The sequence below is a fragment of the Micromonospora sp. NPDC050686 genome (genome assembly GCF_040654475.1).
Classification (GTDB): domain Bacteria; phylum Actinomycetota; class Actinomycetes; order Mycobacteriales; family Micromonosporaceae; genus Micromonospora.
Genome location: NZ_JBFAID010000006.1, coordinates 113,469 through 169,501, shown reverse-complemented (window position 1 = coordinate 169,501; position 56,033 = coordinate 113,469). Strand labels below are relative to the sequence as shown.

Genomic DNA, 56,033 nt, shown 5'->3' with positions numbered 1-56,033 from the left:
GCTCGGTGAGCGGTGCCGGACGGCACCAGCTCTGATGGGTCGTCATGGTTGCTTCTAAGGCCAGGCAACGTCTCTCCAACGAGCACGCCTGGCTGATCACTGGTCCGCTGGCCGGCTTCGCGCTGGTCAGCGCTATTTTCCTAGCTCTCGGCACCCGCACGAACTTCGGTGACTGGCCCGTCGCGCTGCTGTTGCTCGCCGTCACGGTGATCGCGGGCATTCCGACGCTGAGCTTCGTGGTGCGACGGCAGGCCGTCGTCGTGACCCTGACCGAGATCCCGCTCGTCCTCTCGCTCTACCGGTTGTCGCCTTTGCTCGTGGTGCTGGTGGCCACCACCGCCGCATTGATCACCCAGGTGCACCGCCGGTACGCGTCCCCGAAGCGTTGGTTCAACGTCGCCAAGAGCGCCGCCGACGTCTCGGTCGCGGCGTTTGTGGTGGTCGCCCTGTCGGCGATCTCCGGCGTCGGCCCCGCGACCTGGGGGGTGCTCTCCGCCGCCGTCGCCGCCCACACCGTGATGGGTCTCGTCGCCGTGGTCGGGGTGATCACCCTGCTTCAGGGCTGGCAGGGCGGTCGGGAGACAGCCCGGACGGCGCTGCAGGTTCTCCTGACCGCGGTGGTGAACGTGACCATCGGGCTGGTCATTCTCATCGCCCTCGCCACCACGCCCTGGTCGGCGATACTGCTGCTCGCGTTGACCCTCGCCGGGGTCATGCTCTACCGCTCCTACGCCCAGTTTCTCCGTCAGCACCGCACCCTCGGCGACATGTACGAGCTGACCCGGGTGATGGGGGAGGGCGGCGACGAGGGGCACCTGGCCGACATCCTGTTGGGCCGGATCCGCGCCCTGATGCAGGCGGAGTACGCGACGCTCTGGCTACCCGCCCAGGGCCGCCATCCCGAGGTGCTGCTCACCGCCCGGCTCGACGACAAGGGCCTGCTCGACGTCGCGGTCACCCCTGCCGAGCTGCGCGAACAGGCGCGGGAGCGGGGGCGGCTGGTCGCGGTGGGCCGCGCGTTCGGCGACGCCCCGGAGTTCCGCGGGGAGCTGGGCCGGGGGCACGTCAAGGATCTGATCATCGTGCCGCTGCGCTCCGGGCCGGTGGTGATCGGCACCCTGGAGGTGGTCAACCGGCTCAGCGACGTCGGTCGCTTCACCCCGGCCGACCTGCCGGTCTTCGAGACGGTCGCGGCGCACGCCGCGGTGGCCCTGGAGAATTCCCGGCTGGTCGACCGGTTGCGGCACGACGCGTACCACGACGGGCTCACCAAGCTGCCCAACCGGCGCCGGATCACCGGCGCGCTGGCGGAGGCGGTGAAGATCCGGGCCCCCGGCGAGGTGGTCGCGGTCCTGCTCTTCGACGTGGACGAGCTGCGGCAGGTCAACGAGTCGCTGGGCCACGCCGCCGGCGACAAGGTCCTCGCCGAGATGGCGGCGCGGCTACGCGCCAGCGCGCCCTCCTCGGCGCTGGTGGGCCGTACCGGTGGCGACGAGTTCCTGGTCACCCTGCGGCTGGAGAGCGCGGAGGCGGCCCTGGAGCTCGCCGGGCAGTTGCGTGGCCAGATCCGCGGCGAGATGGCCTTCGACGCGATCACCCTCGACGTGGACACCGCGGTCGGGGTGGTCGTACACCCGGATCACGGCAGCGATGCCGCGACCCTGCTGCAACGGGTCGACCTGGCCGCGAACGCGGCCAAGTCGGTGCCCGGCAGCGTCCAGCTGTTCAACCCGGCGCTGGAGTCGCGGTCGCTGCGCCGCCTCGGCCTCGCCGGCGACCTGCGCCGGGCGCTGGACGAGGGGAAGTTGCAGGTCTACTTCCAGCCCAAGGTGACGCTGCGCGACCGCCGGCTGGTCGGCGTCGAGTGCCTGGCCCGGTGGGAGCATCCGACGCACGGCGTGGTCGCGCCGGAGGACTTCGTCGCGGTGGCCGAGCACACTGGGCAGCTCGGCCGGCTCACCGACGTGGTGCTCCGGGAGGGGCTGCGGCGCAGTCGGGAGTGGGAGTCCGCCGAGCAGCCGCTGTCCGTCGCGGTCAACCTCTCCGCCCGTACGCTCACCGACCGGGACTTCCCGGACCGGGTCCGCGAGCTGCTCACCGAGTACGCGGTGCCACCCCAGCGGCTCACCTTCGAGATCCGGGAGGCCGGGGTGCTGGACGGCACCGACCGACCGATCCCGACCCTGCGGCGGCTGCGCGACCTGGGCGTACGCCTCTCCGTGGACGACTTCGGCACCGGCTCCTCCTCGCTGGCCTACCTGCGCCGGCTGCCGGTGCACGAGGTGAAGGTCGACCGGTCCTTCGTGCAGGGGATGGCGACCGACCCGGGGGACCTGGCGATCGTCAACGCGGTGGTGACGCTCTCCCAGCAGTTCGGCCTGGCGGTGGTCGCCGAGGGGGTGGAGAGCGAGTTGACGCTGGAGCTGCTCCAGGACATCGGGTGCGAGATCGGGCAGGGTTTCCTGTTCAGCCGCCCGCTGCCGTACGAGCGGCTGGAGGCCTGGTTCCGCGCCCAGGTGGACCCGGAATCGGTCGCCGCCGGCGAGCTTCCCCGGCTGCGCGTGGTGCCCTGAGCTGCCCGGACGCGGTGCGGGGGGATCCGATTTCACCTGCCGCGGGCCGGTCGTGTACTGTTCTTCCTGCGCGACACCCCACGGGGTGATCGAGCAGGCCCCCTTAGCTCAGTCGGCAGAGCGTCTCCATGGTAAGGAGAAGGTCTACGGTTCGATTCCGTAAGGGGGCTCAGAGGGTCCGGCTGGACCCGCCACGGCGGTGTAGCTCAGATGGCAGAGCAAGCGGCTCATAATCGCTGTGTCGCCGGTTCAAGTCCGGCCACCGCTACTCTCGTCCTCCGGGCTTACTCCCGGTGGTCGGTGGGACGGGCGCCACAGGCGCCCACTTTGCATGTCTGCGACGTCAGCGCGTAGGCTGACGCGCCGTAGTTGTTACCCGTTCGCGAGGAAGGCACTCCGCCGTGGCTAAGGCGACCGATGTCCGGCCGAAGATCACTTTGGCGTGTGTGGAGTGCAAGGAGCGCAACTACATCACGCGCAAGAACCGTCGTAACGACCCGGACCGCATCGAGCTGAAGAAGTTCTGCCCCCGGGACGGCAAGCACACGGTCCACCGCGAGACCCGCTGACCCTTGGCCGGCCCTGCCGGCCCGGTCACCAGCAGCATCCGATCGCCGATCCGCGTGGCCGGCGGCCCTCCGGGGCCGACCGCCCGCACGGATCGGCGATCGTTTTTGCGTGTAGGTTCGGCGGCATGTCCCTGGACCCGTCCTTCGTCGGCCGGAGCTATCCGCCGACCGCCCCCTATCAGGTGGGCCGAGAAAAGATCCGCGAGTTCGCCACCGCGATCGGCGCCACCGACGCGGCGTACCACGACCCGGACGCGGCCCGCGCGCTCGGGCACCCGGACGTGGTCGCCCCGCCGACCTTCCCCCAGGTGCTCACCATGGCCGCGACCGCCCAGATCGTCGAGGACCCGGCGCTCGGCGTGGACTACCGCCGCGTCGTGCACGGCGACCAGCGTTTCGCGTACACCCGCCCGGTGGTGGCCGGGGACGAGCTGGTCTGCGTGAGCACCATCGACGAGATCACCACCCGGGGCGGGCACGGCTTCCTGACCACCCGCACCGAGGTCGCCACGGCCGACGGCGAGCCGGTGGTCACCGTCTGGTCCAAGATCGTCGTACGCGGGGAGGCGTGAGAGTGGAACTGCCCACCCAGACGTTCCGGGTGACCCGTGCGGACCTGGTCCGCTACGCGGGCGCCTCGGGCGACTTCAACCCCATCCACTGGAGCGACCGGACGGCCGTCGCGGTCGGCCTGCCCGGCGTCATCGCCCACGGCATGTTCACCATGGCCCTGGTGGGCCGCGCGGTCACCGGATGGGCCGGCGCCCCTGACGCGGTGGTCGACTACAACGTGCGGTTCGCCCGGCCGGTGGTCGTCCCGGACACCGACGAGGGCACCGAGATCGCGGTCTCCGCAGTGGTCCGCGAGGTCACCGAGGAGGGCCTGACCAGGTTCGACGTCACCGCGACCTGCCAGGGGGAGAAGGTCCTGTCGCAGGCTCGGGCGACGGTCCGGGCGGCCCGCTGACGGGCGTCGCGACGCGCGAGGGGTGGACCGGTTGGGAAAGTCGCACGACTACCCGTACACTGGTCCGCCGTGGGGCAAGTGACCCCTGCGCGGTCGATCGTGGCCGGGTGGGGGGAAAGTTGCCGCACAGGGGTGTAGCTCAATTGGCAGAGCAGCGGTCTCCAAAACCGCAGGCTGCAGGTTCAAGTCCTGTCACCCCTGCGCCTCAGGCCTGACCGTTCCCGTGGGTCGCGCCGCCGTCCTGGCGGCGCTCGGCCCGTGGTGGTGGCATCGGCGGGGTGGTATCCGAGGCGTTCGGGTTCCCTCCGGTCGATCCGCCGGCCGCGGCCCGTCGCGGGACGGTTGGTCCGGCCGGCGTGACCAACGCCGCGTACGCCGCACCGGCGTGCGACCCGAGATCCCGCTACGGAGGGCGAAGTGGCCGACAACAAGCGGCGCGGCGAGGACGCCGGCGACGAGCGCGACGAGGTCGTCGACGACGTGGCCGACGACGAGGCCGCCGTTGACGAGCCGGTCTCGCGGGGTGGTACGGCAACCCGGGAGCGCACCAAGGCGGAGTCGGCCGAGCGCAAGACCCGCAAGGACGGCGAGCGGATCGGGCTCTTCGCCCGCATCGCGCGGTTCTTCCGCGAGGTCGTGGCCGAACTGCGTAAGGTCATCTGGCCGACCCGCAAGGAGCTGTTGACCTACACCGCCGTGGTGGTCACGTTCGTCGCGGTGGTGCTGACGATCGTGGGCCTCCTCGACTTCGCGTTCGCGAAGGGCGTGCTGTGGGTCTTCGGCAACCCCAGCTGACCGGCCGACTGTGCCGATAGTGACGGAAGTGAGCGAGCGTGCCTGAGTACGACGAGACCGCCGAGACCCCGGACGAGCAGTCCACGGTGGCGACGGCGGCTGGTGACGAGTCGGTCGAGGCCGCCAGCGAAACCGAGTTCCCGGCCACCGAGCCGGTGGACGAGGAGTTCGACCCGGTCGCCGAGCTGCGCCAGAAGCTGCGCTACGCGCCCGGCGACTGGTACGTGGTGCACTCGTACGCCGGCTACGAGAACAAGGTGAAGACCAACCTCGAGACCCGGATCACCTCCCTGGACATGGAGGAGTTCATCTACCAGGTCGAGGTGCCGACCCGGGAAGAGGTCGAGGTCAAGAACGGCAAGCGCTCCCAGGTGCAGGCCAAGGTCTTCCCCGGTTACATCCTGGTCCGGATGGAGCTGACCGCGGAGTCCTACTCCTGCGTGCGGAACACCCCGGGCGTGACCGGGTTCGTCGGGGCGACCGACCGGGCCGACCGCCCGGCGCCGCTGAGCCTCGACGAGGTGCTGAAGTGGCTGGCTCCGGCGGTCGAGACCGAGCAGAAGAAGGCGAAGCCCGAGGTCAAGGTCCTCGACTTCGAGGTCGGCGACTCCGTCACCGTCACCGACGGCGCGTTCGCCTCGCTGCCCGCGACGATCAGCGAGATCAACGCCGACCAGCAGAAGCTGAAGGTGCTGGTGTCGATCTTCGGCCGGGAGACCCCGGTCGAGCTGAACTTCAACCAGGTCACCAAGATCTGACGTACCGGTCGCCGGCGGTGGGCCAGCCCGTCGCCGGCGTACCTGGTTCCGCCCCCGCGCTCGCCGGGCCTCGGCGGCTGGGGTGGTGGAGCGTTGCGCTACCCTAGAACGTCGCCGTGTCGCACCGCGCTGACCGTGCGCGCCCGCGGCCGGTGATTCACCCGGTTCCAAGCCCCAGGAAGAGACATGCCTCCGAAGAAGAAGCTCGTCAAGACGTTCACGCTTCAGCTGAAGGCGGGCCAGGCCACCCCGGCTCCGCCGGTCGGTCCGGCGCTCGGTCAGCACGGCGTCAACATCATGGAGTTCTGCAAGTCGTACAACGCGCAGACCGAGTCGCAGCGGGGCGACATCGTCCCCGCCGAGATCAGCGTGTACGAGGACCGGTCCTTCACCTTCGTCCTGAAGACGCCGCCGGCCGCCCGGCTGCTGCTGAAGGCCGCCGGCGTCGACAAGGGCTCCGGCGTGCCCCAGTCGAACAAGGTGGGCACCGTGTCGCAGGCCCAGGTGCGGGAGATCGCCGAGAAGAAGATGGTCGACCTCAACGCCAACGACGTCGACCAGGCTGCGAAGATCATCGCCGGCACCGCCCGGTCGATGGGCATCGTCGTCGGCGACTGACGTCGGTCCGTACGTTCCCGATCAGTTCGTGGGAGGGCGCGCGGTGACCGCGGCCCGCCAGCAACCACAGGAGTAGTTGAGAAATGCAGCGCAGCAAGAGCTACCGCAAGGCAGCCGACGTCATCGACCGGTCCAAGCTCTACAGCCCCGCCGAGGCCGTCAAGCTGGCCAAGGACACCACCAACGTCAAGTTCGACGCCACGGTCGAGGTCGCGATGCGCCTCGGCGTCGACCCCCGCAAGGCGGACCAGATGGTCCGCGGCACGGTCAACCTGCCGCACGGCACCGGTAAGACCGCCCGCGTGATCGTCTTCGCCGCCGGCGCGAAGGCCGAGGAGGCCGCCGCCGCCGGTGCCGACGAGGTGGGCACCGACGAGCTGGTCGCCCGGATCCAGGGTGGTTGGCTGGACTTCGACGCGGCGATCGCCACGCCGGACCAGATGGCCAAGATCGGCCGGATCGCGCGGATCCTGGGCCCGCGCGGCCTGATGCCGAACCCGAAGACCGGCACGGTGACCATGGACGTCACCAAGGCGGTCGCGGACATCAAGGGCGGCAAGATCACCTTCCGGGTGGACAAGCACTCCAACCTGCACCTGATCATCGGCAAGGCCTCGTTCTCCGAGTCCCAGCTGGTCGACAACTACGCCGCCGTGCTCGACGAGGTGCTCCGTGCCAAGCCGTCGGCGGCCAAGGGCACGTACCTGAAGAAGGTCACCCTGACCACCACCATGGGCCCGGGCGTTCCGGTCGACCCGAAGGTGGTCAAGAACCTGCAGGAGGCTCCGGCCGAGGCCTGAGCACCGCAGCGTCCGTAAGGGGCCCCGTCACGCCGTGGCGGGGCCCCTTCGCGTGCGGTGGTTGTGGCAAGCTGGCCCCCATGCGGCTGGAGGGCGTCTGGGCGCGGTACCGGCGACGCGGCCCATGGGTGCTGCGCGAGGTCGAGGTCGCACTCGCCCCGGGTGAGGCGGCCGTCGTGCTGGGCCGCAACGGGGCCGGCAAGTCCACGTTGCTCCAGCTCGCCGCCGGGGTGCTGCGCCCCGCGCGGGGCCGGGTGGTCGACCGGCCCGGCGCGGTGGGCTGGGTGCCGGAGCGCTTTCCGGCCGATCAGCCGTTCACCGTCGCGGCCTACCTCACCTCGATGGCCCGGGTCGCCGGGCTCGCCGCCGACGCCGCCGACCGGGCGGTGGCCCACTGGACCGACCGGCTGGGCCTGGCCCGGTTCGGCCCGGTCCGTTTGGCCCAGCTGTCCAAGGGCACCGCGCAGAAGGTCGGGCTGGCCCAGGCCATGCTCCGCCCGCCGGGCCTGCTGGTGCTCGACGAGCCCTGGGAGGGGCTGGACGCGGCCGCCCGCGAGCTGGTGCCCGAGCTGGTCGAGGAGGTGCTCGGCCGGGGCGGCTCGGTGCTGGTCAGCGACCATCGGGGCGAGACGGTCAGGCTGCCCGGCGCCCGGCTCTGGACGGTCGCCGACGGGACGGTGACCGAGACCACCCCGGCCGCCGGCCCGGCCATGTCGGTGGTCGAGCTGCTGGTGCCGGCCGACCGGGTCACCGGCACCGTCGCCCGGTTGCGCGCCGAGGGCCACCGGATCCTCCGGGTACGCGCCGACGCCGCCGGCCCGCCTGCGGCCGGCCCGTTCGACGCCGGCCCGCCTGCCGTCGGCCCGCCTGCCGTCGGCCCGCGCGGTGCCGAGGCCGGGGTGCGGACCGTCGCGGGGGAGGCGGGATGACCGCCCTGGTCCGGCAGCGGCTGGCCGGCTTCCTGCGTACCGGCCGGGCGCTCGCGCCGGTGCTGGCCGGCCTGCTGGCCCTCGGCGTCCTCTACGGCGGCGGCCGGGCCGAGCCGGCGGAGGCGTACGGCGTCTCCGCGGTGGTGCTCTTCCCGGTGCTGGCCTGGCAGACCAAGATCCTGCTGGATGTGGAGCCCGACGTGCAGCGCCGGCTGGCCGGGGTGCTGGTCGGCGCGGGCCGGGAACGGGCCGCCGGACTGCTCGCGGCGGTGGTGGCGGCGCTCGGCACGATGGCGGTGGCGCTGGTCTTCCCGTGGCTGGTCGGCGGCGTGACCGGGCCGGTGCATCCGGGTGACCGCACGGTGCTGGCCGGCCTGCTGCTCGGCGGCTGGGCGCACCTGCTCGCCGTGCCTCCGGCGGTGGCGCTCGGGGCCTTGGCCAGCCGGGCCTGCGTCGGCGGCGCCGGGTACGGCGTCGCGGTGCTCTCGCTGGGTGCGGTCGGCGGCCTGGTCCTCGGCCTGAGCGGGTCGGTCGTGCCGTGGCTGGCCCCGCCGCTGCTGCCGACCGCCCGCGCGCTGGCCGGGCCGGTGGCCGTCGGTCCCGGCCTGGGGCTGACCGCCTGGGCGCTGGTCTGGGCCGCCCTGGTGGTGGCGGGGTACGCCTGGCGCCGCCGGTTCCGGGCCTGACCGCGCGCCGGGCAGTGACGCGGAGCACCGCCGCCCGGATTTGGCCGATCCGGCGGGTGTCGCGTACGCTTCACCTCGAAGTTCCACCCAGAGACCGCTGGTCACCGTGCCTCGGCACGGTCGAAGGTCCCGCGACAACGGGCGACCCGCGCAGGGCGGCAAGCGAAACTCGGCGGTGTTCCTCGTGGTCCGTTGACTGCGACGGCTACCGGTCGGCCCTCGCCCCGTGCGCCCTGCGCCGGGGCTTTTTCGTTGTCGTGTCGCCTCCGCCGCCGTCGCGAGCACCGCTCGTCGACGGCGACCAGCCTCGAGCAACGAGAGAGGAGGGACATGGCGGACAAGCCGATCCGGTCCGACAAGGCCACGGCCGTCGCTGAGCTGACCGAGAGCTTCCGTAACGCCGGTGCCACGGTGCTGACCGAGTACCGCGGTCTGACGGTTTCCCAGCTCACCCAGCTGCGGCGCTCGCTCGGCAAGGAGACCAGCTACACGGTCGCGAAGAACACGCTGGCGAAGCGTGCCGCGAGCGACGCGGGTATCTCCGGCCTCGACGAGCTGTTCACCGGTCCTACCGCGCTGACTTTCGTTTCGGGCGACGTCGTCGAGGCGGCGAAGGGGCTTCGCGACTTCGCGAAGGCCAACCCGAAGCTCGTCATCAAGGGCGGTGTCTTCGAGGGCAAGGCCATTTCCGCGGCCGAGGTCACGAAGCTCGCCGACCTGGAGTCCCGTGAGGTGCTGCTGGCCAAGCTGGCCGGCGCGATGAAGGGCAACCTGAGCAAGGCCGCGGCCCTGTTCCAGGCTCCGCTCTCCAAGACCGCCCGCCTGGCGGCCGCCCTGCAGGACAAGCGCGAGAAGGAGGGCGCCGAGGCGGCCTGAGGCCGTCGGCGGCGCACCAGTTCTTATCTAAGAGAATCAGGAAAGGACGCCAGACATGGCGAAGCTCAGCACTGGCGAGCTGCTCGACGCGTTCAAGGAGATGACGCTGATCGAGCTCTCCGAGTTCGTGAAGCAGTTCGAGGAGACCTTCGAGGTCACCGCGGCCGCTCCCGTCGCCGTCGCCGGCCCGGCGGGCCCGGGTGCCCCGGCCGCCCCGGTCGAGGAGGAGAAGGACGAGTTCGACGTCATCCTCGAGGCTGACGGCGGCAAGAAGATCCAGGTCATCAAGGTCGTGCGTGAGCTGACCGGCCTGGGCCTGAAGGAGGCCAAGGACCTGGTCGAGGCGGCGCCGAAGCCGGTCCTGGAGAAGGCCAACAAGGAGACCGCCGAGAAGGCCAAGGCCAAGCTCGAGGGCGAGGGCGCCAAGGTCACCCTCAAGTGACCTTGAGCTAGACCCGACGCGCGTGTCCGGCTCGCGTGAGCCGGGGCACACCACGTCCTGGTGGGCGGTGATCCTCCGATGGGGATCACCGCCCGCTGTGGTTGTCGGTGTACGCCCCGCGACGGCGTGAGCAGGGCCGGTGACGCCCGGATCGGGGGCGTCCGGCGGCGCCCGGCGGTAGCCCGCCGGAGGGAAAGAGCCCGACCGACCGGGACCGGCCCTTGACGCGGCACCACGCTGCCAGGCACGCTGGCATCAGCAAGACCTTCCGCGCTTGCGACGGCCACCACTTGGGTAATGGCAGCGGCGGCACCACAGCGCCACCGGCACCCGAGCGGCCCCACGGGAACGTTGCGTTCCGAGCGGCCCGGGAGACCCCGTTCAAAGGGGCTCCCGAGGCAAGTTCCGCAACGGCCTGCGGGGTGGGCTGGACAGCGGTTAGCCTCTCGGCTACACTGCTAGTTTGCGCTGCCTTCCGACTTGACCCCTGCTCGGAAATGTCCGTTTACGGATAATTCTGGTGGGGTCATTGGAGTGCACGCGTACCAGCCGTTCTGCAGCACCGGTCCTCGGAAGGACGCATCTTGGCAGCTTCCCGCCCTGCGAAGACCAGTCGTACGTCGAGTGCTTTCGCTCCCCGCCGAGTTTCATTCGGTCGGATCACCGAACATCTCGAGGTCCCCAACCTCCTCGCCATTCAGAACGAGTCCTTCGACTGGCTCGTCGGCAACGAGGCTTGGCAGGGCCGGTCGGCGGACGACCCGCACGCACGATCGGGTCTCGCGGAGATCCTCGACGAGATCAGTCCCATTGAGGACTTCTCCGGCACCATGTCGCTGTCCTTCTCGGCTCCGCGCTTCGACGAGGTCAAGGCCTCGATCGAGGAGTGCAAGGAGAAGGATCTGACCTACTGCGCCCCGCTGTTCGTGACCGCGGAGTTCACCAACAACACCACCGGCGAGATCAAGAGCCAGACGGTGTTCATGGGTGACTTCCCGATGATGACGCCGAAGGGCACCTTCATCATCAACGGCACCGAGCGCGTCGTGGTCAGCCAGCTCGTCCGCTCGCCGGGCGTGTACTTCGACAAGCAGCCGGACAAGACCTCCGACCGCGACCTCTCCAGCGTCAAGGTCATCCCGAGCCGGGGTGCCTGGCTGGAGTTCGACATCGACAAGCGCGACACGGTCGGCGTCCGCATCGACCGCAAGCGCCGGCAGGCCGTCACGGTCCTGCTCAAGGCCATCGGATGGTCGGCCGAGCAGATCCGTGAGAAGTTCGGCTGGTCCGAGCTGATGATGACCACGCTCGAGAAGGACCACATCGCCGGCCAGGACGAGGCGCTGCTCGACATCTACCGCAAGCTCCGCCCTGGCGAGCCGCCGACCCGCGAGAACGCCCAGACCCTGCTCGACAACCTCTTCTTCAATCCGAAGCGGTACGACGTCGCCAAGGTCGGTCGTTACAAGTTCAACAAGAAGCTCGAAGTGGGTGTGCCGATCACCACCGGCACGCTGACCGAGGACGACATCGTCGCCACCGTGGAATACCTCTGCCGGCTGCACGCCGGTGAGGAGGGCTACGAGGCCGACGACATCGACCACTTCGGCAACCGGCGCCTGCGCACCGTGGGCGAGCTGATCCAGAACCAGGTCCGGGTCGGCCTCTCCCGGATGGAGCGGGTCGTCCGCGAGCGGATGACCACCCAGGACGTCGAGGCGATCACGCCGCAGACCCTGATCAACATCCGTCCCGTGGTGGCGGCGATCAAGGAGTTCTTCGGCACCTCGCAGCTGTCCCAGTTCATGGACCAGACCAACCCGCTGGCGGGCCTGACCCACCGGCGCCGGCTGAGCGCGCTCGGCCCGGGTGGTCTGTCCCGGGAGCGGGCCGGCTTCGAGGTCCGCGACGTGCACCCGTCCCACTACGGCCGGATGTGCCCGATCGAGACGCCGGAAGGCCCGAACATCGGTCTGATCGGCGCGCTGTCCACCTTCGCCCGGGTCAACCCGTTCGGCTTCATCGAGACGCCGTACCGGAAGGTCATCGACGGTCGGGTCACCGACCAGATCGACTACCTGACCGCGGACGAGGAGGACCGGTTCGTCAAGGCGCAGGCCAACGCCCCGCTGAAGGCGGACGGCACGTTCGCCGAGGACCGCGTCCTGGTCCGCCGTAAGGGCGGCGAGACCGAGGACGTGGCGCCGGCGGCCGTCGACTACATGGACGTGTCGCCGCGGCAGATGACCTCGGTCGCGACCGCGATGATCCCGTTCCTGGAGCACGACGACGCCAACCGGGCACTCATGGGCGCGAACATGCAGCGCCAGGCGGTGCCGCTGGTCAAGGCGGAGTCCCCGCTCGTCGGCACCGGCATGGAATACCGGGCCGCCGTGGACGCCGGTGACGTGGTCGTCGCCGAGGTCGGCGGTGTGGTCGAGGACCTCTGCGCGGACTACATCACGGTCCACCAGGACGACGGCCACCGCCGGACGTACCTGCTGCACAAGTTCCGCCGCTCCAACGCCGGCTCCTGCGTCAACCAGAAGCCGGTCGTCTTCGAGGGCGACCGCGTCGAGGCCGGCCAGGTCATCGCCGACGGTCCGTGCACCGACGAGGGCGAGATGGCGCTCGGGCGCAACCTGCTGGTGGCGTTCATGTGCTGGGAGGGCCACAACTACGAGGACGCGATCATCCTGTCGCAGCGCCTCGTGCAGCAGGACGTGCTCACCTCGATCCACATCGAGGAGCACGAGGTCGACGCCCGGGACACCAAGCTCGGCCCGGAGGAGATCACCCGCGACATCCCGAACGTCAGCGAGGAGATGCTCGCCGACCTCGACGAGCGCGGCATCATCCGGATCGGCGCCGAGGTCGTCCCCGGCGACATCCTGGTCGGCAAGGTCACCCCGAAGGGTGAGACCGAGCTGACCCCGGAGGAGCGGCTGCTCCGCGCGATCTTCGGCGAGAAGGCGCGCGAGGTCCGGGACACCTCGCTGAAGGTGCCGCACGGTGAGACCGGCACGGTCATCGGCGTGCGTACCTTCTCCCGGGAGGACGGCGACGAGCTGCCCCCCGGCGTGAACGAGCTGGTCCGGGTCTACGTGGCCCAGAAGCGCAAGATCCAGGACGGTGACAAGCTCGCGGGCCGGCACGGCAACAAGGGCGTCATCTCCAAGATCTTGCCGGTCGAGGACATGCCGTTCCTGGAGGACGGCACCCCGGTCGACATCGTGCTGAACCCGCTCGGCGTGCCGTCCCGGATGAACATCGGCCAGGTCCTGGAGACCCACCTCGGGTGGGTGGCCAAGACCGGCTGGAGCGTGGACGGCGAGGACGAGGAGTGGAAGCGCCAGCTCCGCTCGATCAACGCGAACGAGTCCGAGCCGGACACCAACGTGGCCACCCCGGTCTTCGACGGTGCCCGCGAGGAGGAGATCTCCGGTCTGCTCGAGTCGACCCTGCCCAACCGGGACGGCAAGCAGCTGATCGGGCGCAGCGGCAAGGCGCAGCTGTTCGACGGTCGCTCCGGCGAGCCGCTGCCGGACCCGATCGCGGTCGGCTACGTCTACATCCTCAAGCTCAACCACCTGGTCGACGACAAGATCCACGCCCGGTCGACCGGCCCGTACTCGATGATCACGCAGCAGCCGCTGGGTGGTAAGGCGCAGTTCGGTGGCCAGCGCTTCGGTGAGATGGAGTGCTGGGCGATGCAGGCGTACGGCGCCGCCTACGCCCTGCAGGAGCTGCTGACGATCAAGTCCGACGACGTCCTGGGCCGGGTGAAGGTCTACGAGGCGATCGTCAAGGGCGAGAACATCCCCGAGCCGGGCATTCCGGAGTCGTTCAAGGTGCTGCTCAAGGAGCTGCAGTCGCTGTGCCTCAACGTCGAGGTGCTCTCCAGCGACGGCGTGGCCCTGGAGATGCGCGAGACCGACGACGAGGTGTTCCGGGCCGCGGAGGAGCTGGGCATCGACCTGTCCCGGCGCGAGCCGAGCTCGGTCGAAGAGGTCTGAGGTGATCGGTCGGGAGCCGGCTCACCGGCTCCCGACCGCACCCACTAGCTAGCAGTACAGACGACGACATAGGGGACATAGTGCTCGACGTCAACTTCTTCGACGAGCTGCGCATCGGCCTCGCCACCGCCGACGACATCCGTCAGTGGTCCCACGGCGAGGTCAAGAAGCCCGAAACGATCAACTACCGCACCCTCAAGCCGGAGAAGGACGGGCTCTTCTGCGAGAAGATCTTCGGTCCGCAGCGGGACTGGGAGTGCTACTGCGGTAAGTACAAGCGGGTCCGCTTCAAGGGCATCATCTGCGAGCGCTGCGGCGTCGAGGTGACCCGCTCCAAGGTCCGCCGGGAGCGGATGGGTCACATCGAGCTGGCCGCTCCGGTGACCCACATCTGGTACTTCAAGGGCGTGCCGAGCCGGCTGGGCTACCTGCTGGACCTCGCCCCGAAGGACCTCGAAAAGATCATCTACTTCGCCTCGTACGTCGTGACGAGCGTGGACGCCGAGGCGCGTCACCGCGACCTCTCGACCATCGAGAACGAGATCCTGGCCGAGAAGCGGCAGTCCGAGAACAGCCGCGACTCGGAGATCGAGAAGCGGGCCGCCAAGCTCGAGGCCGACCTGGCCGAGCTGGAGGCCGAGGGTGCCAAGGCGGACGTCCGGCGCAAGGTCAAGGAGGGCGGAGAGCGCGAGATGCGCCAGATCCGCGACCGGGCCCAGCGCGAGATCGACCGCCTGGACGAGGTGCTGGACACCTTCCGCAAGCTGGAGCCGAAGCAGCTGGTCACCGACGAGCTGCTCTACCGCGAGCTGCGCGACCGGTTCGGTGAGTACTTCACCGGTTCGATGGGTGCCGAGGCCATCAAGGCCCTGGTGCAGAACATGGACCTCGACGCCGAGGCGGAGAGCCTGCGCGAGACCATCCGCAGCGGCAAGGGCCAGCGCAAGATCCGGGCGCTCAAGCGGCTGAAGGTCGTCGCGGCGTTCCTGAACACCCGCAACTCGCCGCTCGGCATGGTGCTGGACTGCGTCCCGGTCATCCCGCCGGACCTGCGCCCGATGGTGCAGCTCGACGGTGGCCGCTTCGCGACCTCGGACCTGAACGACCTGTACCGCCGGGTGATCAACCGGAACAACCGCCTCAAGCGGCTGATCGACCTCGGCGCGCCCGAGATCATCGTCAACAACGAGAAGCGGATGCTGCAGGAGGCCGTCGACGCGCTGTTCGACAACGGCCGCCGCGGCCGGCCGGTCACCGGCCCGGGCAACCGTCCGCTGAAGTCGCTGTCCGACATGCTGAAGGGCAAGCAGGGCCGGTTCCGGCAGAACCTGCTCGGCAAGCGCGTCGACTACTCCGGCCGTTCGGTCATCGTGGTCGGCCCGAAGCTCAAGCTGCACCAGTGCGGCCTGCCCAAGCAGATGGCGCTGGAGCTGTTCAAGCCGTTCGTGATGAAGCGGCTGGTCGACCTCAACCACGCGCAGAACATCAAGTCCGCCAAGCGGATGGTCGAGCGGCAGCGGCCGGTCGTGTGGGACGTGCTGGAAGAGGTCATCGGCGAGCACCCGGTCCTGCTGAACCGGGCGCCGACCCTGCACCGGCTGGGCATCCAGGCCTTCGAGCCGCAGCTGGTCGAGGGCAAGGCGATCCAGATCCACCCGCTGGTCTGCACCGCGTTCAACGCCGACTTCGACGGTGACCAGATGGCGGTCCACGTGCCGCTGTCCGCCGAGGCCCAGGCCGAGGCGCGGATCCTGATGCTGTCGTCGAACAACATCCTCAAGCCGGCCGACGGCAAGCCGGTCACCATGCCCACCCAGGACATGGTCATCGGTCTGTACCACCTGACCCACGAGACGCCGGGGGGCAAGGGTGAGGGCCGGGCGTTCAGCTCGGACGCCGAGGCCCGGATGGCGTACGACAACGGCGAGCTGCACCTCCAGACCCCGGTCAAGATCCGCCTGCGGGACGTCGCCGGGGTCGACAACGGCCGCGACGCCGAGCCGTGGGTCGCGCCGGAGGGCTGGGTCGAGGGCGAGCCGGTGACCGTGGAGACCACGCTCGGCCGGGTCCTGTTCAACGAGACGCTGCCCCCGGGCTACCGCTTCGTGAACTACGAGATCCGCAAGGGCCAGCTCTCCGCGATCGTGAACGACCTCGCCGAGCGCTTCCCGAAGGTGGCCCTGGCCGCCACCCTGGACGGGCTCAAGGAGGCCGGCTTCCACTGGGCCACCTGGTCCGGCGTCACCATCGGCATGGAGGACGTCATCGCTCCGCCGCGCAAGCGGGAGATCCTGGAGCGGTACGAGAAGGAAGCCGACCGGATCGACAAGCAGTACCAGCGTGGTCTGATGACCGCCGAGGAGCGTCGCGGCGAGCTCATCGAGATCTGGACCAAGGCGACCAACGAGGTCGCCAAGGAGATGGACATCGCGCTGCCGCAGGAGAACCCGCTGTGGAAGATGATCAACTCGGGTGCCCGCGGTAACCTGCTCCAGCTCCGGCAGATCGCGGCGATCCGTGGTCTGGTGGCCAACCCGAAGGGCGAGATCATCCCGCGGCCGATCAAGGCCTCGTACCGGGAGGGTCTGTCCGTGCTGGAGTACTTCATCTCCACGCACGGTGCCCGTAAGGGTCTCGCGGACACCGCCCTGCGTACCGCCGACTCGGGTTACCTGACCCGGCGTCTGGTGGACGTCTCGCAGGACGTCATCATCCGCGAGGAGAACTGCGGCACCGACCGGGCGATCCCGATGCAGATCGGCGAGCGCCTGGAGGGCGGCACCCTGGTGGTGCACGAGCACGCCGAGACCAGCGTGCACGCCCGTACCCTGGCCGACGACATCAAGGGGCCGGACGGCACCGTCGTCGCCGAGCGGGGCACCGACGTCAACTCGATCGTGGTCGACAAGATCGTCGCGGCCGGGGTCGAGACGATCCGGGTGCGCAGCGTGCTGACCTGCGAGTCGAAGCTGGGCGTCTGTGGCGCCTGCTACGGCCGCTCGCTGCCGACCGGCAAGACGGTGGACGTCGGCGAGGCGGTCGGCATCATCGCCGCGCAGTCCATCGGTGAGCCCGGTACGCAGCTGACGATGCGTACCTTCCACACCGGTGGTGTCGCGGGTGAGGACATCACCCAGGGTCTGCCCCGGGTCCAGGAGATCTTCGAGGCCCGGATCCCGAAGGGCAAGGCACCCATCGCCGACACTCCGGGTCGGGTGCGGATCGAGGACGGCGAGCGGTCGCGGAAGATCATCGTGGTGCCGGACGACGGCAGCGACGAGATCGTCTACGACAAGATCTCCAAGCGGGTCCGGCTGCGGACCCACGACGGCGATCACGTCGACGTCGGCGAGAAGCTCACCGAGGGCACCATCGACCCGCACGAGCTGCTGCGCATCCTCGGCCCGCGCGCGGTCCAGGTCCACCTGACCCAGGAGGTCCAGGAGGTCTACCGCTCGCAGGGTGTGCTCATCCACGACAAGCACATCGAGATCATCATCCGCCAGATGCTCAAGCGGGTGACGGTCATCGACTCCGGCTCGACCGAGTTCCTGCCGGGCGTGCTGGTCGACCGGGCGCTGTTCGAGTCGGAGAACCGCCGGCTCGTCGGCGAGGGCGGCGAGCCCGCCGCCGGTCGCCCCGTGCTGATGGGTATCACCAAGGCCTCGCTGGCCACCGACTCCTGGCTCTCCGCGGCCTCCTTCCAGGAGACCACCCGGGTGCTGACCGACGCGGCGATCCACGCCCGCAGCGACTCGCTGATCGGCCTCAAGGAGAACGTGATCATCGGTAAGCTCATCCCGGCCGGTACCGGCATCAGCAAGTACCGCAACGTCCGGGTCGAGCCGACCGAGGAGGCGAAGGCCAAGGTCTACTCGATGACCGGCTACCCGGAGACCGACTACGGCTTCGGGCCGGCCAGCGGCCAGGCGGTCCCGCTGGACGACTTCGACTTCGGGTCGTACCGCTAAGCAGTGACACGACGAAGCCCCCGGCCTCCCGCCGGGGGCTTCGTCGTGCCCGGGCCGGCCGGCAACGGGCATGATGGGGCCATGACCACCGCACCCGGACAGGCGCCCGTCGGGTACGCGGGCACCCGCCACCCGTTGGATCCGGACCCGGCTCGCGCCACGAAGGCCCGGGCCGTCTTCGCGCTCGGGCTGATCGCGGCGTTGACCGGGCTGTTCGTGGGCGGGATCGTGCCGGCGACGATCGCCCTGCAACTGTCCCGGCAGGCGCGGCGCGAGGCGTGGGCCTCCGGCGGCTTCCTGACCGGGAGCGCGTGGTTGCGTCGCGGCGAGCGGCTGGCCTGGGTCGGTCTGGTGCTCGGCGCGGTGGCCCTGGTCGGGGCGCTGGTCATCGGGGTGGTCCGGTGGGCGGACGCGCCCTTCGGGCAGGACTACGCCCCGAACATCGACTGACGGCGGCGGATCCCGCCGCCGGGCCCGGACGGGGGGCGTGCCGGCGGTAGCCTGGCCGGTGTCCGTCGCGTGACGGTGGGCGTGGCTGGCCAGGAGGAGGAGCGCGTGACCGAACCGGTGCCGCCGGCGGAGGGTGACCCGGGACGCTCCGGGGAGGGCTCCGCGCCGGGCGGGGAGGGCGGGCCGGGCGACCGGAGTCCGGCGTCGGCGCGGTGGGACGAGCCGGCGAGCCTGCCGCCGGAGACCGCCTCCGTCGGGTACGCGCCACCGCCCGTGCCGCCGACCGGCCAGCCCACCCCCGGCGCCAGCCCCTGGCCGGCGTCGGCGCCGCTGCCGCCGACTGCTCCCTGGGCGCCACCGACCACGTCCGGTTCGGCAACGCCGTGGACCCCGCCCACCTCGTCGGCCCCCTCGACCCCGGCCGCTCCGTCGGCGCCGCCCGGCGGGGGCCCGTCCGGTGCTCCGGGCCCCGCCGGCCACCCGGCCGGTCCGCATCCGGGCGCTCCGTATTCGACCGGTCCGCACCCTGGCGGTCCGCACCCCGGTGGAGGTGCCGCGGGGGCGTATCCGGGCGGGCCGCACCCCGGCCAGCCGTACCCGGGCGGCGGGCCCGTGGGGCCGTACCCTCCGGGCGGGCCGGCGTCCGGCGGCCCGGCGCGGCCTGGCTGGCCGGCACCCGGTTCCTGGGGGGCGCAGCCGAGGCCCGGGTGGCCGCCCGCGCCGGCGCATCCCGGTTGGGGCGGCCCTCCGCCGCCGCGCGAGCCGGCCCGGCCGCCGAAGCGGGTCGACCCGGTGCCGGGTACGCCGTTCGGCGTGGTCCACCTGGACGTGCCGCCGGTCACCTCCGGCCTGGCCACCGCCTCGCTGCTGGTCGGCATCGTCTCGATCCTGGTCTCCGTGCTGGTGCTCTGCTTCGGCATCGGTGGCCGGAGCTGGGGCGGGGCGTGGGCCGCCGGGGCGTTCACCGTGCTGGGCGTGATCGCCGGGACGGCCGCCATCGTGACGGGCCTGCTCGGGTTGCGGCAGATCCGCCGCCCGGCCGCCCCGCCCGAGGTCCGGTTCACCGGCCGCGGGCTGGCCCGGGCCGGGCTGATCTGCGGTTCCGTCGGGGTGGGGCTGAGTCTGCTCGGCCTGGCGCTGGCCCTGCTGCTGCAGTTCGCGTGACGGCGGTGGTCGCGGGGCCGAGCGGCCGCGTCCGGGGCGAGCCGGTACACTTGACGGCGTAGGTGCCCATCGTGGGCGTGCGGGGACGACGGTGCGGGGACGACGGGTTGCGACGCAGCCCACTCCGACCGTTCCGTTTTGACCTGTGCGGCTGTGGTAGGTACTCTTTCCCCTTGTGCCCGGGCCCGCCCGGGCAACTCGTGCGTGCGTTGGAGCCGGTGCCACCGGTGATCGCGCGGCGACACGACAAAGGCCCAAGACCCGGCGCGTGGTGAGCCGCGTGCCGGTGACAGAAAGCCGGTTACGCGCGCGAGCGACGACACCGGACCGTGATCCGGGCGACACGCCCGACCGCGGGTGCTGGGGCCGCCGTCAGGCGGACCCGGCTGGAATGTAGGAGAGCCGTCCATCCGGCCGGCTAAGAGCAGACGGCGCGGTCGCCTCGCGGCGGCCGAAGGGAGCGGAGAAACCCGGTGCCCACCATCCAGCAGCTGGTCCGAAAGGGCCGTCAGGCCAAGACGACCAAGACGAAGACCCCGGCGCTGAAGGGTTCCCCTCAGCGGCGCGGTGTGTGCACCCGCGTGTACACCACCACCCCCAAGAAGCCGAACTCGGCGCTCCGCAAGGTCGCGCGTGTCAAGCTCAGCAGCCAGATCGAGGTGACCGCCTACATCCCGGGCGTCGGCCACAACCTGCAGGAGCACTCGATCGTGCTCGTCCGCGGTGGTCGGGTGAAGGACCTCCCCGGCGTGCGGTACAAGATCGTGCGCGGCTCGCTGGACACCCAGGGTGTCCGCAACCGCAAGCAGGCTCGCAGCCGCTACGGCGCGAAGAAGGAGAAGAGCTGACATGCCGCGTAAGGGACCCGCTCCGCGGAAGCCGCTGGTCGCTGACCCGGTGTACAACTCGCCGCTGGTCACCCAGCTGGTGAACAAGATCCTGCTGCGCGGCAAGCGCCAGCTCGCCGAGCGCATCGTGTACGCCGCCCTGGAGGGCTGCCGCGAGAAGTCCGGCACCGACCCCGTCGTCACGCTCAAGCGCGCGATGGACAACGTCAAGCCGACCCTCGAGGTGCGCAGTCGCCGGGTAGGTGGCGCCACCTACCAGGTTCCGGTCGAGGTCCGGCCGTCCCGCGCGACCACCCTCGGTCTGCGCTGGCTGGTGACCTACTCCCGGGCCCGCCGCGAGAAGACCATGATCGAGCGGCTGATGAACGAGCTGCTGGACGCGAGCAACGGCCTCGGTGCCGCTGTCAAGCGGCGCGAGGACACGCACAAGATGGCGGAGTCCAACAAGGCCTTCGCGCACTACCGCTGGTAACACCTCAGGTTCCGGCGCCGGACCGGCGCCGGAACCGCCACCAGTTGTGTCGAGACGACGATAAGTAGGGATTGAAGTGGCCGCCGCAGACGCGCTCGCCAACGTACGCAACATCGGCATCATGGCGCACATCGATGCCGGTAAGACCACTACCACCGAGCGAATCCTGTTCTACACCGGCATCACGTACAAGATCGGTGAGGTCCACGAGGGCGCTGCCGTCATGGACTGGATGGAGCAGGAGCAGGAGCGCGGTATCACCATCACTTCCGCCGCCACGAAGTGCGAGTGGAAGGGCCACACGATCCAGATCATCGACACGCCCGGCCACGTCGACTTCACGGTCGAGGTGGAGCGGTCGCTGCGCGTGCTGGACGGTGCGGTCGCGGTCTACGACGGCGTGGCCGGCGTGGAGCCCCAGACGGAGAACGTCTGGCGCCAGGCGGACAAGTACAACGTCCCCCGGATGTGCTTCGTCAACAAGCTCGACCGGACCGGTGCCGACTTCTTCCGCTGCGTGCAGATGATGATCGACCGGCTCAACGCCACCCCGCTGGTTCTCCAGATCCCGATCGGCGCCGAGTCCGACTTCATCGGCGTGGTCGACCTGGTCGAGATGCGCGCCCTCACCTGGCGCGGGGATACCCAGAAGGGTGAGGACTACGCCGTCGAGGAGATCCCGGCCGACCTGGCCGACTCCGCCGCGGAGTGGCGCGAGAAGCTGGTGGAGACCCTCGCCGACGTCGACGACTCGGTGATGGAGAAGTACCTGGAGGGCGAGGAGATCTCCGCCGAGGAGATCAAGGCCGCCATCCGTCGGGCCACCATCGCCGGCAAGGCCAACCCGGTCCTCACCGGTACCGCCTTCAAGAACAAGGGCATCCAGCCGATGCTCGACGCGGTCGTCGCGTACCTGCCGTCGCCGCTGGACATTCCGGCGATCGAGGGTACGGCCACCGACGGCGAGACGCCGATGCAGCGGAAGCCGTCGGTCTCCGAGCCGTTCTCCGGCCTGGCCTTCAAGATCCAGACCGACAAGCACCTCGGCAAGCTCACCTACGTGCGGATCTACTCCGGCACGCTCGAGTCCGGTTCCCAGGTGGTCAACTCCACCAAGGACCGCAAGGAGCGGATCGGCAAGATCTACCAGATGCACGCCAACAAGCGGGAGGAGCGCAGCTCCGCCCACGCCGGCGACATCATCGCGGTGCAGGGTCTGAAGCAGACCACCACCGGTGACACCCTGTGCGACCCGGCGAACCCGGTCATCCTGGAGTCGATGACCTTCCCGGAGCCGGTGATCGAGGTCGCCATCGAGCCGAAGACCAAGGCCGACCAGGAGAAGCTCAGCACCGCCATCCAGCGGCTCGCCGAGGAGGACCCGACCTTCCGGGTCAAGCTGGACGACCAGACCGGTCAGACGGTCATCTCCGGCATGGGCGAGCTGCACCTGGACATCCTGGTCGACCGGATGCGCCGCGAGTTCAACGTCGAGGCGAACATCGGTAAGCCGCAGGTGGCGTACCGCGAGACCATCCGCCGCAAGGTGGAGAAGGTCGAGTACACCCACAAGAAGCAGACCGGTGGTTCCGGCCAGTACGCCCGGGTCATCATCAGCGTGGAGCCGCTGCCGCTGGGCAACGACGCGCCGACCTACGAGTTCGCGAACGCCGTCACCGGTGGCCGCATCCCCCGGGAGTTCATCCCGTCGGTGGACGCGGGCGCGCAGGACGCCATGCAGTACGGCATCCTCGCCGGCTTCCCCCTGGTGGGCGTCAAGCTCAGCCTGCTGGACGGCCAGTACCACGAGGTCGACTCGTCCGAGATGGCATTCAAGATCGCCGGCTCGATGGCGATGAAGGAGGCGGCCCGCAAGGCCGACCCCGCGCTGCTCGAGCCGATGATGGCCGTTGAGGTCACCACTCCTGAGGAGAACATGGGTGACGTCATCGGCGACCTCAACTCCCGTCGTGGCATCATCCAGGCGATGGAGGAGCGCAGCGGCGCTCGCGTCGTCCGGGCTCTGGTGCCGCTGTCGGAGATGTTCGGCTACGTCGGCGACCTGCGGTCGAAGACCCAGGGCCGGGCTAGCTACAGCATGCAGTTCGACTCCTACGCCGAGGTTCCGGCCTCGGTGGCCAAGGAGATCATCGCCAAGGCGACGGGTGAGTGAGGCTCGCCCGAGCTGACGCGTGAGCCGGGGCCGGTCGCGGGAGGGCTCTCCCGCCCGCGGCCACCTCGGTCGGATCGCATGAATCCGGGCCTGTAGGCTTCATCGCCGCAGAACCCACAAAGGCTTCCCGGCCGCCAGGCCGGAAAGGCTGTCGACAGAGTCCTAAGCGCCGACCCGGCGCACCGGGGCGAACGAACCAAGAAAGTCCACAGGAGGACACCAGTGGCGAAGGCGAAGTTCGAGCGGACTAAGCCGCACGTCAACATCGGCACCATTGGTCACATCGACCACGGTAAGACGACGCTGACGGCGGCCATCACCAAGGTCCTGCACGACCAGTACCCGGACCTCAACCCGTACACGCCGTTCGATCAGATCGACAAGGCGCCGGAGGAGAAGGCCCGCGGCATCACGATCTCGATCTCGCACGTCGAGTACCAGACCGAAGCGCGTCACTACGCGCACGTCGACTGCCCCGGTCACGCCGACTACATCAAGAACATGATCACCGGTGCCGCCCAGATGGACGGCGCGATCCTGGTGGTGGCGGCGACCGACGGCCCGATGCCGCAGACCCGCGAGCACGTGCTGCTGGCCCGTCAGGTCGGCGTGCCGTACATCGTCGTGGCGCTGAACAAGAGCGACATGGTCGACGACGAGGAGCTCCTGGAGCTCGTCGAGCTCGAGGTCCGCGAGCTGCTCTCCTCGCAGGAGTACCCGGGTGACGACCTGCCGGTCGTCCGGGTCTCGGCGCTCAAGGCCCTGGAGGGTGACCCGGAGTGGACCGGGCGCCTGATGGAGCTCATGAACGCCGTGGACACCGCGATCCCGCAGCCGGAGCGCGAGACCGAGAAGCCGTTCCTGATGCCGATCGAGGACGTCTTCACGATCACCGGTCGTGGCACCGTCGTCACCGGTCGCGCGGAGCGTGGCATCCTCAAGCCGAACGAGGAGGTGGAGATCGTCGGCATCCGCGAGAAGTCGATGAAGACCACCTGCACCGGCATCGAGATGTTCCGCAAGCTGCTGGACGAGGCGCGGGCCGGTGAGAACGTCGGTCTGCTCCTGCGCGGTATCAAGCGCGAGGACGTCGAGCGCGGCATGGTGGTCATCAAGCCGGGCACCACGACCCCGCACACGGAGTTCGAGGCGACGGTCTACATCCTCTCCAAGGAGGAGGGCGGCCGGCACACCCCGTTCTTCCAGAACTACCGTCCGCAGTTCTACTTCCGGACCACGGACGTCACCGGCGTCGTCACGCTGCCCGAGGGCACCGAGATGGTCATGCCGGGCGACAACACCACGATGTCCGTCAAGCTGATCCAGCCCATCGCGATGGAGGACAACCTCAAGTTCGCGATCCGGGAGGGTGGCCGGACGGTCGGCGCGGGTCGCGTCACCAAGATCATCAAGTGAGCTAGGTAACCCCGATTGGCGTTGCCGTGCGGTAGTACGGCATACTAGTCAGGTTGCGTAACGACGGTTGGTCGACCGTGTCCGGCGAGAGCTGGACCTCCGGCATGACCAACAGTCGGGCGTTGGGTGGTTGATCGCCCCCGTGGCGGTCAACCACCCCCGCACGGCGTCCAGATCGCTGTGATGCGATCGGCGTCTTGACCTACCGCGAGGTCGGCAGTCGCTCCGGAGTCCCGGGGCGGAGCCTGGCCCGAGGGCGCGACACGCCCGACCGCGGGGGTCGGCGAAGTGGGCCTGTGCCAGCCGGTACAGGTGCCCGCAACACAGCGGCATCGAGAGAAGGAACAGAAGCCACCATGGCGGGACAGAAGATCCGCATCCGGCTCAAGGCCTATGACCACGAGGTCGTCGACTCCTCGGCGCGAAAGATCGTCGAGACGGTGACGCGTACCGGGGCGCAGGTCGCGGGCCCGGTGCCGCTGCCCACGGAGATCAACCGTTTCTGCGTTATCCGCTCGCCGCACAAGTACAAGGACTCGCGCGAGCACTTCGAGATGCGCACGCACAAGCGGCTGATCGACATCATCGACCCGACCCCGAAGACGGTCGACTCGCTCATGCGCCTCGACCTGCCGGCTGGCGTCGACATCGAGATCAAGCTGTAGGGATCGGACAAATGGACAGGCAAGTCAAGGGGATCCTGGGCGCAAAGCTCGGCATGACCCAGGTCTGGGACAACAACCGTGTTGTCCCGGTGACCGTGGTTCAGGCCGGCCCGTGCGTCGTCAGCCAGGTTCGTAGCGCCGAGAAGGACGGTTACTCCGCGGTCCAGCTGGCGTACGGCACGATCGACCCGCGCAAGGTCAAGAAGCCGATCAGCGGGCACTACGCGAAGGCGGACGTGGCGCCGCGCCGGCACATCGTCGAGCTGCGCACCGCCGACGCCGCGGACTACTCGCTGGGCCAGGAGGTCACGGTCGAGGAGTTCCCGGCCGGCGTCGTCATCGACGTCACCGGCAAGACCAAGGGCAAGGGCTACGCCGGCCCGATGAAGCGGCACGGCTTCCACGGTCTGCGCGCGAGCCACGGTGTCGAGCGCAAGCACCGCTCGCCCGGCTCCATCGGCGCCTGCGCCACCCCGGGTCGCGTCTTCAAGGGCACCCGGATGGCGGGCCGGATGGGTGGCGTGCGCTACACCGTCCAGAACCTGACCGTCCAGGCGGTCGACACCGAGAACAACCTCCTGCTCGTCCGTGGCGCCATCCCCGGCCCCAAGGGCGCGCTGGTCCTGGTCCGTACCGCGGCCAAGACCAAGGCGAAGAAGGGCGGTGCGGCCAAGTGACCACCGTTGACGTCCTCAACGTCGAAGGCGCCAAGAGCGGCTCCGTCGAGCTGCCGGCCGACATCTTCGACGTCCAGGCGAACGTCGCCCTCATGCACCAGGTCGTGGTGGCCCAGCTCGCGGCGGCCCGGCAGGGCACGCACAAGGCCAAGACCCGGGGCGAGGTCCGCGGCGGCGGCAAGAAGCCGTACAAGCAGAAGGGCACCGGTCGGGCCCGCCAGGGTTCGACCCGCGCGCCGCAGTTCGCCGGCGGTGGCGTGGTCCACGGCCCGGTGCCGCGCGACTACAGCCAGCGCACCCCGAAGAAGATGAAGGCCGCCGCCCTGCGTGGCGCCCTCTCCGACCGGGCGCGCGCCGGCCAGGTGCACGTCGTCGAGGCGTTCGTCTCGGGCGAGCAGCCGTCGACCAAGGCCGCCCTGGCCACGCTGGCCAAGCTGACCGAGGCCCGTCGGGTCCTGGTCGTGCTGAGCGGCACCGACGAGCTGAACTGGGTGTCGCTGCGCAACGAGCCGCGGGTGCACCTGATCGAGGCCGGCCAGCTCAACACGTACGACGTGCTGGTGGCCGACGACGTGGTCTTCACCAAGGAGGCCCTGGACGAGTTCCTGGGCGTTCCCGCCGAGACCACCGAGGAGGGTGGCAAGTGAGCACGATCGCCGATCCGCGTGACGTCATCGTCGCGCCGGTCGTCTCGGAGAAGAGCTACAGCGAGCTGAACCGGAACTGGTACACCTTCCTGGTGCACCCGGACGCGAACAAGACCGAGATCAAGATCGCTATCCAGCAGATCTTCAACGTCCGCGTCCTGACGGTCAACACGCTCAACCGCGAGGGCAAGCGCAAGCGGACCCGTACCGGGTTCGGCCAGCGCAAGGCCACCAAGCGGGCGATGGTGAAGCTGGCTGACGGTGACCGTATCGAGGCCTTCGGCGGCCCGGTCAGCTGAGGGGTGTAGACAATGGCTATCCGTAAGTACAAGCCGACGACGCCGGGCCGGCGTGGCTCGAGCGTCGCCGACTTCGCCGAGATCACCCGGTCGACGCCCGAGAAGTCGCTGCTGGCGCCGCTGCCGAAGAAGGGCGGACGCAACGCCCACGGCCGGATCACCACGCGGCACCACGGTGGCGGCCACAAGCGCCAGTACCGTCTGATCGACTTCAAGCGGGTCGACAAGGACGGCGTGCCGGCGAAGGTCGCCCACATCGAGTACGACCCGAACCGCACCGCGCGTATCGCGCTGCTGCACTATGCCGACGGCGAGAAGCGCTACATCATCGCGCCGAAGGACCTGAAGCAGGGCGACCGGGTCGAGTCGGGCCCGAGCGCCGACATCAAGCCGGGCAACAACCTGCCGCTGCGCAACATCCCGGTCGGTACCACGATCCACAACGTGGAGCTGCGTCCGGGCGGCGGCGCCAAGCTGGCCCGCTCGGCCGGCGTCGGCATCCAGCTGCTCGGCCGCGAGGGCGCGTACGCGACCCTGCGCATGCCGTCCGGCGAGATCCGGCGGGTCGACGTGCGCTGCCGCGCCAGCATCGGCGAGATCGGCAACGCCGACCAGTCGAACATCAACTGGGGTAAGGCCGGCCGCATGCGGTGGAAGGGCAAGCGCCCGACCGTCCGTGGTGTGGCGATGAACCCGGTCGACCACCCGCACGGTGGTGGTGAGGGTAAGACCTCCGGTGGTCGTCACCCGGTGAACCCGCAGGGTAAGCCCGAGGGCCGCACCCGTCGTAAGGGCCAGCCGAGCGACCGGCTGATCGTCCGCCGCCGCTACGCCACGCGTAAGCGCGGCTGAGGGAGATAAGACATGCCTCGCAGCCTTAAGAAGGGCCCGTTCGTCGACGACCACCTGCTCAAGAAGGTGGAGACGCAGAACGACAAGGGTTCCAAGAACGTCATCAAGACCTGGTCGCGGCGCTCGACGATCATTCCCGAGATGCTCGGGCACACGATCGCCGTGCACGACGGGCGCAAGCACGTGCCGGTCTTCGTGACCGAGGCCATGGTCGGGCACAAGCTCGGCGAGTTCGCGCTGACCCGCACGTTCAAGGGTCACGAGAAGGACGACCGGAAGAGCCGCCGGCGCTGACGCCGCGGGCATACGGATAGAGGAACAAGGGGTTACAGCGATGCCAGGAAAGGGCGACGCTCCGGTGCTTCCGGGCGCGCGGGCGGTTGCGCGGCATGTGCGCATCTCGCCGATGAAGGCGCGCCGGGTGGTCAACCTCGTCCGCGGCCTGCCCGCGAAGGAGGCGCTCACGGTGCTGCAGTTCGCGCCGCAGGCTGCGAGCGAGCAGGTGTACAAGGTGCTCGCGAGCGCGATCGCCAACGCGGAGAACAACGAGCGGCTGGACCCCGACGCGCTGCTCGTCAGCGAGGCGTTCGTCGACGAGGGCCCGACCATGAAGCGGTTCCGGCCGCGGGCCCAGGGCCGGGCGTACCGGATCCGCAAGCGCACCTGCCACATCACCGTGGCGGTCGAGGCGGTTGCGCCGGCGGCGCCGAAGAAGGCCTCGGCCAAGAAGACGGCCCCGGCCAAGCAGGACCAGGCCGCCGAGGGGCAGAGCACGACGGAGGGTGCCGAGTAATGGGTCAGAAGGTTCACCCCACTGGATTCCGGCTCGGCATCTCGACCGACTGGAAGTCCCGCTGGTTCGCGGACAAGCTCTACAAGGACTACATCGGCGAGGACGTCAAGATTCGCCGGATGATGTCCAAGGGCCTGGAGCGCGCGGGTATCTCCAAGGTCGACATCGAGCGCACCCGGGACCGGGTCCGGGTTGACATCCACACCGCCCGGCCGGGCATCGTGATCGGCCGTAAGGGTGCGGAGGCCGACCGGATCCGCGGCGAGCTGGAGAAGCTCACCGGCAAGCAGGTGCAGCTCAACATCATCGAGGTGAAGAACCCCGAGTCGGACGCGCAGCTGGTCGCCCAGGGCGTGGCCGAGCAGCTGTCCAGCCGGGTCAGCTTCCGCCGGGCCATGCGCAAGGCGATGCAGTCCGCGATGAAGAACCCGGTCTGCAAGGGCATCCGGGTGCAGGTCTCGGGCCGTCTGGGCGGCGCCGAGATGAGCCGGACCGAGTTCTACCGTGAGGGCCGGGTCCCGCTGCACACGCTGCGGGCCAACATCGAGTACGGCTTCTTCGAGGCCCGTACCACGTTCGGCCGGATCGGTGTGAAGGTCTGGATCTACAAGGGCGACGCCGTCCCGGGCCGCGAGGCCCCGGCCGAGGCCGCCCCGTCGCGCGGCCCGCGCCGTGACCGTGGCGACCGCCCCGAGCGGCCGCGCCGTGGCCGGTCGGGTTCGTCGGGTACGACCGCCGGTGGCACCGAGGCCGGCCGGGCTGCCGCGACCACCATCGCGCAGCAGGCCGAGACGCCGGCCGGCGAGCCGGTCGACGCCGGGGCCGTGGCCGCGGCCGCGACCCAGCCGGCAGAAACGCAGCAGGAGGGCTGACAGATGCTGATGCCGCGCAAGCCCCCGAAGGGCTTCCGCAAGCCGCACCACCCGGACCGCAGCGGCGCGTCCAAGGGTGGTAACCGGGTGGTGTTCGGCGAGTTCGGGATCCAGGCTCTCGAGCCGGCGTACGTGACGAACCGGCAGATCGAGTCGGCGCGTATCGCGATGACCCGTCACATCAAGCGTGGCGGCAAGGTCTGGATCACCATCTTCCCGGACCAGGCCCTCACCAAGAAGCCGGCCGAAACCCGGATGGGTTCCGGTAAGGGTTCGCCGGAGTGGTGGGTCGCCAACGTCAAGCCCGGGCGGGTCCTCTTCGAGATGTCCTTCCCCAACGAGCAGATCGCGCGCGAGGCCATGCGCCGCGCGATCCACAAGCTCCCGATGAAGTGCCGGATTGTTACGCGCGAAGTGGGTGAATCCTGATGGCAGCGGGCGTCAAGCCTTCCGAGCTGCGTGAGCTCTCCGAGGAGGAGCTGGTCACGAAGCTGCGCGAGGCCAAGGCGGAGCTGTTCAACCTCCGCGTGCAGGCCGCAACCGGGCAGCTGGACAACAACCGGCGGCTGCAGGTCATCCGTCGGGAGATCGCCCGGATCTACACGATCATGCGTGAGCGCGAGCTGGGTCTCTCGGCCGCGCCGACTGAGGTGACTGCATCATGAGCGAGAACACGACCGCCACCGCGCGGGCCCGCCGCAAGGTGCGTGAGGGCCTCGTGGTCAGCGACAAGATGGAAAAGACCGTCGTGGTCGAGGTCGAGGACCGGGTCAAGCACGCGCTGTACGGCAAGATCATGCGCCGTACCAGCAAGCTGAAGGTCCACGACGAGCAGAACGCCGCCGGCATCGGCGACCGGGTCCTGATCATGGAGACCCGGCCGCTGTCCGCCACGAAGCGGTGGCGGCTCGTGGAGATCCTCGAAAAGGCCAAGTAGCGAAGGCTCGAGCTCGGCCGGTGAACCGGTCGGGCGAGGTTCCGCCAGGCTCCGGCCGTCCCGCGGGACGGCCGGAGAACCGGCAGACATAGGAGATAGACGTGATTCAGCAGGAGTCGCGACTGCGCGTCGCCGACAACACGGGTGCCCGGGAGATCCTGTGCATCCGCGTTCTCGGTGGCTCCGGTCGGCGCTACGCGAGCATCGGCGACGTCATCGTGGCCACGGTGAAGGACGCGATCCCGGGTGCCGGTGTCAAGAAGGGCGACGTGGTCAAGGCCGTCATCGTCCGCACCGCCAAGGAGAGGCGGCGGCCGGACGGCTCGTACATCCGCTTCGACGAGAACGCCGCCGTCATCATCAAGGACGGCGGGGACCCGCGCGGTACCCGCATCTTCGGCCCGGTGGGCCGGGAGCTGCGGGACAAGCGGTTCATGAAGATCATCTCTCTCGCGCCGGAGGTGTTGTGACCGTGAAGGTCAAGAAGGGCGACACGGTCGTCGTCATCGCCGGCAAGGACAAGGGTGCCAAGGGTAAGGTCATCGCGGCCTACCCGCGGCAGGACAAGGTCCTGGTCGAGGGCGTGAACCGGGTCAAGAAGCACACTCGCATCAGCACCACTCAGCGTGGCGCCAAGACCGGCGGCATCGTCACCCAGGAGGCCCCGATCCACGTCTCGAACGTGATGGTCGTGGACTCCGACGGCAAGCCGACCCGCGTCGGCTACCGGATCGACGACAACGGCCAGAAGGTCCGCATCGCGCGTAGCACCGGTAAGGACCTGTGATGACCACGGCTACCGAAACCAAGACTCTGCCGCGCCTCAAGCAGCGGTACCGCGACGAGGTCGTGGCGAAGCTGCAGGAGCAGTACGCCTACGGCAACCCCATGCAGGTGCCCGGGCTGGTCAAGATCGTCGTCAACATGGGTGTCGGCGAGGCCGCTCGCGACGCCAAGCTGATCGACGGCGCGGTTCGCGACCTGGCCACCATCACCGGCCAGAAGCCGCTGGTGCGGCGGGCGACCAAGTCCATCGCGCAGTTCAAGCTCCGTGAGGGCATGCCGATCGGCGCCAAGGTGACCCTGCGCGGCGACCGGATGTGGGAGTTCCTGGACCGGCTGCTGTCGATCGCGCTGCCGCGTATCCGGGACTTCCGTGGCCTGGACGGGCGCAAGCTCGACGGGCACGGCAACTACACGTTCGGCCTGACCGAGCAGTCGGTGTTCCACGAGATCGACCAGGACAAGATCGATCGCCAGCGGGGCATGGACATCACGGTGGTCACCACCGCCACGACCGACGACGAGGGCCGGGCGCTGCTCAAGCTCCTGGGCTTCCCGTTCAAGGAGAACTGAGATGGCCAAGAAGGCGCTGATCCTCAAGGCGGCCGCGAAGCCGAAGTTCTCGGTTCGCGCGTACACCCGCTGCCAGCGGTGCGGGCGTCCGAAGGCGGTCTACCGCAAGTTCGGTCTCTGCCGGGTGTGCATCCGGGAGATGGCCCACCGCGGTGAGCTGCCCGGCGTGTCCAAGGCTTCCTGGTAATAGCCCGGCGCGCTTCGCGCGTCAGCTGAACTGTCTCTTCGCCGTAGGCCCCGGGCCTGGCCCGGGGAACCGCGGCGAGAAAGGTTGACGAGTTTCATGACGATGACCGACCCGATCGCAGACATGCTCACGCGTCTGCGTAACGCCAACCAGGCGTACCACGACCGGGTGACGATGCCCTACTCGAAGATCAAGGCGAACATCGCCGAGGTCCTCAAGGCCGAGGGTTACATCGCCACCTGGTTGGTCGAGGAGCCCGAGGAGGGCGCCGTCGGCAAGCGACTGGTCGTCGAGCTGAAGTACGGCCAGAACCGGGAGCGGAGCCTGGCCGGCATCAAGCGTGTGTCCAAGCCCGGTCTCCGGGTGTACGCCAAGTCGGACGGGCTCCCCCGGGTGCTCGGTGGGCTGGGCGTGGCGATCATTTCGACGTCCCAGGGACTGCTGACCGACCGGCAGGCCCGCAAGCGGAGCGTTGGCGGGGAAGTCCTCGCCTTCGTCTGGTAACGGGAGACAGATAGAAATGTCGCGTATTGGACGTAAGTCGATCCCGGTGCCTGCCGGCGTCGACATCACGATCGAGGGGCAGACCGTCAAGGTCAAGGGCCCCAAGGGCGAGCTGAGCCACGTGCTGGCCGAGCCGATCACCGCCGAGCAGGGCGGGGACGGTGCGCTGCACGTCAACCGGCCGAACGACGAGCGCAAGGCCAAGGAGCTGCACGGCCTGAGCCGTACGCTGGTGGCCAACATGATCGTCGGGGTGACCGAGGGCTACCGCAAGAGCCTGGAGATCGCTGGCACCGGTTACCGCGTCACCGCCAAGGGCAAGGACCTGGAGTTCGCGCTCGGGTTCTCGCACCCGGTGCTGGTGCAGGCGCCGGACGGCATCACCTTCACCGTCGAGCGGCCGACGCTGTTCCACATCGCCGGCATCGACAAGCAGCAGGTCGGTGAGATCGCCGCCAACATCCGGAAGATCCGCCCGCCGGAGCCGTACAAGGGCAAGGGCATCAAGTACCAGGGCGAGGTCATCCGCCGCAAGGCTGGAAAGGCAGGTAAGAAGTGAGCGCCACGCTGCTCAAGCGCCGCCGCGGCGTCGCCGCCAAGCGTGCCGTCGGGCGTGCGCGCCGGCACTTCCGGGTCCGCAAGAACATCAGCGGCACCGCTGCGCGTCCCCGCCTGGTGGTCACCCGCTCGCTGCGGCACATCGTCGCCCAGATCGTGGACGACACCAAGGGTCACACCCTGGCGTCGGCCTCGACCATGGACGCCTCGCTGCGCGGTGCCGAGGGCGACAAGAGCGCCCTGGCCGGCCAGGTCGGCGCCCTGCTCGCCGAGCGTGCCAAGGCCGCCGGCGTCTCGAAGGTCGTCTTCGACCGCGGTGGCAACCGGTACGCGGGGCGGGTCGCCGCGCTTGCCGACGGCGCCCGCGAAGCCGGGCTCGAGTTCTAGAAACCCCGTCACGAGAGAGAAGGAAGGCTGCTGATGCCAGGTCAACAGCGCCGTGGCGGCGGGTCCGGTGGCAACGAGGGTGGTCGCCGCGACAACCGCCGTGAGGGCGGCCGCGGAAACGCGCCCGTCGAGAAGACCCCGCACCTCGAGCGGGTCGTCGCGATCAACCGCGTCGCCAAGGTCGTGAAGGGTGGTCGTCGCTTCAGCTTCACCGCCCTGGTGATCGTGGGCGACGGCGACGGCACCGTCGGCGTGGGCTACGGAAAGGCCAAGGAGGTGCCCGCGGCGATCGCCAAGGGTGTCGAGGAGGCCAAGAAGCACTTCTTCAAGGTGCCGCGGATCGGTCAGTCGATCCCGCACCCGGTCACGGGCGAGGACGCCGCCGGTGTGGTGCTGCTCAAGCCGGCCTCCGCCGGTACGGGCGTCATCGCCGGTGGTCCGGTGCGCGCGGTGCTGGAGTGCGCGGGCATCCACGACGTGCTCTCCAAGAGCCTCGGCTCGTCGAACCCGATCAACATCGTGCACGCCACGGTCGCGGCGCTGAAGGGGCTCGAGTCCCCGGAGGCCGTCGCCGCCCGCCGTGGCCTGCCGGTCGAGGACGTCGCGCCGGCCGCCATGCTCGCCTCGCGGGCGGGGGTGGCGTCCTGATGGCTCGCCTGAAGGTCACCCAGGTCCGGTCCGAGATCGGGACCAAGAGGAACCAGCGTGACTCGCTGCGTTCGCTCGGTCTCAAGCGGATCAACGACGTGGTGGTCAAGGAGGATCGTCCGGAGATCCGCGGCATGATCTTCACGGTCAACCACCTCGTGAAGGTCGAGGAGGTCGAGTAATGACGATCAAGGTTCACCACCTGCGCCCGGCGCCCGGTGCCAAGACCGAGAAGACCCGCGTGGGTCGCGGTGAGGGCTCCAAGGGCAAGACCGCCGGTCGCGGTACCAAGGGTTCGAAGGCCCGGAAGAACATCTCGGCGGCGTTCGAGGGTGGTCAGATGCCCATCCACATGCGCCTGCCGAAGATGAAGGGCTTCAAGAACAAGTTCAAGGTCGTCTTCCAGGTGGTCAACCTGGACCGGCTGGCCGAGCTGTTCCCGAACGGCGGCCAGATCGGCCCACAGGAGCTGGTCGACGCCGGCGCGGTCCGCAAGGGCCACCCGGTGAAGGTGCTCGGCACCGGCGACCTCGGCGGCGTGTCCCTCCAGGTGTCGGCGCACGCGTTCAGCGCGTCGGCCAAGGAGAAGATCACCGCCGCCGGCGGCTCGGCCACCGAGCTGTAAGGCCGATCCGGGCGCCCGCTCAGTTGTCCCCAACTGGGCGGGCGCCCTGGTCTACCAGGCATGTGTGCGCCAAGTAACATCGGATTCGTTTTATGTAGCCGGGCACATCTGCCCGGACCGGGATCGGGCTGTTAGAGTCCCTTCCCAGCTATGGATATCGGGCAGTCCGCCCGGCACCCACCCCGCCCCGCCAGGGAACACCGGCGGCCCGCGTCGCGCAGGAGGAAGAAGTTGCTGTCCGCCTTTCTCAGTGCGTTCCGTACGCCTGACCTGCGCAAGAAGCTGCTGTTCACAGTCGGCATCATCGCGGTCTACCGGCTGGGGGCAACGCTGCCCAGCCCGGGCGTCTCGTACGGCAACGTGCAGAAGTGCCTTGACTCCCTCCAGGGCGACACCACCGGGGTGCTGAGCCTGCTGGACCTGTTCTCCGGTGGGGCGTTGCTCCAGCTGTCGGTCTTCGCGCTGGGCATCATGCCCTACATCACCGCGTCGATCATCCTGCAGCTGCTCACCGTGGTCATCCCGCGGCTGGAGCAGCTCCGCAAGGAGGGTCAGGCCGGCCAGGCGAAGATCACCCAGTACACCCGGTACCTGACCCTGGGCCTGGGTGTCCTGCAGTCCTCGGCGTTCGTCGCGCTGGCCCGTTCCGGCCAGCTCTTCCAGAACCGCTGCGACCAGTGGCCGATCGTCCCCCAGGGCACCGGCATCCCGGACTGGCTGACGCTGGGCATCCTGGTCATGACCATGACCGCCGGCACCGGCATGGTGATGTGGCTCGGCGAGCTGATCACCGACCGCGGGGTCGGCAACGGCATGTCCGTGCTGATCTTCACCTCGATCGCGGCCCGCCTCCCCAGCGAGGGCTGGAAGATCAAGACCCAGCAGGGTTGGGGCAAGTTCGTCCTGGTGCTCGCGCTGGTCCTGGTGGTCATCACCGCGGTCACCTTCATCGAGCAGGCGCAGCGCCGGATCCCGGTGCAGTACGCGAAGCGCATGATCGGCCGGCGGATGTACGGCGGCACCTCGACCTACATCCCGCTCAAGGTCAACCAGGCGGGTGTCATCCCGGTCATCTTCGCCTCGTCGCTGCTCTACCTGCCGCAGTTGGCCCTGCAGTTCTTCGACCAGAACAACCCGGGCAAGACCCAGGCCTGGATTCAGAACAACGTCGTCGCCCCGGCCAGCCCGCTGCACATCGCGATCTACTTCCTGCTGATCATCTTCTTCACGTACTTCTACGTGTCGATCACGTTCAACCCGACCGAGGTCGCGGACAACATGAAGAAGTACGGCGGTTTCGTGCCGGGCATCCGCCCGGGCCGGCCGACCGCCGAGTACCTCGACTTCATCCTCAGCCGGATCACCCTGCCGGGTGCGCTCTACCTGGGCATCGTCGCGGTCCTGCCGAACTTCTTCTTCATCTGGCTGAACAGCCAGCAGTTCCAGAACTTCCCGTTCGGCGGCACCGCTGTGCTCATCATGGTCGGCGTCGGTCTGGAGACCGTGAAGCAGATCGAGAGCCAACTCATGCAGCGGAACTACGAAGGGTTCCTGCGGTAGATGCGACTCGTTCTGGTTGGCCCGCCGGGCGCGGGCAAAGGCACCCAAGCGGAGTTCGTCGCCGCCCACCTGTCGGTGCCGAAGATCTCGACCGGTGACATCTTCCGGGCCAACGTCTCGCAGGGCACGCCGCTGGGTGTGGAGGCCAAGCGGTACATGGACGCCGGCAAGCTGGTGCCGGACGAGGTGACCATCAACATGGTCCGCGACCGGCTGGCCGAGCCGGACGCCGCGGAGGGCTTCCTGCTCGACGGCTTCCCGCGTACCACGCCGCAGGCCGCCGCGCTGGACAAGCTCCTCGCGGACCTCGGCACCGCGCTGGACCTGGTGCTGGAGCTGGTCGTCGACGACGACGAGGTGATCCGGAGGCTCTCCGGCCGGCGTACCTGCCGGGGCTGCGGCAAGATCTGGCACGTCGAGTTCGACGCCACCACCCGGGACGACATCTGCGACCGCTGCGGCGCCGAGCTGTTCCAGCGCGACGACGACAAGCCGGAGACCATCGCCGCCCGGCTGCGGGAGTACGCCGAGAAGACCGCGCCGCTGGTCGACTACTACGGCGCCCAGGGCAAGCTGGTGGGGATCGACGCCACCGGCCCGGTGGAGGACGTGACCGTCCGCGCCATAGACGCCCTTCGCTCGTACGGCGGATGAGGTCCCGCCGGCCCTCCGGCAGATAGAGTGCGAACAGCGGGGTACGCGAGACGTGCCTCGCTGTTCCGCGTAGAACGAAAGGTAACGCCTCCATGCGCCGTCCCCAGCTGGACATCCAGCTGAAGACCCCGGCCCAGATCGAGAAGATGCGCGCCGCCGGCCTGGTGGTCGCCGAGGCGCTGCGCCGGATGCGGGAGGCGGTCGCCCCCGGGGTCAGTACCGCCGACCTGGACGCGATCGCCGAGTCGACCATCCGTGAGGCGGGGGCGGTCCCCTCGTTCAAGGGCTACCACGGCTTCCCCGCGTCGATCTGCTCCTCGGTCAACGAGCAGGTGGTGCACGCCATCCCGGCCGCCGGGCAGGTGCTGCGGGACGGCGATCTGATCTCGATCGACTGCGGCGCGGTGCTCGACGGCTGGCACGGCGACGCGGCGATCACGGTGGGCGTGGGCGAGGTCGACCCGGCGCTGCTGAAGATGGCGGCGGTGGCCGAGGACGCCATGTGGGCCGGCATCGCCGCCGCGGCGCGGGGGGCGGCCGGCGGCAAGGGCCGGCTCACCGACATCTCGCACGCGGTGGAGAACGCGGTCCGCCGCGGCGGCCGGTACGGCATCGTCGACGGTTACGGCGGGCACGGCATCGGCACCGAGATGCACCAGGACCCGCACGTGCTGAACCACGGCCGCCCGGGACGCGGGCCGAAGCTGGTCCCCGGGATGGCGCTGGCCATCGAGCCGATGATCACCATGGGCTCGCCTCGTACCGTCGAGCTCGCGGACGGCTGGACGGTCGTCACCCGGGACGGCTCGATGGCCGTGCACGTGGAGCACTCGATGGCGCTGCTGGACGACGGGGTCTGGGTGCTGACCGCGTTCGACGGCGGCCGGGGCCGGCTGGGCGACCTGGTCACCGCCCGGCAGCCGGCCGGCTCGCCGGCGGCCTGACCGGCGGCCGGGTCGCCCCGGGGGCTCGGGTGCCACGGACGGCCTCCGGTGGCCGGCTCGGGGGCGCTGGTGACGGCTGGCGGGCGAGTGCCATGCTTGCCCCCATGGAGGGGCGCAGCGGGATGCGGGCGGCCGACGCCGACCGCGAGGTCACGGCGGAGCGGCTCCGGGTGGCCTTGAACGAGGGCCGGCTGGACCTGCACGAGTACGACGAGCGCCTGCAGCGGGCGTACGGTGCGAAGACCTACGGCGAGCTGGACGGGCTCCTGGCCGACCTGCCCGGCGCGATCCCGGCGGGCCCCCCGGTGCCGGCTGCCCGCCCGGCCGACGCGTCGGTGCCCGCCCCGCGCCCGCCGGGGACGAGCGACGGACCCGTGGCGCCGGTGGGGGAGCGGCCGGTGCCGGTGGCGCCGGGCCGGGCCCGCCGGGAGTGGCTGGCCGAGGTGTGGCTGCCCTGGATCCGGGTGGCCGGGATCCTGACCGCGATTTGGCTGGTCAGCGGGCTCGGCGGCGGCTTCGGCTACTACTGGCCGCTCTGGGTGCTCGGGCCGTGGGGCGCGGTGGTGCTGATGCAGACCGTTGGCGGCCTGGCCACCGGGGAGCCGCAGCGGGCGGTGGAGCGGAAGCGCCGGCGGAAGGCCGAGCGACGCGAGCGCCGGCAGGTGAAGCGAGTGGTGCGCCGGGAGGCCGCCGCGATCGAGGACGGCGGCCGGCGCGAGCCGTCGGACCCGGCGGAGGCGTGACGAGCGCCACAGCGGCCGGGTCCGTTCGTCCGGCCGGGTGACCACCGGGGTGGCCGGTTTGGCGACCGCGCGTTGGCGGGCGTACACTTTCTGATCGGCGCACAGCGTCCACTCCGGCATGCCCACCCGCGCTTCTGTGGGAGCCGGAGCCGCGGCTGGCTCGGACCCCCCATCGGGCGGTCCGGGTAAGACGTTGTGGGCCGTCCGGAGTAACCGACGTCAGGACAGCGGAGGACATGCCGAAAAAAGACGGAGCCATCGAGATCGAGGGTCGGGTCATCGAGCCCCTGCCGAACGCCATGTTCCGGGTGGAGCTCGCGAACGGCCACAAGGTGCTGGCTCACATCAGCGGCAAGATGCGGCAGCACTACATCCGTATCCTGCCGGAGGACCGGGTCGTCGTGGAACTCTCGCCGTACGACCTGACCCGCGGGCGCATCGTCTACCGCTACAAGTAAGCCTGACGGCGGCCGGGACGTCCCCGTGTCCGTCTTCGACGTCCGGTGTCGCGCCTCGTCGCGACTCGGGCCAGATGGGAAGTAAGGCAACCGTGAAGGTCAAGCCGAGCGTCAAGAGGATCTGCAACAAGTGCCGGGTGATCCGCCGGCACGGCCGGGTCATGGTCATCTGCACCGACCCGCGCCACAAGCAGCGCCAGGGCTGACGCCCCACACATCACCAAGCTCGTCCCAGCCGCGAGCGGTACGCAGCGCGTACTCCCTCGTGGTTGACCCCCGGTCGGAGGCCGGGGCCCGCTCGGGCAGCGACCGATCCCGGTCGCCGGCGCGTGACGCCGGAAGGACAGGGACGGTCGGTCAGCGGGGTGGGACGGGTCCACACCTCCGCACAACATCACGAGGAGTACGCCCGCACATGGCACGTCTAGTCGGCGTGGATCTCCCCCGCGAGAAGCGGATGGAGATCGCGCTCACCTACATCTTCGGGGTCGGTCGTACCCGTTCCCTGGAGACGCTCGCCGCGACCGGCATCTCGCCGGACAAGCGCGTTCGGGACCTCACGGACGAGGAGCTGGTCGAGCTCCGGAACCACATCGAGGCCAACTACAAGGTCGAGGGCGACCTGCGCCGCGAGGTCGCCGCCGACATCCGCCGCAAGGTCGAGATCGGCTGCTACGCCGGTATCCGGCACCGCCGTGGTCTGCCCGTGCGTGGTCAGCGCACCAAGACCAACGCGCGGACCCGGAAGGGCCCGAAGCGGACCGTCGCCGGCAAGAAGAAGCCCGGCAAGAAGTAACTAGGAGCGCACAGACTTATGCCACCGAAGGCTCGTGCCGGAGCCGCCGTCAAGAAGGTCCGGCGCAAGGAACGCAAGAACGTCGCCCACGGGCAGGCGCACATCAAGAGCACCTTCAACAACACCATCGTGTCCATCACGGACCCGACCGGTGCGGTCATCTCCTGGGCCTCGTCCGGCCAGGTGGGCTTCAAGGGCTCCCGCAAGTCGACCCCGTTCGCCGCGCAGCTGGCCGCCGAGGCCGCCGCGCGTCGGGCCATGGAGCACGGCATGCGCAAGGTCGACGTGTTCGTCAAGGGTCCCGGCTCCGGCCGGGAAACCGCCATCCGTTCGCTGCAGGCCGCCGGGCTCGAGGTCGGGCAGATCTCCGACGTCACCCCGCAGCCGCACAACGGGTGCCGTCCGCCGAAGCGTCGCCGGGTCTGAGAGGTTAGAGAGAGATGGCTCGTTACACCGGTGCTGACTGCCGCCGTTGCCGGCGGGAGAAGATGAAGCTGTTCCTCAAGGGCAGCAAGTGCGATGGCCCGAAGTGCCCGTTCGAGTCCCGGCCGTTCCCGCCCGGGCAGCACGGCCGCGGCCGCACCAAGGAGACGGAGTACCTGCTCCAGCTCCGTGAGAAGCAGAAGGCCCGCCGTGTCTACGGCGTGCTGGAGAAGCAGTTCCGCGGCTACTACGAGGAGGCCGTGGGCAAGAAGGCCAAGACCGGCGAGGTCCTCCTCCAGATCCTGGAGTCGCGGCTGGACAACGTGGTCTACCGGGCCGGCTACGCCAAGTCCCGGGACATGGCCCGCCAGCTGGTCAAGCACGGCCACTTCACGGTGAACGGCAAGAAGGTCGACATCCCGTCGTACCGCATCAAGGAGCACGACATCATCGAGGTCCGGGGCAAGAGCAAGGAGCTCACCCCGTTCATCGTCGCGCAGGCCGAGGCCGGCTCCAGGACCGTTCCGGCGTGGCTCGAGGCCATTCCCAGCCAGATGAAGATTCTCGTGCACTCGCTCCCGGCCCGCCAGGTGATCGACACCCAGGTCCAGGAGCAGCTGATCGTCGAGCTCTACTCCAAGTAAGGGCTCGTTGCGGTGGCCCGTCCTCCGGGGCGGGCCACCGGAACAGTTTGTGTCGTGGGCGTCATATAGCGGGCGTCCCGGAAGAGAAGAGAAGAAATGCTCATCAGCCAGCGACCGACCCTCTCCGAGGAGTCGATCAACGAGACCCGGTCCCGGTTCACCATCGAGCCGCTGGAGCCCGGCTTCGGCTACACCCTGGGCAACTCGCTGCGTCGTACGCTGCTGTCGTCCATCCCGGGCGCGGCGGTCACCTCGATCAAGATCGACGGTGTGCTGCACGAGTTCACCACGATCCCCGGGGTCAAGGAGGACGTGGTCGAGCTCGTCATGAACATCAAGGAGCTCTGCGTCAGCTCCGAGCACGACGAGCCGGTCAGCATGTACCTGCGCAAGCAGGGCCCGGGCGACGTGACCGCCGGTGACATCCAGCCCCCGGCCGGTGTCTCGGTGCACAACCCGGACCTGAAGCTCGCCACCCTCAACGGCAAGGGCCGGCTCGACATGGAGCTGACCGTCGAGCGGGGCCGGGGCTACGTCACCGCCGCGCAGAACAAGCAGGCGGGCGCCGAGATCGGCCGGATCCCGGTCGACTCGATCTACTCGCCGGTGCTGAAGGTGACGTACCGGGTCGAGGCGACCCGGGTCGAGCAGCGGACCGACTTCGACCGGCTGATCATCGACGTCGAGACCAAGCCGTCGATGGGCCCGCGTACCGCACTGGCCTCCGCCGGGTCGACGCTGGTGGAGCTCTTCGGGCTGGCCCGGGAGCTGGACGAGACCGCCGAGGGCATCGACATCGGGCCGTCCCCGCAGGACGCCCAGCTCGCGGCGGACCTGGCCCTGCCGATCGAGGAGCTGGACCTGACCGTCCGCTCCTACAACTGCCTCAAGCGCGAGGGCATCAACTCCGTTGGTGAGCTCATCGGGCGCACCGAGGCCGACCTCCTCGACATCCGGAACTTCGGTCAGAAGTCGATCGACGAGGTCAAGATGAAGCTCGCCGGGATGGGCCTGGGTCTGAAGGACTCGGCTCCGAACTTCGACCCGGCGCACGTCGTGGACGCCTTCGGTGAGGCCGACTACGACACCGACGACTACCGCGAGACCGAGCAGCTCTAACCCCGGCTGCCGCCACTTCTGAGGAGCACCAACAATGCCCACGCCCACCAAGGGCCCCCGCCTCGGCGGCAGCCCCGCGCACGAGCGGCTCATGCTGGCCAACCTGGCCACTGCGCTGTTCCAGCACGGCAAGATCCAGACCACCGAGACGAAGGCCCGGCGGCTGCGTCCGCTGGCCGAGCAGCTCATCACCAAGGCCAAGCGCGGCGACCTCGCGTCCCGTCGGCGGGTGGCGGGCGTCGTCAAGGACAAGGACGTGGTCTTCAACCTGTTCGACCAGATCGCGCCCCGGTACGCCAACCGTCAGGGTGGCTACACCCGGATCGTGAAGACCGGTCCGCGCAAGGGTGACGCCGCTCCGATGGCGATCATCGAGCTGGTCGAGGAGCTGGCGGTCGCCGCGCCGAAGGCGAACAAGAAGACCGCCGCTCGCAAGGCCGCCCAGCAGGACAAGGTCGAGGCCCTGGCCCCGGCCGAGGAGACCCCGCGCTCCAGCGAGGGCGACCAGGACGCGGAGGCTCCGGTGTCGGCCTCCGGTGACACCGCCGCCGCCCGCGAGGACAGCGACGAGGCCACCGAGAACAAGGCCTGATCCGCAAGGCAGCACGTCGGGCCCGGCATCCCTCAGGGGTGCCGGGCCCGACGCCGTGAAACGGGAGGTACGAGGTGGACGAGCGGACCCGGCTGCGGCTGGACGTCTCGTACGACGGCACCGACTTCTCCGGCTGGGCCGCCCAGCCGACCCGGCGGACCGTCGCCGGGGTGCTGATGGAGATGGTGGACCTGGTGCTGGGCGCGGGCACCGCCACCGGGCTGACCGTGGCCGGGCGCACCGACGCCGGGGTGCACGCCACCGGGCAGGTGTGCCACCTCGACCTGCCCACCGCCGTCTGGCGCGAGCACGAGGGACGGCTGCTGCGTCGGCTGGCCCGGCTCCTCCCCGGCGACGTCCGGGTACGCGCCATGACCGAGGTCCCGGCCGCCTTCGACGCCCGTTTCTCGGCCACCTTCCGCCGGTACGAGTACCGGGTCACGGACGCCCCGTGGGGCGCCGAGCCGCTGCGCCGACGGGACACCCTCGCCTGGCCGAGGTCGCTGGACCTGGCCGCGCTGAACGCCGCGGCAGCCGGCCTGGTGGGGGAGCACGACTTCGCCGCGTACTGCCGGCGCAAGGAGAACGCCACCACGCTGCGCGAGGTGACCCGGCTGGACTGGCGGCGCGACCCGGACGGGATCCTGGTCGCCACCGTACGGGCCGACGCGTTCTGCCAGAACATGGTGCGCAGCCTGGTCGGCGCGATGCTGGTCGCCGGGGACGGCCGCCGGCGGGTCGAGTGGCCGGCGAGCCTGCTCAGCCGGCGGGAGCGGTCCAGCGAGGTGACCGTCGCGCCGGCGCACGGGCTGGCCCTGGTCGAGGTCGGCTACCCCGACGATCCCGCCGAGTACGCCCGGCGCGCCGACCTGACCCGGCGCCTGCGGGTGCCGGCGGCCGAGGGCTGACCCCCGGCATGTGCTGCCGGAGGCGGCGGCCCCGGTCGTCCGGGCGGGTCAGTCGCCGGGCAGCTCGTCCGGCTCGCCGCTCCCGCGCTGGGTGGTGGTCGAGCTGCCGGCGGTGGGCTGGCTGGCCACCCCGCCGGCGGCTCGCCGGGCGAGCACGCCCTGGTTCAGGTACAGCTCGATCATGTCGAAGAGGATCTCCCGGGCGGCCGGGTCGCCGGCCTTGACCGCCTCGCCGTCGGCCCGGGTGACCAGGCAGTAGGTGAGGTAGTGGCCGCGTACCTGCCAGCCGACCCGGGCCGCTGCCCGGGCCACCGCCTCGGTGTCCTCCCCGGCCGCCATCCCGCGGATCCGTCCCTGCCGATCGTCGAGCAACTGCCGGACCCGGTCCCGGGCCCGCTGGGCGCTGGCCACGTCGGTCAGGTTGAACAGCCCGGCGGTGAGCAGGTGGTCGCCGTCGGGGGAGCGGAGCGTCGCCCGGACCACCTGGTTGCAGCCGAGCCGGACCAGCAGGTCGGCGACCTCGCCGGTGGCCGCGACCTTGCAGTCGCCGCCGGCCTGGGTCTTGAGCACCCGGTAGGCGGGCCGGCCGTCCGCGACGATCAGCTTCTGGCCGGGGAAGACCTCCTTCACCGTCAACGGCGCCTGGTCGGTGTCCCGGGAGTCCAGGTCCTGCTGGCCGGGATCGGTGGCCTGGGTGGACGGCAGGGAGGCCGGTGGGTCGCTCTGCCCCGACCCCAGATCGCCGGTGCGGTCGGCGAGCAGGGCCGCGCCGCCGAGCCCGAAGAGCGCGAGCAGCACGAGGACGGCCGCCCCGCCTACCAGCGCCGGCCACAGCCGTCCGCCGCCCTGGCCGGTGTGCCGGGCGCGGGGTTGCTGCGGGGGCACGGTGGTCTGGTACGTCGGGGGGTCGGGCTGCGGCGGGTGCCCGGCGGAGTGGACCGGCGCCCCAGGGCCCAGCGGCGGGTCGTACGGCCCGCCCCGATCGGTCGGGGCGTGGGTCGGTTCCGGTTGTGGCAGGGCGAGCCGGGTGGCCCGGGGCAGCGCCGGTGTCGGGAAGCGGGACGGCGAGGGCTCCGCCGCCGGGGGCGGGCCGGGGCGGGGCCACGGCAGCCCGACGTCCTGCCGCGGGTCCCCGTAGGCGTCCTCATCGGACTCGTACCGATACACCATGTGGCACAGAGTAAAGTCCATTATCCCTTTAGAGGGTAATATCCGGAAAATGCGGCGCGAGTCGTGTGGTGCGTACCGGCGTACCGTCGGCGGCGGGCCGCACCGGCGGTGCGACAATGCGGGCGTGACCGGCGACCACTACTTCACCGCTGAACCGTCCACCGCCGCGGCACCGCGCGAGGTCGAGTTCTCCGTCGCCGGCCGCGACTACGCGCTCCGCTCCGCGGCCGGCGTCTTCTCCGCCGCCCGCCTCGACCCGGGCACCGCGGTGCTGTTGCGCAAGGCCGAACTGCCGGCCCCGGACACCACGGGAGCGCTGCTCGACCTCGGCTGCGGCTTCGGACCGATCAGCTGCGTGCTCGCCAGCACCGCGCCGGCGGCCACCGTCTGGGCGGTCGACGTCAACGAGCGGGCCCGGGCGCTGACCGCCGCCAACGCCGAGCGGGTCGGCGCCGCCGACCGGGTCCGCGCGGTGGCGCCGGACGAGGTCCCCGCCGACCTCTCGTTCGCCCAGCTCTGGTCCAACCCGCCGATCCGGATCGGCAAGGCCGAACTGCACGAGCTGCTGCGGCGTTGGCTGCCCCGGCTCGCCCCGGACGGGGTGGCCTGGCTGGTCGTCGCCCGGCACCTCGGTGGCGACTCGCTGCACGGCTGGCTGGTCGAGCAGGGCTGGCGGGTCGACCGGCACGCCAGCCAGAAGGGCTACCGGGTGCTGCGAGTCACCCGGTAATCGAGTGTCGCCCGGCCCGGCACCTCGGGCAGGATGCCGGCGTGGGTTACGTGGACGTGGCAGGGGTCGGGCACATCCTGCCGGACGGTCGGGAACTCTTCACCGACGTGTCGTTCCGGGTCGGCGAGGGCGCCAAGGTGGCCCTGGTCGGCCCCAACGGCGCCGGCAAGACGACGCTGCTCCGGATGGTCTCCGGCGACCTGCCGGTGCGTACCGGGGCGATCGCCCGCTCCGGCGGGCTCGGGGTGATGCGCCAGTTCATCGGGATGATCGGCGACGAGTCCACGCTCGCCGACCTGGCGCTCTCGCTCGCCCCGCCGGCGCTGCGCGACGCCGGTCGCCGGCTGGTGGAGACCGAGACCGCCATGCGGGCGGTCGAGGCCCGCGGCAAGTACAGCACCGCCGCCGGCAAGGCCCAGCTGGCGTACGCGGACGCGCTGGCCGCCTGGGGCGAGGCCGGCGGGTACGACGCCGAGGTGCTCTTCGACACCGTCGCCACCATCGTGCTCGACCTGCCCTGGGACGCCGCCCGGGAGCGCCCGGTCCGGACCCTCTCCGGCGGCCAGCAGAAGCGGTTCGCGCTGGAGTTGCTGCTCCGCGGCCCCGACGAGGTGCTGCTCCTCGACGAGCCGGACAACTTCCTCGACGTGCCGGGCAAACGCTGGCTGGAGGGCCGGCTGCGCGAGTCCGCCAAGTCGGTGCTCTACGTCTCGCACGACCGGGAGCTGCTGGCGCAGACCGCCGACCGGGTGGTCGCCGTGGAGGGCGGCGGCGCCTGGGTGCACCCGGCCGGCTTCGCCAGCTGGCACGCCGCCCGGGTGGCCCGGCACGTCCGGCTGGACGAGCTGCGCAAGCGGTGGGACGAGGAGCACCAGAAGCTGCGCGAGCTGATGCTGATGTACAAGCAGAAGGCCGCGTACAACTCGGACATGGCCTCCCGCTACCAGTCGGCGCAGACCCGGCTGCGCAGGTTCGAGGAGGCCGGACCGCCGCCCGTACCCCCGAAGGAGCAGGACATCCGGATGCGGCTGACCGGCGGGCGGACCGGCAAGCGCGCGGTGGTCGCCGAGCAGTTGGAGCTGGACGGCCTGACCTACCCCTTCGACCTGGAGCTCTGGTACGGCGACCGGGTCGCCGTGCTGGGCGCCAACGGCACCGGCAAGTCGCACTTCCTGCGCCTGCTGGCGCGCGGCGGCACCGACCCCGACCCGGTCGACGAGCCGGTCGACGGCGCGGCCGCGCTGGCGCCGGTGGCGCACGCCGGGGCGGTCCGCCTCGGCGCCCGGGTCCGACCCGGTCACTTCTCGCAGACCCACGACCGGCCGGAGCTGACCGAGCGGACGCTCGTCGACATCCTCTGGCGGGGCGACGCCCACCGGGCCGGCATGGACCGGCACGCGGCCATGGGCGCGCTCGGCCGGTACGAGCTGGCCGGCCAGGGCGACCAGCGGTTCGGCAGCCTCTCCGGCGGCCAGCAGGCCCGGTTCCTGGTGTTGCTGCTGGAGCTCTCCGGGGCGACCCTGCTGCTGCTCGACGAGCCGACCGACAACCTCGACCTGGCCTCGGCGGAGGCGCTGGAGGCCGGGCTGGCGGCGTTCGACGGCACGGTCGTCGCGGTGACCCACGACCGGTGGTTCACCCGGTCGTTCGACCGGTTCGTGCTGTTCCGGCGCGACGGGGACGTGGTGGAGGTGCCGGAGCCGGTCTGGGACGTGGCGTGATCGGCGAGGAGTTGGCGCGGCGGATCCGCGCGGTGGACGGGGTGGTCGCGGTGGCGCTCGGCGGCAGCCGCGCGCGGGGCGAACACCGGCCCGACTCGGACTGGGACCTCGGCGTCTACTACCGGGGCGCGCTGGACGTGGCCGGGCTGCGGGCCGTCGCCGCGGCCGTCGCCGACGAGCCGGTGGAGCTGACCGCGCCCGGTGGCTGGGGGCCGTGGGTGGACGGGGGCGGCTGGCTGCGGGTCGGCGGCGCGGCGGTGGACTGGATCTACCGCGACCTCGACCGGGTGCACCGGGTCTGGACGGACTGCCGCGCCGGCCGGTACGAGGTGGGCGTGCAGGCCGGGCACCCGCTCGGCTTCTACTCCCACGCGTACGCCGGGGAGGTGGCGCTGTCCCGGGTGCTGGCCGACCCGACCGGCGAGCTGACCGCGCTGCGGGCGGCGACGCTGGCGTACCCGGCGGCGCTGGGCGACGCGCTGGTGTCGGGCGGGTGGGAGGCTGGGTTCCTGGTCGACGGGGCGGCGAAGGGCGCGGTGGCGGGCGACGCGGCGTACGTCGCGGGTTGCCTGTTCCGGGCGGTCGGGGTGCTGGTTCAGGCGCTGCACGGCCGGGCCGGGCGGTGGCTGGTCAACGAGAAGGGCATGGTCGCCTCGGCCGGGCGGCTGCCCGGTGCGCCGCCCGGCTTCGCGTCCCGCGCGCAGGCCTTGCTGGGCGCCGTCGGTCGTACCCCCGAGGAGCTGGCGCGGACCCTGGCGGACGCGCGGCGGCTGGTCGCCGACGTGCTCGGCTGAGCGGCCGTCCGGGGCGGCGGGGAGGCCGCCCGCCCGGGGGAGTGACCCCCCGTGGGCGCGCCCGGGCCCCGGTACGGGCCGGCATAGGGTGATCTCGTGACTGAGATGACCTACCGCCGGTTGGGCGACTCCGGGCTCGTGGTGTCCGTGGTCGGCATCGGCTGCAACAACTTCGGCCGCAAGCTCGACTTCGACGGCACCCGCGCGGTGGTCGACGCCGCGCTGGACGCCGGGATCAACTTCTTCGACACCGCCGACATCTACGGCGAGCCGCCGGGCGGCTCGGAGGAACTGCTCGGGCAGGCGCTCAAGGGGCGCCGGGACGACGTGGTGGTCGCCACCAAGTTCGGCATGGACATGGAAGGGCGCAACGGTCCCGACCACGGCGCCCGGGGCGCCCGGCGGTACATCGCCCGCGCGGTCGAGGCGTCGCTGCGTCGGCTCGGCACCGACCACATCGATCTGTATCAGATGCACGAACCCGACCCGGGCACCCCGATCGACGAGACCCTCGCCGCCCTGGACGACCTGGTCCGCGCCGGTAAGGTCCGCTACCTGGGCAACTCCAACTTCGCGGGCTGGCAGATCGCCGACGCCGACTGGACGGCGTCGTCGCAGGGCCGGACCCGGTTCGTCTCCGCCCAGAACCACTACTCCCTGCTGGAGCGGGGGGTCGAGAACGAGGTCGTCCCCGCCTGCGAGCGGTTCGGCCTCGGCCTGCTGCCGTTCTTCCCGCTCGCCAACGGCCTGCTCACCGGCAAGTACCGGCGGGGCGAGGCGCCGCCGGCCGGCAGCCGGCTCTCCGGTGGCGGCCGGTACGCCGCACGGCTCGCCGCGGCGAAGTGGGACGTCATCGAGGCGATCGAGGCGTACGCGGCCGAGCGGGGAGTCGGCCTGCTCGACGTGGCGATCGGCGGGCTGGCCGCCCGGCCCGCGGTGACCTCGGTCATCGCCGGTGCCACCACGCCCGACCAGGTACGCGCCAACGCCGCCGCCGGCGCATGGCAGCCCACCGACGAGGACCTGGCCGCCCTCGACGCCATCCTCTGAGCCGCCGCCGGCTACCGGGGTGGCTGGCGGGGCCCCACCCGGTCGCGGTGGGGCCGACGGTGCGCCCGGGCCGGGGCGCGACTGTCAGGGGGTGTCGCCGGAACCGGGGGCGTCCGGCCGCCGGGCGCGGCGGACGGCGAGCGCCCCCACCAACGCCAGCACGGCGAGGACGGGCACCGCGACGGCGATCGGCCACCACGGCCGGCCGGCGGCGTCACCACCCGCCGCCCGGTTCTCCGCCCCGCTCGCGGGCCCGCCGGCCGCCCCGCTCGCTCCGCCGGGTGTGGGCCCGCCGGCCGCCGGCTTCCCGCTCGCCGAGCCGCCGGCCCGGTCACCGGCTGGGCCGGTCGGCGACGGGCTGCCCGCCGGCCGTGGCCCGTCGACCCGTTGACCGGCCGGCACCGGAACGGCCGCCGGGCGGGCGTCGACCTGGGCGGTCGCCCGGGCCGCGTTGGGGGCGGGGGCGGTGACGGTGACCTTCCACCGGCCCGGCGAGAGCAGCGGGCCGCTGGAGTAGAAGCCCTCACCCTCGACGCTCGGCACCAACTGCACGGGGCCGACCTTCCGGCCGTCCGCGCCGGCCGCGGTCAGCACCAGCCGTACCGGCTCGGTCAGCGGGTGCCCGTCGGTGTGGCTGGCCTGCACGGTGACTCCGGTGGCGCCGTCCCCGGCCACCACCAGCTTGAGCTTCCCGCCGTGGGCGGCCGCCGGGGCGACGGTCAGCACCGCCAGCCACAGGCCGGCCAGCACGGCGAGCATTCTCCGGGTACGCATCGTGTCACTCCTCCCGGTACGGGTGGGCTCCCCGTCCGTCGCCGGGCCGGCGACGGACGGGGAGCCCGGTGGTGGTCAGAGCTTGCGGCCGGGAGCGATCCGGGTGGGATCGCCGTCGAGCCGGCCGGTGCCCTGGACCGGCTTGCCCTTGTTCGCCCGTACGCCGGCCTGGCCGACCGTGCCGCCCAGGCGGACGATCATCGCGTCGGCGTCCCGGACCAGGACGTCACGGATCTCGCCCTCGCTGATCAACTTGGTGTCCGCGGCCAGCGTCCGGAACTCGCCGAGCAGCTTGATCGCCCGGTCGTCTTTGCCCGCCGCCTCGGCCTTGCGTACCGCGTCCAGCTTCTGCGACAGCTGCTGGTGGGCCTTGGTGGAGAGCCGGCCGGTCGCCTTGAACCGGTCCAGCAGGTTCTGCATGTCCCGGAACGAGGTGGTGACGAAGAACCGGACCGTCGAGGTGGTGCTGTTGCCCGCCTTGTCGGTCGCGGTCACGGTCAGCTCGTGCAGGCCGAGCGGCAGCTCGTACATGGCCTGCAGGGTGCCGCTGGCGTACGCCTTGCCGTCCAGCTGGCCGACCGTGCTCCGCAGGCCGGAGGTCGGGTCGACCGCCTGCCAGGAGATCCGGACGTCCTGGCTGTCCCCGTAGAGCTGCCCGTCGGCGATCCCGGACACCAGCAGCGTCGGTGCGGTGCCGTCGATCTGGAGCACCGCCGACTTCAACGTCTCGGCGTTGCCGGCGTTGTCGGTGGCCCGGTAGAGCAGCTCGTGCCGCCCGTCGCCGGTCACCTGCACCGGCCCGGTGTACGGGGTCCACGCGCCGCCGTCGAGCGAGAACTCCAGCGACTTAACCCCGGAACCGGCGTCGGTTGCGGCGAGGACCACCGGCACCGTGCCGGCGTGCCAGCCCTCGTCGCTCGGCGGCGCGAACGCCGCCGTGCTGACCGGTGCCGTCGCGTCGATCTTGATCGCGACCTTCTTGGTCTCCTCCATGTTGCCCGCCTCGTCGACCGAGCGGAACCGCACCTCGTGCTCGCCGTCACCGCTGACGGCCACCGGGGCGGTGTATGCCGTCCACGAGCCGGCCCCGTCGAGCTGGTACTCGGTGCGTGCCACCCCGCTGCCGTCCGCCCCGTCGGTGGCGGCCAGCGTGACGGTGACCGGCCCGGTGTGCCAGCCGGCGGTCGGGGTGCCGGAGACCGTGGCGGTGGTCACCGGCGCGGTGTCGTCGACCTGCCCGGCGGTCAGCCGGAAGTAGTCGAAGAACGCCGGCTTCGACACCGCCGCGTTGGCCCCGAGGGTGAACAGGCCGACCTTCGGGGTCGCCCCGACGGCGGCGTTGGTCAACGCCTCCAGCGTCTGCCAGTTCTCGCCGTCGGGCGAGTACGACGCGGTGAAGGTGTTGCCGCTACGGGCCAGCCGCAGGTGCCAGACCGCCGTGGTCAGGTTGCTCACCTGGGGCTGCGGGTTCTGTACCGCCCCGCCGATCTCGCTGCGGAACTCGATCCGCCGGTTGACCGGCTGGCCGGCCTGGTTGTCCACGATGAAGTCGAACTTCAGGTAGTTGTCGTCGTCGGCGTGGACGAGCAGACCCGCCTGCTGGTACTGCTCGGCCAGCTGGCTGCCGTCGACCCTCGTCTCGATGGTCCAGTCCCCGGACGGGGCGGTCTGCAGGATGAAGTTGGTCGGCCCGGTGTTGTCCGTGCCGTAGATGTCACCCTTCGGCACGTCGATCCGCAGCGCACCGTCGGTCACCTGGTACGTCAGCGGGTCCTCTCGCAGGATGGCGTTCCACCGGCACTTGTTCAGCGTGGTGCCGGTGAATTCGTCCGACGGGGCGACCGGCTCGGCCGGGGCGTCCGGCGTGATCTGGAACCAGTCGAAGACCGCATTCACCACCGGTGCCTCGGTGCCCCCGTTGAGCGCGAAGACACCGATCCGCGGGTTGTTGATGCCGGCCAGGGCGGCTGCCCGGCCGACCGTGGTGAAGGTGTTTCCGTCGGCGGAGACGGCGGCGGTCAGGTTCGTACCGTCGCTGATCAGCCGCACGTAGACGGTGTCACCGGCCGGCGCGGCGGTGGCGTCCGCCGACTCGTTGCGCGGCGAGCCTGCGGTCTCCCGGATGAACTCCACCCGGCGGCTGCCGGAGTAGAGCAGATCCACCTTGGCGTAGTTGTCGTCATCGCCGTAGAGGATCAGGCCGGCCTGCTGGTAGTTGGCGGTCACCGGCAGGGTGACCTTCGTGGTGGCCTGCCAGGCCCCGGTGGGCGCGGGCTGAAGCACCAGGTTGGTCGCGTCGTTGCGGGTGCCGTAGAGGTCACCCACCGCGGTGGGCAGCCGCAGCGCGCCGCCGGAGACCGAGTAGAGCTGGTTCTCCCGGACGACCGTCCAGCGGCCCTTGTCCAGTGCGCTGCCCGCGAAGTCGTCCGACCGGGCCCCGAAGCAGGAGGTGTTCGGGGCGTCCACCTTCACGGTGACCGTCGCGTACGCCTTCGCGCCGCGCTTGTCGGTCACGGTCAGGGTGGCCACGAACGTGCCCGGCGCGGTGTACGTGTGCCGCGCCCGCAGCGTCGTCGCGGTGCCGCCGTCACCGAAGTCCCAGGCGTACGTCAGCGGGGTGTCGCCCTCGGCGTCGGTGGCCGTGCCGTCGAACTCCACCGCGACCGGCGCGGTGCCGGTGGTCGGCGTCGCGGTGGCGGTGACCACCGGCGGCGCGTTGTCGGTGACGCCTCGGCCGAGGAAGTCCATCCAGTTGACGTTGAACACCGAGCCGGCGCCGCCGGCCGGGTCCTTCGCCACGAAGTACAGGGTCCCGACGGCCCGGTCGGTCGCGGTGACCGGCGCGGTGACGTCGGTGTACGTCTGCCAGTTGCCGGTGCCCGGAACGGTGGCGGTGGCGATCACCGGCCCGTCGACGGCGCCCGCGCGTACGTCGATCCGGCCGCCGCTGGTGGCCGAGGCGACCCGGAACCGGATCTGGTCGACGCCGGTCAGGTCGGCCGGCTGCACCGACCACCAGTCGCCGTCCTCGATGAAGCCGATGTTCTGCCCGCCGCCGGCCGCGTCGCTGGTGGTCTCCTTCTGCACGCCCGGGTCACCGCCGCCGGTGCTGCCGGGGGCCCGGCCGGTGGCGGTGTAGTACTCGGCCTGCTTCCGCTTGGGCTGCAACTGCTCGATCGCCCGGCCGGTGAGCGGGCCGGCCCCGCCGGCGCCCCCGGAGTCCGTGTAGCTCGCCTCGAAGACGGTGAAGACGTTCGCCTCGGCGCCGTGCCCGGAGGCGAGCGAGGTCTGCACCACGCCGGTGCAGCCGGTGTGCTGCTCCAGCGGGTGACCGTGCTCGTCGTGGCCGAGCAGCACCTGCAGCTTGACCCGGGCGCAGTCGATGGTGCCGTCCTCCGGGTCGGTCACCTTGATCGTGTAACGGACCTGGTCACCCCAGTCGAAGAAGCCGCCGTCCGGGGGGAACTCGATGGTCACGGTCGGCGCGGTGTTGCCGACGGTGACCGGCACGTTCGCCACCGCGGTACGGCCACTGGGGTTGGTGACGGTGAGCTGGGCGGTGTAGTTGCCGGCCGTGGCGTACGTGTGGGTCGGGTTCGCCTCGGTCGAGGTCTGCCCGTCGCCGAACGCCCAGGCGTACGTGAGCGTCCCGCCGTCCGGGTCGCGCGAGCCGGCGCTGGAGAACCGCACGGTCAGCGGTGCCGGGCCGGAGGTCGGGTCGGCGGCGGCCACCGCGATGGGGGCGCGGTCACCGGCGATGTAGTCGATCCGGTAGACCCCGGAGTTGTCGTTGTTGCCGCCGAAGCCGCTGCCCCACTCGATCAGGTAGAGCGCGCCGTCCGGACCGAACTCGAAGTCCATCGGCCGGATCATGCTCATCCCGGTCAGCAGTTGGTTGATGTCGATCAGCTCGGTGCCGGACCGGCCGACCTGCATGGTGTACATCTTCGACTGGTTCCACTCGCCGAACAGCGCCTTGCCGTCGAAGTAGGCCGGCCACTTGCGCTTCGAGGTGCTGTCGGCGTCGTACCGGTAGACCGGGCCGCCCATCGGGGCGCCCCCGCCGCCGATCTCGGGGAAGCGCGGGTTGCCGCCGTAGTTGTAGTCGACGGTGGCCGGGACGACCGGCGGCAGGGTGGTCAGGCCGGTGTTGTTCGGGGAGTCGTTCACCGGGGCCGCGCAGTTGAACTTCGCGCCGCTCGGACCGGACGGGAACTGGTAGTCGTTGTAGGCGACGTTCTGCCCCACGCAGTACGGCCAGCCGAAGTTGCCGGGCCCGCGGACGATGTTCCACTCCACCGTGTTGCCCGGGCCGCGCTCGGCGCTGGCGCTGCCGGCGTCTGGGCCGTAGTCGGCGACGTACAGCGTGTCGGTGGCCGGGTCGATGCCGATCCGGAACGGGTTGCGGAAGCCCATGGCGTAGATCTCGGGCCGGGTCTTCGCGGTGCCGGGGGCGAAGAGGTTGCCGGCCGGGACGGTGTAGCTGCCGTCGTCCTCCGGGTGGATCCGGATCACCTTGCCGCGCAGGTCGTTGGTGTTGGCCGAGGTGCGCTGCGCGTCGTAGTCCTGCCGGCCGGGCCGCTCGTCGATCGGGGCGTACCCGCTGGACTCGAACGGGTTGGTGTTGTCCCCGGTGGCCAGGTAGAGGTTGCCGGCGCTGTCGAAGGTCATCGTGCCGCCGGCATGGCAGCAGGTGTTGCGTTGGGTGTCGACCCGCAGCACGTCCTTGCGGCTGGCCGGGTCGAGGGTGTCACCGTTGACGGTGAACCGGGAGATCAGGTTGCGGGCCACCCCGTCGTTCGGCGCCCAGTAGAGGTAGATCCACTTGTTGGTGGCGAAGTCGGGGTCGAGGCGGAGGCCGAGCAGGCCGTCCTCGTTGCCGGTGAACACGTTCAGCGTCATCGCGGTGACCGGGTTGCCGCTGTCCGGCTTGACGATCTGCACCCGGCCGTCGCGCTCGGCGTAGAAGACCCGGCCGTCCGCGGCGATGTCCAGCTCCATCGGGTTGCTGGTGTTGCTGTCCAGGGTGACCTTCTCGAAGCTGCTGGTCTTCGAGGCCGCGCAGTCGCCGCGCTCCACCCCGGCCGCGGTGCGGATGCCGCCGAGCAGGTGGGTGAGGAACCCGGGCTCGGCGTACGACTCCCGGGTGTGCCCGCCGCCGGTGTACCAGGCCCGTCCGCCGTCGAAGTCCTGGCACCAGGCGATCGGGTGGTCGTGCCCCATCGCGCCGGCGCCCGGGGTGTAGCTCGTCTCGTCCAGGCTGGACAGCACGTGCACCTTGGCGCGCGGGTTGGTCCGGAAGTTGTACCACTCGTCGAACCGGGACCAGCGCTCCGGCAGGTGGGCGGTGGACGGGTGGGCCGGGTCCTCCACCTTGACGGTGGCCTGCTGGTTGGCCGGGTGGTTGGCGAACCAGGCGCCGACCAGGTCGCCGTACCAGGGCCAGCTGTACTCGGTGTCGGAGGCGGCGTGGATGCCGACGTAGCCGCCGCCCGCCTTGACGTACCGCTCGAACGCGGCCTGCTGGTCGGCGTCGAGCACGTCGCCGGTGGTGGAGAGCCAGATCACGGCGCGGTACTTGGCGAGGTTGTCGTCGGTGAAGGCCGCGCCGTCCTCGGTGGTGTCCACCGTGAAGCCGTGGTCGGTGCCGAGCTTCTGGATGGCGGCGATGCCGGTGGGGATCGAGTCGTGCCGGAAACCGGCGGTCTTCGAGAAGACCAGCACGGAGAACGCCTCGGCGGCCTGGGCCGCGCTCGCGGGCACCGGTGCGGCGGCCTGGGCCGCGGACACCGGCGCGGCGCCCTGGGCCGCGGCGGACGCCGGCGCGGGGGCGCCGAGCAGCACGGTCGAGGCCACGCTGAGGGAGAGCAGGGCGACGGGGATTCTTGATCGGCGATGCCGGCCGTGACGGCGGAACAAGGACACGAGGTCTCCTTCGTCCGGTGTGGACGTCCTGCGGAAGCGGCTCGCCGAAGACCGCCCGATCCGACTGCGGGGCGCCCTGCCAGCAGGGATCCCCGGTCCGCGAATTTTTGTCGAATCGCTGAACAAATTAGTTCCGGTCCATGTGTGCCGGGCAAGGGAAATGCTTGTAACGGTTCGGTAACGACACGTCACATTCCCCCATAGAGGACTCAAAGGGGATGGCGGACGGCCGCGTTCCCGGCCACCGGCGGCGCCCGCCCCCGCCCGACCTGGGCTTGGCGGATCCGGCGATCCGTCGTACGGTGACAACCACGTGACCCACGGGAGCCCGGTGCACCGGGCTGAGAGGGGGGCTGAGCGCCCCCGACCGTCGAACCTGATCCGGGTAATGCCGGCGCAGGGAGGAGAGTTGCCGTGCCGTCCCTGGGGCGACTGCATCTGATCACCGACACCCGGCCCGGCCGGGACCCGCTCGGCGTGCTGCGTGCCGCCCTGCCG

The 56,033-nt window shown here is 70.6% G+C and carries 61 protein-coding genes, 3 tRNA genes and 1 riboswitch (1 of these 65 only partly in view); of the genes, 61 read left to right on the top strand and 3 right to left on the bottom strand.

What is annotated here, in order from left to right; translation table 11 throughout:
- Positions 1–44: 44 nt before the first annotated feature.
- The 56 genes from AB0H57_RS08340 to truA all read left to right on the top strand — a co-directional run bounded on the left by AB0H57_RS08340 (position 45) and on the right by truA (position 43,371).
- Positions 45–2,573: a bifunctional diguanylate cyclase/phosphodiesterase gene (locus tag AB0H57_RS08340; protein ID WP_357503978.1), complete on the top strand. Its 2,529-nt coding sequence runs from the start codon at positions 45–47 to the stop codon at positions 2,571–2,573.
- A 97-nt stretch (positions 2,574–2,670) separates the two neighbouring features.
- Positions 2,671–2,743 (top strand) — tRNA-Thr (locus tag AB0H57_RS08335).
- A gap of 25 nt (positions 2,744–2,768) precedes the next feature.
- Positions 2,769–2,841: transfer RNA gene (locus tag AB0H57_RS08330), tRNA-Met, on the top strand.
- Between the two features lie 133 nt (positions 2,842–2,974).
- Positions 2,975–3,142, top strand: coding sequence for a 50S ribosomal protein L33 (rpmG, locus tag AB0H57_RS08325; RefSeq protein ID WP_013288652.1), 168 nt, complete (start codon positions 2,975–2,977; stop codon positions 3,140–3,142).
- Positions 3,143–3,267: 125 nt separating this feature from the next.
- A complete protein-coding gene (locus AB0H57_RS08320) occupies positions 3,268–3,714 on the top strand; it encodes a MaoC family dehydratase N-terminal domain-containing protein (protein ID WP_357503976.1) in 447 nt (148 codons plus the stop codon).
- Positions 3,715–3,716: 2 nt separating this feature from the next.
- The gene (locus AB0H57_RS08315) at positions 3,717–4,109 is read left to right on the top strand and encodes a MaoC/PaaZ C-terminal domain-containing protein (protein ID WP_357503974.1); all 393 of its coding nucleotides are present in this window, start codon (positions 3,717–3,719) and stop codon (positions 4,107–4,109) included.
- A gap of 128 nt (positions 4,110–4,237) precedes the next feature.
- Positions 4,238–4,310 (top strand) — tRNA-Trp (locus tag AB0H57_RS08310).
- A gap of 216 nt (positions 4,311–4,526) precedes the next feature.
- Positions 4,527–4,904 (top strand): preprotein translocase subunit SecE, encoded by a 378-nt coding sequence (secE, locus tag AB0H57_RS08305; RefSeq protein WP_357503972.1) that lies wholly within the window; start codon positions 4,527–4,529, stop codon positions 4,902–4,904.
- A gap of 38 nt (positions 4,905–4,942) precedes the next feature.
- Positions 4,943–5,662 (top strand): transcription termination/antitermination protein NusG, encoded by a 720-nt coding sequence (nusG, locus tag AB0H57_RS08300; RefSeq protein ID WP_357503970.1) that lies wholly within the window; start codon positions 4,943–4,945, stop codon positions 5,660–5,662.
- Positions 5,663–5,848: 186 nt separating this feature from the next.
- Entirely contained in the window at positions 5,849–6,280 is a 432-nt protein-coding gene (rplK, locus tag AB0H57_RS08295; RefSeq protein WP_357503968.1) for a 50S ribosomal protein L11, read from the top strand.
- An 83-nt stretch (positions 6,281–6,363) separates the two neighbouring features.
- Positions 6,364–7,080 (top strand): 50S ribosomal protein L1, encoded by a 717-nt coding sequence (gene rplA, locus AB0H57_RS08290; protein ID WP_357503966.1) that lies wholly within the window; start codon positions 6,364–6,366, stop codon positions 7,078–7,080.
- 80 nt (positions 7,081–7,160) lie between these two features.
- A complete protein-coding gene (locus AB0H57_RS08285; protein ID WP_357503964.1) occupies positions 7,161–8,009 on the top strand; it encodes an ATP-binding cassette domain-containing protein in 849 nt (282 codons plus the stop codon).
- Entirely contained in the window at positions 8,006–8,695 is a 690-nt protein-coding gene (locus tag AB0H57_RS08280) for a hypothetical protein (protein ID WP_357503962.1), read from the top strand. Before AB0H57_RS08285 ends, AB0H57_RS08280 begins: the two co-directional genes overlap by 4 nt.
- Positions 8,696–9,025: 330 nt before the next feature.
- Complete coding sequence (gene rplJ, locus AB0H57_RS08275) at positions 9,026–9,571, top strand: 50S ribosomal protein L10 (protein ID WP_357503960.1); 546 nt, start codon at positions 9,026–9,028, stop codon at positions 9,569–9,571.
- A gap of 55 nt (positions 9,572–9,626) precedes the next feature.
- A complete protein-coding gene (gene rplL / locus AB0H57_RS08270) occupies positions 9,627–10,013 on the top strand; it encodes a 50S ribosomal protein L7/L12 (RefSeq protein ID WP_357503958.1) in 387 nt (128 codons plus the stop codon).
- A 584-nt stretch (positions 10,014–10,597) separates the two neighbouring features.
- The gene (locus AB0H57_RS08265) at positions 10,598–14,029 is read left to right on the top strand and encodes a DNA-directed RNA polymerase subunit beta (RefSeq protein WP_357503956.1); all 3,432 of its coding nucleotides are present in this window, start codon (positions 10,598–10,600) and stop codon (positions 14,027–14,029) included.
- An 80-nt stretch (positions 14,030–14,109) separates the two neighbouring features.
- Positions 14,110–18,000: a DNA-directed RNA polymerase subunit beta' gene (locus AB0H57_RS08260; protein ID WP_357503954.1), complete on the top strand. Its 3,891-nt coding sequence runs from the start codon at positions 14,110–14,112 to the stop codon at positions 17,998–18,000.
- Between the two features lie 81 nt (positions 18,001–18,081).
- The gene (locus AB0H57_RS08255) at positions 18,082–18,450 is read left to right on the top strand and encodes a hypothetical protein (RefSeq protein ID WP_357503952.1); all 369 of its coding nucleotides are present in this window, start codon (positions 18,082–18,084) and stop codon (positions 18,448–18,450) included.
- Positions 18,451–19,242: 792 nt separating this feature from the next.
- A complete protein-coding gene (locus AB0H57_RS08250; protein ID WP_357503950.1) occupies positions 19,243–19,614 on the top strand; it encodes a hypothetical protein in 372 nt (123 codons plus the stop codon).
- Positions 19,615–20,087: 473 nt separating this feature from the next.
- Entirely contained in the window at positions 20,088–20,462 is a 375-nt protein-coding gene (rpsL, locus tag AB0H57_RS08245; protein WP_007465318.1) for a 30S ribosomal protein S12, read from the top strand.
- 1 nt (position 20,463) lies between these two features.
- Positions 20,464–20,934 carry a 30S ribosomal protein S7 gene (rpsG, locus tag AB0H57_RS08240; protein WP_357503948.1) on the top strand — a complete coding sequence of 157 codons (471 nt, stop codon included), beginning with the start codon at positions 20,464–20,466 and terminating at the stop codon, positions 20,932–20,934.
- A gap of 76 nt (positions 20,935–21,010) precedes the next feature.
- Positions 21,011–23,107 (top strand): elongation factor G, encoded by a 2,097-nt coding sequence (gene fusA, locus AB0H57_RS08235; protein WP_357503946.1) that lies wholly within the window; start codon positions 21,011–21,013, stop codon positions 23,105–23,107.
- Between the two features lie 222 nt (positions 23,108–23,329).
- Positions 23,330–24,523, top strand: a complete 1,194-nt coding sequence (gene tuf, locus AB0H57_RS08230; protein ID WP_357503944.1) for an elongation factor Tu — start codon at positions 23,330–23,332, stop codon at positions 24,521–24,523.
- 356 nt (positions 24,524–24,879) lie between these two features.
- Positions 24,880–25,188, top strand: a complete 309-nt coding sequence (gene rpsJ / locus AB0H57_RS08225; RefSeq protein ID WP_007073037.1) for a 30S ribosomal protein S10 — start codon at positions 24,880–24,882, stop codon at positions 25,186–25,188.
- An 11-nt stretch (positions 25,189–25,199) separates the two neighbouring features.
- Positions 25,200–25,865, top strand: a complete 666-nt coding sequence (gene rplC / locus AB0H57_RS08220) for a 50S ribosomal protein L3 (protein WP_357503942.1) — start codon at positions 25,200–25,202, stop codon at positions 25,863–25,865.
- A complete protein-coding gene (rplD, locus tag AB0H57_RS08215; protein ID WP_357503941.1) occupies positions 25,862–26,512 on the top strand; it encodes a 50S ribosomal protein L4 in 651 nt (216 codons plus the stop codon). Before rplC ends, rplD begins: the two co-directional genes overlap by 4 nt.
- Positions 26,509–26,811: a 50S ribosomal protein L23 gene (gene rplW, locus AB0H57_RS08210; protein ID WP_222956315.1), complete on the top strand. Its 303-nt coding sequence runs from the start codon at positions 26,509–26,511 to the stop codon at positions 26,809–26,811. The genes rplD and rplW overlap by 4 nt, the downstream gene beginning before the upstream one ends.
- Before the next feature lie 12 nt (positions 26,812–26,823).
- Positions 26,824–27,663 carry a 50S ribosomal protein L2 gene (rplB, locus tag AB0H57_RS08205; RefSeq protein WP_088976123.1) on the top strand — a complete coding sequence of 280 codons (840 nt, stop codon included), beginning with the start codon at positions 26,824–26,826 and terminating at the stop codon, positions 27,661–27,663.
- Positions 27,664–27,675: 12 nt separating this feature from the next.
- Entirely contained in the window at positions 27,676–27,957 is a 282-nt protein-coding gene (gene rpsS, locus AB0H57_RS08200) for a 30S ribosomal protein S19 (RefSeq protein WP_007073032.1), read from the top strand.
- 40 nt (positions 27,958–27,997) lie between these two features.
- Positions 27,998–28,456, top strand: coding sequence for a 50S ribosomal protein L22 (gene rplV / locus AB0H57_RS08195; protein ID WP_357503938.1), 459 nt, complete (start codon positions 27,998–28,000; stop codon positions 28,454–28,456).
- A complete protein-coding gene (rpsC, locus tag AB0H57_RS08190; RefSeq protein ID WP_189195425.1) occupies positions 28,456–29,328 on the top strand; it encodes a 30S ribosomal protein S3 in 873 nt (290 codons plus the stop codon). Before rplV ends, rpsC begins: the two co-directional genes overlap by 1 nt.
- A gap of 3 nt (positions 29,329–29,331) precedes the next feature.
- The gene (rplP, locus tag AB0H57_RS08185; protein ID WP_007465292.1) at positions 29,332–29,757 is read left to right on the top strand and encodes a 50S ribosomal protein L16; all 426 of its coding nucleotides are present in this window, start codon (positions 29,332–29,334) and stop codon (positions 29,755–29,757) included.
- Positions 29,757–29,993 carry a 50S ribosomal protein L29 gene (gene rpmC, locus AB0H57_RS08180; RefSeq protein WP_013288628.1) on the top strand — a complete coding sequence of 79 codons (237 nt, stop codon included), beginning with the start codon at positions 29,757–29,759 and terminating at the stop codon, positions 29,991–29,993. Before rplP ends, rpmC begins: the two co-directional genes overlap by 1 nt.
- Positions 29,990–30,265, top strand: a complete 276-nt coding sequence (gene rpsQ, locus AB0H57_RS08175) for a 30S ribosomal protein S17 (RefSeq protein ID WP_091666197.1) — start codon at positions 29,990–29,992, stop codon at positions 30,263–30,265. Before rpmC ends, rpsQ begins: the two co-directional genes overlap by 4 nt.
- A gap of 101 nt (positions 30,266–30,366) precedes the next feature.
- Positions 30,367–30,735, top strand: coding sequence for a 50S ribosomal protein L14 (gene rplN / locus AB0H57_RS08170; protein ID WP_023358185.1), 369 nt, complete (start codon positions 30,367–30,369; stop codon positions 30,733–30,735).
- Positions 30,732–31,052, top strand: coding sequence for a 50S ribosomal protein L24 (rplX, locus tag AB0H57_RS08165; RefSeq protein WP_018217055.1), 321 nt, complete (start codon positions 30,732–30,734; stop codon positions 31,050–31,052). Before rplN ends, rplX begins: the two co-directional genes overlap by 4 nt.
- Positions 31,052–31,621: a 50S ribosomal protein L5 gene (gene rplE, locus AB0H57_RS08160; protein ID WP_222956320.1), complete on the top strand. Its 570-nt coding sequence runs from the start codon at positions 31,052–31,054 to the stop codon at positions 31,619–31,621. Before rplX ends, rplE begins: the two co-directional genes overlap by 1 nt.
- A gap of 1 nt (position 31,622) precedes the next feature.
- Positions 31,623–31,808 carry a type Z 30S ribosomal protein S14 gene (locus AB0H57_RS08155; RefSeq protein WP_007073023.1) on the top strand — a complete coding sequence of 62 codons (186 nt, stop codon included), beginning with the start codon at positions 31,623–31,625 and terminating at the stop codon, positions 31,806–31,808.
- A gap of 96 nt (positions 31,809–31,904) precedes the next feature.
- Positions 31,905–32,312, top strand: a complete 408-nt coding sequence (gene rpsH / locus AB0H57_RS08150) for a 30S ribosomal protein S8 (RefSeq protein ID WP_067301438.1) — start codon at positions 31,905–31,907, stop codon at positions 32,310–32,312.
- Positions 32,313–32,328: 16 nt separating this feature from the next.
- The gene (gene rplF, locus AB0H57_RS08145) at positions 32,329–32,871 is read left to right on the top strand and encodes a 50S ribosomal protein L6 (protein WP_357503935.1); all 543 of its coding nucleotides are present in this window, start codon (positions 32,329–32,331) and stop codon (positions 32,869–32,871) included.
- 8 nt (positions 32,872–32,879) lie between these two features.
- Positions 32,880–33,257: a 50S ribosomal protein L18 gene (gene rplR / locus AB0H57_RS08140; protein ID WP_357504006.1), complete on the top strand. Its 378-nt coding sequence runs from the start codon at positions 32,880–32,882 to the stop codon at positions 33,255–33,257.
- Between the two features lie 33 nt (positions 33,258–33,290).
- Positions 33,291–33,905 carry a 30S ribosomal protein S5 gene (gene rpsE / locus AB0H57_RS08135; protein ID WP_222956323.1) on the top strand — a complete coding sequence of 205 codons (615 nt, stop codon included), beginning with the start codon at positions 33,291–33,293 and terminating at the stop codon, positions 33,903–33,905.
- The gene (rpmD, locus tag AB0H57_RS08130) at positions 33,905–34,087 is read left to right on the top strand and encodes a 50S ribosomal protein L30 (protein WP_012184313.1); all 183 of its coding nucleotides are present in this window, start codon (positions 33,905–33,907) and stop codon (positions 34,085–34,087) included. Before rpsE ends, rpmD begins: the two co-directional genes overlap by 1 nt.
- Positions 34,087–34,530, top strand: a complete 444-nt coding sequence (gene rplO / locus AB0H57_RS08125; RefSeq protein WP_357503933.1) for a 50S ribosomal protein L15 — start codon at positions 34,087–34,089, stop codon at positions 34,528–34,530. Before rpmD ends, rplO begins: the two co-directional genes overlap by 1 nt.
- A gap of 231 nt (positions 34,531–34,761) precedes the next feature.
- The gene (gene secY, locus AB0H57_RS08120) at positions 34,762–36,090 is read left to right on the top strand and encodes a preprotein translocase subunit SecY (RefSeq protein ID WP_357503931.1); all 1,329 of its coding nucleotides are present in this window, start codon (positions 34,762–34,764) and stop codon (positions 36,088–36,090) included.
- The gene (locus AB0H57_RS08115) at positions 36,091–36,744 is read left to right on the top strand and encodes an adenylate kinase (RefSeq protein WP_357503929.1); all 654 of its coding nucleotides are present in this window, start codon (positions 36,091–36,093) and stop codon (positions 36,742–36,744) included.
- 92 nt (positions 36,745–36,836) lie between these two features.
- Positions 36,837–37,688, top strand: a complete 852-nt coding sequence (map, locus tag AB0H57_RS08110; protein WP_357503927.1) for a type I methionyl aminopeptidase — start codon at positions 36,837–36,839, stop codon at positions 37,686–37,688.
- 104 nt (positions 37,689–37,792) lie between these two features.
- Complete coding sequence (locus AB0H57_RS08105; protein ID WP_357503925.1) at positions 37,793–38,431, top strand: DUF1707 domain-containing protein; 639 nt, start codon at positions 37,793–37,795, stop codon at positions 38,429–38,431.
- A gap of 236 nt (positions 38,432–38,667) precedes the next feature.
- Positions 38,668–38,889 carry a translation initiation factor IF-1 gene (gene infA, locus AB0H57_RS08100; RefSeq protein WP_007073013.1) on the top strand — a complete coding sequence of 74 codons (222 nt, stop codon included), beginning with the start codon at positions 38,668–38,670 and terminating at the stop codon, positions 38,887–38,889.
- 92 nt (positions 38,890–38,981) lie between these two features.
- The gene (gene rpmJ, locus AB0H57_RS08095) at positions 38,982–39,095 is read left to right on the top strand and encodes a 50S ribosomal protein L36 (protein ID WP_012184307.1); all 114 of its coding nucleotides are present in this window, start codon (positions 38,982–38,984) and stop codon (positions 39,093–39,095) included.
- A gap of 209 nt (positions 39,096–39,304) precedes the next feature.
- Entirely contained in the window at positions 39,305–39,685 is a 381-nt protein-coding gene (gene rpsM / locus AB0H57_RS08090) for a 30S ribosomal protein S13 (protein WP_357503924.1), read from the top strand.
- An 18-nt stretch (positions 39,686–39,703) separates the two neighbouring features.
- Positions 39,704–40,111 (top strand): 30S ribosomal protein S11, encoded by a 408-nt coding sequence (rpsK, locus tag AB0H57_RS08085; protein WP_014440747.1) that lies wholly within the window; start codon positions 39,704–39,706, stop codon positions 40,109–40,111.
- Positions 40,112–40,125: 14 nt separating this feature from the next.
- Complete coding sequence (gene rpsD / locus AB0H57_RS08080) at positions 40,126–40,752, top strand: 30S ribosomal protein S4 (RefSeq protein ID WP_357503922.1); 627 nt, start codon at positions 40,126–40,128, stop codon at positions 40,750–40,752.
- 96 nt (positions 40,753–40,848) lie between these two features.
- Positions 40,849–41,871, top strand: coding sequence for a DNA-directed RNA polymerase subunit alpha (locus tag AB0H57_RS08075; protein WP_013735931.1), 1,023 nt, complete (start codon positions 40,849–40,851; stop codon positions 41,869–41,871).
- Positions 41,872–41,905: 34 nt separating this feature from the next.
- Positions 41,906–42,463, top strand: a complete 558-nt coding sequence (gene rplQ / locus AB0H57_RS08070) for a 50S ribosomal protein L17 (protein ID WP_357503920.1) — start codon at positions 41,906–41,908, stop codon at positions 42,461–42,463.
- A 74-nt stretch (positions 42,464–42,537) separates the two neighbouring features.
- Complete coding sequence (gene truA / locus AB0H57_RS08065) at positions 42,538–43,371, top strand: tRNA pseudouridine(38-40) synthase TruA (protein WP_357503918.1); 834 nt, start codon at positions 42,538–42,540, stop codon at positions 43,369–43,371.
- A gap of 48 nt (positions 43,372–43,419) precedes the next feature.
- Here truA and AB0H57_RS08060 read toward each other — a convergent pair whose 3' ends face one another.
- A complete protein-coding gene (locus AB0H57_RS08060) occupies positions 43,420–44,541 on the bottom strand; it encodes a hypothetical protein (protein WP_357503916.1) in 1,122 nt (373 codons plus the stop codon).
- A 124-nt stretch (positions 44,542–44,665) separates the two neighbouring features.
- On the opposite strand from AB0H57_RS08060, the gene AB0H57_RS08055 reads away from it, so the two are divergent.
- The 4 genes from AB0H57_RS08055 (at position 44,666) to AB0H57_RS08040 (ending at position 48,836) form a co-directional block, all read left to right on the top strand.
- Positions 44,666–45,271 (top strand): methyltransferase, encoded by a 606-nt coding sequence (locus AB0H57_RS08055; protein ID WP_357503914.1) that lies wholly within the window; start codon positions 44,666–44,668, stop codon positions 45,269–45,271.
- 41 nt (positions 45,272–45,312) lie between these two features.
- Positions 45,313–46,992 (top strand): ATP-binding cassette domain-containing protein, encoded by a 1,680-nt coding sequence (locus AB0H57_RS08050; protein ID WP_357503913.1) that lies wholly within the window; start codon positions 45,313–45,315, stop codon positions 46,990–46,992.
- Complete coding sequence (locus AB0H57_RS08045; RefSeq protein WP_357503911.1) at positions 46,989–47,786, top strand: nucleotidyltransferase domain-containing protein; 798 nt, start codon at positions 46,989–46,991, stop codon at positions 47,784–47,786. Before AB0H57_RS08050 ends, AB0H57_RS08045 begins: the two co-directional genes overlap by 4 nt.
- Before the next feature lie 105 nt (positions 47,787–47,891).
- Positions 47,892–48,836 (top strand): aldo/keto reductase, encoded by a 945-nt coding sequence (locus tag AB0H57_RS08040; RefSeq protein WP_357504004.1) that lies wholly within the window; start codon positions 47,892–47,894, stop codon positions 48,834–48,836.
- Between the two features lie 84 nt (positions 48,837–48,920).
- Here AB0H57_RS08040 and AB0H57_RS08035 read toward each other — a convergent pair whose 3' ends face one another.
- A complete protein-coding gene (locus AB0H57_RS08035; RefSeq protein WP_357503909.1) occupies positions 48,921–49,610 on the bottom strand; it encodes a hypothetical protein in 690 nt (229 codons plus the stop codon).
- A gap of 75 nt (positions 49,611–49,685) precedes the next feature.
- The gene (locus tag AB0H57_RS08030; RefSeq protein WP_357503907.1) at positions 49,686–55,535 is read right to left on the bottom strand and encodes a ThuA domain-containing protein; all 5,850 of its coding nucleotides are present in this window, start codon (positions 55,533–55,535) and stop codon (positions 49,686–49,688) included.
- A 311-nt stretch (positions 55,536–55,846) separates the two neighbouring features.
- Positions 55,847–55,955: riboswitch (TPP riboswitch) on the top strand.
- Between AB0H57_RS08030 and thiE the strand changes: the two genes are divergently transcribed.
- Positions 55,950–56,033: the 5' end (the start) of a thiamine phosphate synthase gene (gene thiE / locus AB0H57_RS08025; protein ID WP_357503905.1), read on the top strand. Its footprint extends 543 nt past the window's final position; 84 of the gene's 627 nt are visible here — the first part of the coding sequence; it begins with the start codon at positions 55,950–55,952; its stop codon lies off the right edge, out of view. Its footprint overlaps the riboswitch before it by 6 nt.

Excerpts from the sequence above, each read along its gene's own strand:
- AB0H57_RS08340 (WP_357503978.1), top strand. The coding sequence starts at position 45 with ATGGTTGCTTCTAAGGCCAGGCAACGTCTCTCCAACGAGCACGCCTGG.
- AB0H57_RS08320 (WP_357503976.1), top strand. The coding sequence starts at position 3,268 with ATGTCCCTGGACCCGTCCTTCGTCGGCCGGAGCTATCCGCCGACCGCC.
- rplK (WP_357503968.1), top strand. The coding sequence starts at position 5,849 with ATGCCTCCGAAGAAGAAGCTCGTCAAGACGTTCACGCTTCAGCTGAAG.
- rplA (WP_357503966.1), top strand. The coding sequence starts at position 6,364 with ATGCAGCGCAGCAAGAGCTACCGCAAGGCAGCCGACGTCATCGACCGG.
- AB0H57_RS08285 (WP_357503964.1), top strand. The coding sequence starts at position 7,161 with ATGCGGCTGGAGGGCGTCTGGGCGCGGTACCGGCGACGCGGCCCATGG.
- AB0H57_RS08280 (WP_357503962.1), top strand. The coding sequence starts at position 8,006 with ATGACCGCCCTGGTCCGGCAGCGGCTGGCCGGCTTCCTGCGTACCGGC.
- rplJ (WP_357503960.1), top strand. The coding sequence starts at position 9,026 with ATGGCGGACAAGCCGATCCGGTCCGACAAGGCCACGGCCGTCGCTGAG.
- rplL (WP_357503958.1), top strand. The coding sequence starts at position 9,627 with ATGGCGAAGCTCAGCACTGGCGAGCTGCTCGACGCGTTCAAGGAGATG.
- AB0H57_RS08255 (WP_357503952.1), top strand. The coding sequence starts at position 18,082 with ATGACCACCGCACCCGGACAGGCGCCCGTCGGGTACGCGGGCACCCGC.
- rpsG (WP_357503948.1), top strand. The coding sequence starts at position 20,464 with ATGCCGCGTAAGGGACCCGCTCCGCGGAAGCCGCTGGTCGCTGACCCG.
- rpsJ (WP_007073037.1), top strand. The coding sequence starts at position 24,880 with ATGGCGGGACAGAAGATCCGCATCCGGCTCAAGGCCTATGACCACGAG.
- rplC (WP_357503942.1), top strand. The coding sequence starts at position 25,200 with ATGGACAGGCAAGTCAAGGGGATCCTGGGCGCAAAGCTCGGCATGACC.
- rplB (WP_088976123.1), top strand. The coding sequence starts at position 26,824 with ATGGCTATCCGTAAGTACAAGCCGACGACGCCGGGCCGGCGTGGCTCG.
- rpsS (WP_007073032.1), top strand. The coding sequence starts at position 27,676 with ATGCCTCGCAGCCTTAAGAAGGGCCCGTTCGTCGACGACCACCTGCTC.
- rplV (WP_357503938.1), top strand. The coding sequence starts at position 27,998 with ATGCCAGGAAAGGGCGACGCTCCGGTGCTTCCGGGCGCGCGGGCGGTT.
- rpsC (WP_189195425.1), top strand. The coding sequence starts at position 28,456 with ATGGGTCAGAAGGTTCACCCCACTGGATTCCGGCTCGGCATCTCGACC.
- rplP (WP_007465292.1), top strand. The coding sequence starts at position 29,332 with ATGCTGATGCCGCGCAAGCCCCCGAAGGGCTTCCGCAAGCCGCACCAC.
- rpmC (WP_013288628.1), top strand. The coding sequence starts at position 29,757 with ATGGCAGCGGGCGTCAAGCCTTCCGAGCTGCGTGAGCTCTCCGAGGAG.
- rpsQ (WP_091666197.1), top strand. The coding sequence starts at position 29,990 with ATGAGCGAGAACACGACCGCCACCGCGCGGGCCCGCCGCAAGGTGCGT.
- rplE (WP_222956320.1), top strand. The coding sequence starts at position 31,052 with ATGACCACGGCTACCGAAACCAAGACTCTGCCGCGCCTCAAGCAGCGG.
- AB0H57_RS08155 (WP_007073023.1), top strand. The coding sequence starts at position 31,623 with ATGGCCAAGAAGGCGCTGATCCTCAAGGCGGCCGCGAAGCCGAAGTTC.
- rpsH (WP_067301438.1), top strand. The coding sequence starts at position 31,905 with ATGACGATGACCGACCCGATCGCAGACATGCTCACGCGTCTGCGTAAC.
- rplF (WP_357503935.1), top strand. The coding sequence starts at position 32,329 with ATGTCGCGTATTGGACGTAAGTCGATCCCGGTGCCTGCCGGCGTCGAC.
- rpsE (WP_222956323.1), top strand. The coding sequence starts at position 33,291 with ATGCCAGGTCAACAGCGCCGTGGCGGCGGGTCCGGTGGCAACGAGGGT.
- rpmD (WP_012184313.1), top strand. The coding sequence starts at position 33,905 with ATGGCTCGCCTGAAGGTCACCCAGGTCCGGTCCGAGATCGGGACCAAG.
- rplO (WP_357503933.1), top strand. The coding sequence starts at position 34,087 with ATGACGATCAAGGTTCACCACCTGCGCCCGGCGCCCGGTGCCAAGACC.
- AB0H57_RS08115 (WP_357503929.1), top strand. The coding sequence starts at position 36,091 with ATGCGACTCGTTCTGGTTGGCCCGCCGGGCGCGGGCAAAGGCACCCAA.
- map (WP_357503927.1), top strand. The coding sequence starts at position 36,837 with ATGCGCCGTCCCCAGCTGGACATCCAGCTGAAGACCCCGGCCCAGATC.
- AB0H57_RS08105 (WP_357503925.1), top strand. The coding sequence starts at position 37,793 with ATGGAGGGGCGCAGCGGGATGCGGGCGGCCGACGCCGACCGCGAGGTC.
- infA (WP_007073013.1), top strand. The coding sequence starts at position 38,668 with ATGCCGAAAAAAGACGGAGCCATCGAGATCGAGGGTCGGGTCATCGAG.
- rpsM (WP_357503924.1), top strand. The coding sequence starts at position 39,305 with ATGGCACGTCTAGTCGGCGTGGATCTCCCCCGCGAGAAGCGGATGGAG.
- rpsK (WP_014440747.1), top strand. The coding sequence starts at position 39,704 with ATGCCACCGAAGGCTCGTGCCGGAGCCGCCGTCAAGAAGGTCCGGCGC.
- rpsD (WP_357503922.1), top strand. The coding sequence starts at position 40,126 with ATGGCTCGTTACACCGGTGCTGACTGCCGCCGTTGCCGGCGGGAGAAG.
- AB0H57_RS08075 (WP_013735931.1), top strand. The coding sequence starts at position 40,849 with ATGCTCATCAGCCAGCGACCGACCCTCTCCGAGGAGTCGATCAACGAG.
- rplQ (WP_357503920.1), top strand. The coding sequence starts at position 41,906 with ATGCCCACGCCCACCAAGGGCCCCCGCCTCGGCGGCAGCCCCGCGCAC.
- AB0H57_RS08060 (WP_357503916.1), bottom strand. The coding sequence starts at position 44,541 with ATGGTGTATCGGTACGAGTCCGATGAGGACGCCTACGGGGACCCGCGG.
- AB0H57_RS08040 (WP_357504004.1), top strand. The coding sequence starts at position 47,892 with ATGACCTACCGCCGGTTGGGCGACTCCGGGCTCGTGGTGTCCGTGGTC.
- AB0H57_RS08035 (WP_357503909.1), bottom strand. The coding sequence starts at position 49,610 with ATGCGTACCCGGAGAATGCTCGCCGTGCTGGCCGGCCTGTGGCTGGCG.